The organism is Microbacterium sp. Ld4 (assembly GCF_045066555.1).
Classification (GTDB): Bacteria; Actinomycetota; Actinomycetes; order Actinomycetales; family Microbacteriaceae; genus Microbacterium.
The window spans coordinates 726,535-783,911 of the sequence record NZ_JBISHE010000013.1 but is presented as its reverse complement, the minus strand read 5'-3'; the positions used below and the strand labels follow the sequence as shown (position 1 = coordinate 783,911).

The 57,377-nt window shown below is 70.1% G+C and carries 48 protein-coding genes and 1 tRNA gene (2 of these 49 only partly in view); 19 read left to right on the top strand and 30 right to left on the bottom strand.

Translation table 11 applies throughout. The features are described 5' to 3' along the window. On the bottom strand, positions 1-1,663 hold the 5' portion of the coding sequence (locus ACJJV7_RS14430) for a serine hydrolase (RefSeq protein ID WP_405467873.1). The gene continues 647 nt to the left of window position 1, outside the view; 1,663 of the gene's 2,310 nt are visible here — the first part of the coding sequence; the start codon lies at positions 1,661-1,663; its stop codon lies beyond the left edge, outside the window. 124 nt (positions 1,664-1,787) lie between these two features. Between ACJJV7_RS14430 and ACJJV7_RS14425 the strand changes: the two genes are divergently transcribed. The 4 genes from ACJJV7_RS14425 to cydC are packed head-to-tail and all read left to right on the top strand — an operon-like array spanning position 1,788 to position 7,568. Then, complete coding sequence (locus ACJJV7_RS14425; protein ID WP_405373587.1) at positions 1,788-3,215, top strand: cytochrome ubiquinol oxidase subunit I; 1,428 nt, start codon at positions 1,788-1,790, stop codon at positions 3,213-3,215. Positions 3,216-3,224: 9 nt separating this feature from the next. Next, positions 3,225-4,256, top strand: coding sequence for a cytochrome d ubiquinol oxidase subunit II (cydB, locus tag ACJJV7_RS14420; RefSeq protein ID WP_405373589.1), 1,032 nt, complete (start codon positions 3,225-3,227; stop codon positions 4,254-4,256). Positions 4,257-4,260: 4 nt separating this feature from the next. After that, positions 4,261-5,907: a thiol reductant ABC exporter subunit CydD gene (gene cydD / locus ACJJV7_RS14415; protein WP_405373591.1), complete on the top strand. Its 1,647-nt coding sequence runs from the start codon at positions 4,261-4,263 to the stop codon at positions 5,905-5,907. After that, positions 5,904-7,568, top strand: coding sequence for a thiol reductant ABC exporter subunit CydC (gene cydC / locus ACJJV7_RS14410; RefSeq protein ID WP_405373593.1), 1,665 nt, complete (start codon positions 5,904-5,906; stop codon positions 7,566-7,568). The genes cydD and cydC overlap by 4 nt, the downstream gene beginning before the upstream one ends. Positions 7,569-7,589: 21 nt before the next feature. Here the strand turns inward: cydC and ACJJV7_RS14405 are convergent, their stop codons facing one another. Further along, positions 7,590-9,143, bottom strand: coding sequence for an SDR family oxidoreductase (locus tag ACJJV7_RS14405; RefSeq protein WP_405373595.1), 1,554 nt, complete (start codon positions 9,141-9,143; stop codon positions 7,590-7,592). A 189-nt stretch (positions 9,144-9,332) separates the two neighbouring features. On the opposite strand from ACJJV7_RS14405, the gene ACJJV7_RS14400 reads away from it, so the two are divergent. Continuing rightward, positions 9,333-10,844 carry an MFS transporter gene (locus ACJJV7_RS14400; RefSeq protein WP_405373597.1) on the top strand — a complete coding sequence of 504 codons (1,512 nt, stop codon included), beginning with the start codon at positions 9,333-9,335 and terminating at the stop codon, positions 10,842-10,844. A gap of 6 nt (positions 10,845-10,850) precedes the next feature. Here the strand turns inward: ACJJV7_RS14400 and ACJJV7_RS14395 are convergent, their stop codons facing one another. The 3 genes from ACJJV7_RS14395 to ACJJV7_RS14385 are packed head-to-tail and all read right to left on the bottom strand — an operon-like array spanning position 10,851 to position 14,013. After that, positions 10,851-11,459, bottom strand: a complete 609-nt coding sequence (locus ACJJV7_RS14395; RefSeq protein WP_405373599.1) for a GNAT family N-acetyltransferase — start codon at positions 11,457-11,459, stop codon at positions 10,851-10,853. Further along, complete coding sequence (locus ACJJV7_RS14390; protein ID WP_405373601.1) at positions 11,456-13,354, bottom strand: helicase HerA-like domain-containing protein; 1,899 nt, start codon at positions 13,352-13,354, stop codon at positions 11,456-11,458. The genes ACJJV7_RS14395 and ACJJV7_RS14390 overlap by 4 nt, the downstream gene beginning before the upstream one ends. A gap of 5 nt (positions 13,355-13,359) precedes the next feature. Beyond that, positions 13,360-14,013 (bottom strand): phosphatase PAP2 family protein, encoded by a 654-nt coding sequence (locus ACJJV7_RS14385; protein WP_405373603.1) that lies wholly within the window; start codon positions 14,011-14,013, stop codon positions 13,360-13,362. Positions 14,014-14,214: 201 nt separating this feature from the next. On the opposite strand from ACJJV7_RS14385, the gene ACJJV7_RS14380 reads away from it, so the two are divergent. Together ACJJV7_RS14380 and ACJJV7_RS14375 are read left to right on the top strand one after the other, a co-directional pair. Next, on the top strand, positions 14,215-14,925 hold the full coding sequence (locus ACJJV7_RS14380; protein ID WP_405373605.1) for a DUF3105 domain-containing protein: 711 nt from the start codon (positions 14,215-14,217) through the stop codon (positions 14,923-14,925). Continuing rightward, positions 14,922-15,617, top strand: coding sequence for a DUF305 domain-containing protein (locus ACJJV7_RS14375; protein ID WP_405373607.1), 696 nt, complete (start codon positions 14,922-14,924; stop codon positions 15,615-15,617). Before ACJJV7_RS14380 ends, ACJJV7_RS14375 begins: the two co-directional genes overlap by 4 nt. Before the next feature lie 66 nt (positions 15,618-15,683). On the opposite strand, the gene ACJJV7_RS14370 is transcribed toward ACJJV7_RS14375, so the two are convergent. The 3 genes from ACJJV7_RS14370 to ACJJV7_RS14360 all read right to left on the bottom strand — a co-directional run bounded on the left by ACJJV7_RS14370 (position 15,684) and on the right by ACJJV7_RS14360 (position 19,432). Further along, on the bottom strand, positions 15,684-16,655 hold the full coding sequence (locus tag ACJJV7_RS14370; protein WP_405373609.1) for a carbohydrate ABC transporter permease: 972 nt from the start codon (positions 16,653-16,655) through the stop codon (positions 15,684-15,686). After that, a complete protein-coding gene (locus tag ACJJV7_RS14365) occupies positions 16,655-17,992 on the bottom strand; it encodes a carbohydrate ABC transporter permease (protein WP_405373611.1) in 1,338 nt (445 codons plus the stop codon). Before ACJJV7_RS14365 ends, ACJJV7_RS14370 begins: the two co-directional genes overlap by 1 nt. A 108-nt stretch (positions 17,993-18,100) precedes the next feature. Further along, positions 18,101-19,432, bottom strand: a complete 1,332-nt coding sequence (locus tag ACJJV7_RS14360; RefSeq protein ID WP_405373613.1) for an ABC transporter substrate-binding protein — start codon at positions 19,430-19,432, stop codon at positions 18,101-18,103. 277 nt (positions 19,433-19,709) lie between these two features. Here ACJJV7_RS14360 and ACJJV7_RS14355 point away from each other — a divergent pair, with 277 nt between their 5' ends. Further along, positions 19,710-20,759 carry a LacI family DNA-binding transcriptional regulator gene (locus ACJJV7_RS14355; RefSeq protein ID WP_405373615.1) on the top strand — a complete coding sequence of 350 codons (1,050 nt, stop codon included), beginning with the start codon at positions 19,710-19,712 and terminating at the stop codon, positions 20,757-20,759. Positions 20,760-20,841: 82 nt separating this feature from the next. On the opposite strand, the gene rplL is transcribed toward ACJJV7_RS14355, so the two are convergent. The 5 genes from rplL to ACJJV7_RS14330 all read right to left on the bottom strand — a co-directional run bounded on the left by rplL (position 20,842) and on the right by ACJJV7_RS14330 (position 25,370). Next, entirely contained in the window at positions 20,842-21,219 is a 378-nt protein-coding gene (gene rplL / locus ACJJV7_RS14350; RefSeq protein WP_405373617.1) for a 50S ribosomal protein L7/L12, read from the bottom strand. Positions 21,220-21,267: 48 nt separating this feature from the next. Next, the gene (gene rplJ / locus ACJJV7_RS14345) at positions 21,268-21,756 is read right to left on the bottom strand and encodes a 50S ribosomal protein L10 (RefSeq protein ID WP_405373618.1); all 489 of its coding nucleotides are present in this window, start codon (positions 21,754-21,756) and stop codon (positions 21,268-21,270) included. A 274-nt stretch (positions 21,757-22,030) separates the two neighbouring features. Next, positions 22,031-23,035 (bottom strand): sugar phosphate isomerase/epimerase family protein, encoded by a 1,005-nt coding sequence (locus ACJJV7_RS14340; protein WP_405373620.1) that lies wholly within the window; start codon positions 23,033-23,035, stop codon positions 22,031-22,033. Positions 23,036-23,082: 47 nt separating this feature from the next. Next, a complete protein-coding gene (locus ACJJV7_RS14335; RefSeq protein ID WP_405374899.1) occupies positions 23,083-24,228 on the bottom strand; it encodes a Gfo/Idh/MocA family protein in 1,146 nt (381 codons plus the stop codon). Positions 24,229-24,323: 95 nt separating this feature from the next. Next, positions 24,324-25,370, bottom strand: a complete 1,047-nt coding sequence (locus tag ACJJV7_RS14330) for a substrate-binding domain-containing protein (RefSeq protein ID WP_405373622.1) — start codon at positions 25,368-25,370, stop codon at positions 24,324-24,326. 319 nt (positions 25,371-25,689) lie between these two features. Between ACJJV7_RS14330 and ACJJV7_RS14325 the strand changes: the two genes are divergently transcribed. The 8 genes from ACJJV7_RS14325 to ACJJV7_RS14290 all read left to right on the top strand — a co-directional run bounded on the left by ACJJV7_RS14325 (position 25,690) and on the right by ACJJV7_RS14290 (position 33,999). Further along, positions 25,690-27,165 (top strand): sugar ABC transporter ATP-binding protein, encoded by a 1,476-nt coding sequence (locus tag ACJJV7_RS14325; RefSeq protein WP_405374901.1) that lies wholly within the window; start codon positions 25,690-25,692, stop codon positions 27,163-27,165. Beyond that, positions 27,162-28,229 carry an ABC transporter permease gene (locus ACJJV7_RS14320; RefSeq protein ID WP_405373624.1) on the top strand — a complete coding sequence of 356 codons (1,068 nt, stop codon included), beginning with the start codon at positions 27,162-27,164 and terminating at the stop codon, positions 28,227-28,229. Before ACJJV7_RS14325 ends, ACJJV7_RS14320 begins: the two co-directional genes overlap by 4 nt. A gap of 112 nt (positions 28,230-28,341) precedes the next feature. Beyond that, complete coding sequence (locus tag ACJJV7_RS14315) at positions 28,342-29,520, top strand: ROK family transcriptional regulator (RefSeq protein ID WP_405373626.1); 1,179 nt, start codon at positions 28,342-28,344, stop codon at positions 29,518-29,520. A gap of 69 nt (positions 29,521-29,589) precedes the next feature. Continuing rightward, positions 29,590-30,267: a YqaJ viral recombinase family protein gene (locus ACJJV7_RS14310; protein WP_405373628.1), complete on the top strand. Its 678-nt coding sequence runs from the start codon at positions 29,590-29,592 to the stop codon at positions 30,265-30,267. Positions 30,268-30,404: 137 nt separating this feature from the next. Next, a complete protein-coding gene (locus ACJJV7_RS14305) occupies positions 30,405-32,105 on the top strand; it encodes an MDR family MFS transporter (RefSeq protein ID WP_405373630.1) in 1,701 nt (566 codons plus the stop codon). Further along, positions 32,095-32,556, top strand: coding sequence for a MarR family winged helix-turn-helix transcriptional regulator (locus tag ACJJV7_RS14300; protein WP_405373632.1), 462 nt, complete (start codon positions 32,095-32,097; stop codon positions 32,554-32,556). The genes ACJJV7_RS14305 and ACJJV7_RS14300 overlap by 11 nt, the downstream gene beginning before the upstream one ends. A 136-nt stretch (positions 32,557-32,692) precedes the next feature. Then, a complete protein-coding gene (locus ACJJV7_RS14295; protein WP_405373634.1) occupies positions 32,693-33,724 on the top strand; it encodes an NADP-dependent oxidoreductase in 1,032 nt (343 codons plus the stop codon). Further along, positions 33,724-33,999 carry an acylphosphatase gene (locus ACJJV7_RS14290; RefSeq protein ID WP_405373636.1) on the top strand — a complete coding sequence of 92 codons (276 nt, stop codon included), beginning with the start codon at positions 33,724-33,726 and terminating at the stop codon, positions 33,997-33,999. The genes ACJJV7_RS14295 and ACJJV7_RS14290 overlap by 1 nt, the downstream gene beginning before the upstream one ends. Positions 34,000-34,001: 2 nt before the next feature. Here the strand turns inward: ACJJV7_RS14290 and ACJJV7_RS14285 are convergent, their stop codons facing one another. The 9 genes from ACJJV7_RS14285 to ACJJV7_RS14245 all read right to left on the bottom strand — a co-directional run bounded on the left by ACJJV7_RS14285 (position 34,002) and on the right by ACJJV7_RS14245 (position 40,309). Continuing rightward, entirely contained in the window at positions 34,002-34,775 is a 774-nt protein-coding gene (locus ACJJV7_RS14285) for an amino acid ABC transporter ATP-binding protein (RefSeq protein ID WP_405373637.1), read from the bottom strand. After that, positions 34,762-35,436 (bottom strand): amino acid ABC transporter permease, encoded by a 675-nt coding sequence (locus ACJJV7_RS14280; protein ID WP_405467871.1) that lies wholly within the window; start codon positions 35,434-35,436, stop codon positions 34,762-34,764. Before ACJJV7_RS14280 ends, ACJJV7_RS14285 begins: the two co-directional genes overlap by 14 nt. A gap of 67 nt (positions 35,437-35,503) precedes the next feature. Then, positions 35,504-36,304 (bottom strand): amino acid ABC transporter substrate-binding protein, encoded by an 801-nt coding sequence (locus ACJJV7_RS14275; protein WP_405373641.1) that lies wholly within the window; start codon positions 36,302-36,304, stop codon positions 35,504-35,506. 109 nt (positions 36,305-36,413) lie between these two features. Then, the gene (locus tag ACJJV7_RS14270; protein WP_405374903.1) at positions 36,414-37,460 is read right to left on the bottom strand and encodes an NAD(P)H-dependent flavin oxidoreductase; all 1,047 of its coding nucleotides are present in this window, start codon (positions 37,458-37,460) and stop codon (positions 36,414-36,416) included. A gap of 79 nt (positions 37,461-37,539) precedes the next feature. Further along, positions 37,540-38,229, bottom strand: a complete 690-nt coding sequence (gene rplA / locus ACJJV7_RS14265; RefSeq protein ID WP_405373642.1) for a 50S ribosomal protein L1 — start codon at positions 38,227-38,229, stop codon at positions 37,540-37,542. 13 nt (positions 38,230-38,242) lie between these two features. After that, a complete protein-coding gene (gene rplK, locus ACJJV7_RS14260; RefSeq protein WP_405373644.1) occupies positions 38,243-38,674 on the bottom strand; it encodes a 50S ribosomal protein L11 in 432 nt (143 codons plus the stop codon). Between the two features lie 182 nt (positions 38,675-38,856). Next, the gene (nusG, locus tag ACJJV7_RS14255; RefSeq protein ID WP_405373646.1) at positions 38,857-39,864 is read right to left on the bottom strand and encodes a transcription termination/antitermination protein NusG; all 1,008 of its coding nucleotides are present in this window, start codon (positions 39,862-39,864) and stop codon (positions 38,857-38,859) included. Positions 39,865-39,928: 64 nt separating this feature from the next. Next, on the bottom strand, positions 39,929-40,192 hold the full coding sequence (gene secE, locus ACJJV7_RS14250) for a preprotein translocase subunit SecE (protein ID WP_405373648.1): 264 nt from the start codon (positions 40,190-40,192) through the stop codon (positions 39,929-39,931). Positions 40,193-40,236: 44 nt separating this feature from the next. Then, a tRNA-Trp gene (locus tag ACJJV7_RS14245) sits at positions 40,237-40,309 on the bottom strand. 248 nt (positions 40,310-40,557) lie between these two features. Here ACJJV7_RS14245 and ACJJV7_RS14240 point away from each other — a divergent pair. Then, complete coding sequence (locus ACJJV7_RS14240; protein WP_405373650.1) at positions 40,558-42,378, top strand: HSP90 family protein; 1,821 nt, start codon at positions 40,558-40,560, stop codon at positions 42,376-42,378. Further along, on the top strand, positions 42,378-45,179 hold the full coding sequence (locus ACJJV7_RS14235; RefSeq protein WP_405373652.1) for a hypothetical protein: 2,802 nt from the start codon (positions 42,378-42,380) through the stop codon (positions 45,177-45,179). Before ACJJV7_RS14240 ends, ACJJV7_RS14235 begins: the two co-directional genes overlap by 1 nt. Positions 45,180-45,321: 142 nt before the next feature. Here ACJJV7_RS14235 and ACJJV7_RS14230 read toward each other — a convergent pair whose 3' ends face one another. The 7 genes from ACJJV7_RS14230 to gabT all read right to left on the bottom strand — a co-directional run bounded on the left by ACJJV7_RS14230 (position 45,322) and on the right by gabT (position 54,826). Next, positions 45,322-46,686 (bottom strand): NAD-dependent succinate-semialdehyde dehydrogenase, encoded by a 1,365-nt coding sequence (locus tag ACJJV7_RS14230; protein WP_405373654.1) that lies wholly within the window; start codon positions 46,684-46,686, stop codon positions 45,322-45,324. Positions 46,687-46,707: 21 nt separating this feature from the next. Then, a complete protein-coding gene (locus ACJJV7_RS14225; protein ID WP_405373656.1) occupies positions 46,708-48,168 on the bottom strand; it encodes an NAD-dependent succinate-semialdehyde dehydrogenase in 1,461 nt (486 codons plus the stop codon). Next, complete coding sequence (locus ACJJV7_RS14220; RefSeq protein WP_405373658.1) at positions 48,165-49,718, bottom strand: APC family permease; 1,554 nt, start codon at positions 49,716-49,718, stop codon at positions 48,165-48,167. The genes ACJJV7_RS14225 and ACJJV7_RS14220 overlap by 4 nt, the downstream gene beginning before the upstream one ends. After that, a complete protein-coding gene (locus ACJJV7_RS14215; RefSeq protein ID WP_405373660.1) occupies positions 49,715-50,620 on the bottom strand; it encodes a universal stress protein in 906 nt (301 codons plus the stop codon). Before ACJJV7_RS14215 ends, ACJJV7_RS14220 begins: the two co-directional genes overlap by 4 nt. Next, a complete protein-coding gene (locus tag ACJJV7_RS14210; protein WP_405373662.1) occupies positions 50,617-51,990 on the bottom strand; it encodes a flavin monoamine oxidase family protein in 1,374 nt (457 codons plus the stop codon). Before ACJJV7_RS14210 ends, ACJJV7_RS14215 begins: the two co-directional genes overlap by 4 nt. Next, positions 51,987-53,396 carry an amino acid permease gene (locus ACJJV7_RS14205; protein ID WP_405373663.1) on the bottom strand — a complete coding sequence of 470 codons (1,410 nt, stop codon included), beginning with the start codon at positions 53,394-53,396 and terminating at the stop codon, positions 51,987-51,989. Before ACJJV7_RS14205 ends, ACJJV7_RS14210 begins: the two co-directional genes overlap by 4 nt. Positions 53,397-53,467: 71 nt before the next feature. Continuing rightward, the gene (gene gabT, locus ACJJV7_RS14200) at positions 53,468-54,826 is read right to left on the bottom strand and encodes a 4-aminobutyrate--2-oxoglutarate transaminase (protein WP_405373665.1); all 1,359 of its coding nucleotides are present in this window, start codon (positions 54,824-54,826) and stop codon (positions 53,468-53,470) included. A gap of 108 nt (positions 54,827-54,934) precedes the next feature. Here gabT and ACJJV7_RS14195 point away from each other — a divergent pair, with 108 nt between their 5' ends. Continuing rightward, a complete protein-coding gene (locus tag ACJJV7_RS14195) occupies positions 54,935-56,491 on the top strand; it encodes a PucR family transcriptional regulator (RefSeq protein WP_405373666.1) in 1,557 nt (518 codons plus the stop codon). A gap of 40 nt (positions 56,492-56,531) precedes the next feature. On the opposite strand, the gene ACJJV7_RS14190 is transcribed toward ACJJV7_RS14195, so the two are convergent. Continuing rightward, positions 56,532-57,377 carry the 3' portion of a glycoside hydrolase family 43 protein gene (locus ACJJV7_RS14190; RefSeq protein WP_405373667.1) on the bottom strand. 141 nt of this gene lie beyond the right edge of the window, so the window shows 846 of its 987 coding nt (coding positions 142-987); its start codon lies beyond the right edge, outside the window; its stop codon occupies positions 56,532-56,534.

Here is a 57,377-nt window from a genome sequence, read left to right as displayed (position 1 = left end):
GGTCGGTATGGCAGTAGTTGTCGGACATCCAGATCAGCTCCCGCAGGCACTGCTCCACGGTCAGTCCCGACGACAGCTTCGTCTTCAGCGACGCCTGACCCCGCTCGATCCGCTCGAACGAGGCCCAGGCGACGAAGAGCTTCATCATGCTGGCGGGCTCACGGCGGGTCGATCCGCCCGAACTGACCACCTCGCCGAGCCCGCCGATCTGGCGCACCGTGACGGTGTACGACGATCCGGGATGCCGCGCCTGCGCCGCCCGCAGATCGCGTAACAGCGCCCGCTCCCCTGCTGTGCGAACGGTCGTGCAGCTGTCGCCGGCGGCGACCTGAGCGCGCAGCGCCGTGGGTGAGCCGATGACCAGGGGCGTGTCCTTCCGCCGTGCCATCTCGGCGGCGACGGAGTCGAAGACGCACTCCAACTGCGCGTAGGAGAAGGGCTGCCGGGTGAGGCCGGCGATGGCGGCTGCGGTCGCGGTCACGTGGCCCGGCGCCGATGCCGAGGCGAGCACCGTCCGCGTCGAACCCGCCGGGTACTCCGCCGCCGCGGCGAGGCTCACGGCCGTGCGACTGGACCCTGCCAGCCGCCGCACCGTGAAGCCCTCGGCGCGGAGCGACGACACGAAACCGGCGCCGATGCTCGAGGTGCCGCCCACGAGGACGACCTCCCGCGCACCGACCGCGCGGAGGGTGTTCAGTGTGCCCGGAGGCGCCGATGCACGACGACCGTTGATCGCGAGGAACCCCCGATCCGTCGCCCCCGCGACCGCGACACCGGCCGGGGCGTGGATCATCGTGGCGCCGTCGGCCGCGTAGACCGTCGTCGCATCCCCGACGGCGCGGAGCGCGTTCTGCGACAGGCCGTAGACGTTGTCGCCGTCGATGCGTTCGACCGGCGCCGTTCTCGCCAGGGCGGACTCCGCCGCTGTCGAGACCGCCGCGGAGGATCCGACGACCACGATGCGCGTCGGGGACAGGCGCGCGATCTCGCGAGCGGTCGCAGCGGGGACGCTACCGGAGCCGGCGTAGAGCACGGGCGCACCCACCGACCCCGCGACGAAAGCGGCGATGTGCGCGTCGGACGCCGTCGTCGCGGCGACCACGACGACGTCGGCCCCGCCCGGGTAGAGCGCGCGGCTGATGGCGGCGGCCTGGTCGACCGCGGTGGGCCCGCTCAGCCGGGAGGCGGGAGGCAGCGTCGCGGCGATGCGCGCCGGCACGAGACGGGCGTCGACCGACGGCTGATCGCCGGGGGGCGCGTCGTCGGGGGCAGGCGGGGCGGGGTCCCCGGGCAGCGGGTCCTCGGGCAGCGGGTCCTCGGGCAGCGGGTCCTCCGGCAGAGGGGCACCCGGCACCGGATCGCCGGGCGTGGGCACGTCGGGAGACCCCGGCACCGGCGGCGTCGCGGAGGGCGTGGCACGGGGATCATCCGGGTTCGGCGACTCCGGCACGGGCGCGGGTGGCGTGGATTCGACGGGAGGAGGGGGCGATGCCGAGGGCGTGGCCGGCTCGGGCGCCGGGGCACCGGCATCCGTCGATCCGGGGGTCGGCGACGCGGCGGATGCGACTCCCGGGCCCGCGGTGAAGATGAGGAGGGCGGTGACCGCGGCGGCGAGACCGGCGTGCAGCTGACGGGAGCGTCTGGGGGTGGGGCTGCCGATCATAGGGGCACCCTAGGCCCCCGATCGAGTGGGCGCGAGGGGCTGGCGTATTTTGCACGGCCGAAGGAGAAACCGCGATCCGGATGTCGACGTAACGTCGAGAAGACATCCGTCGAAGGGACAACCCGTGGAGTTTCTCGACCCGCTGATCCTGGCGCGGTGGCAGTTCGGTCTCACGACCCTGTACCACTACCTCTTCGTGCCGCTCACCCTCGGCATGGCTCTCACGGTCGCGATCTTCCAGACGATCTGGCACCGGACCGGCGACGTGAAGTGGCTCCACCTCACCCGCCTGTTCGGGAAGATCTTCCTCATCAACTTCGCGATGGGCGTCGTCACCGGCATCGTGCAGGAGTTCCAGTTCGGCATGAACTGGTCGTCGTACTCGCGGTTCGTCGGCGACGTCTTCGGCGCACCGCTCGCCTTCGAAGGCCTTATGGCCTTCTTCTTCGAGGCGACCTTCATCGGCCTGTGGATCTTCGGGTGGGACAAACTCCCCCGCCGCATCCACCTGCTCACCATCTGGGCGACCGCGTTCGGCTCGATCCTCTCCGCCTACTTCATCCTGTCGGCCAACGCCTTCATGCAGAACCCGGTGGGGTACGAGCTCAACCCCGAGTCGGGCCGCGCCGAGCTCGTCGACTTCTTCGCCCTGCTGACGAACCCCGTCGCCCTCGCTGCCTTCCCCCACACGATCTTCTCCGCCTTCATGTTCGCCGCGGCGGTCATCATCGCGGTCGCCGCCTACCACCTCCGTCGCGGCCAGCACCTCGACACCATGCGCCCCGTGCTGCGGTACGGCATGTGGTTCATGATCATCTCGTTCGCGGGCACCGCGATCAGCGGCGATCAGCTCGGCCTCGTGATGGTGCAGACCCAGCCGATGAAGATGGCCGCGGCAGAGGCACTCTGGGACAGGGCCTGCGGAGCCGATGCCTCGTTCTCGATCTTCTCGATCGGCACCCCCGACGGCTCCGAGGAGGTCTGGTCGCTGCGCGTGCCCTACCTGCTGTCGTTCCTTTCCACCCACACCCTCGACGGCTGCGTCGAAGGCCTCAACGATCTCCAGGGCATCTATGAGCAGCGCTTCGGCGCGGGCATCGACTACCGTCCCGAAGTCTGGGTCACCTACTGGTCGTTCCGGTGGATGATGGGCTTCGGCGGACTGGCCACGTTGATCTCCGTGGCGGGCCTCTGGGTCACGCGTCGCAAGGCGACCCGGCCGGTCGCCGGATGGATGTGGCGCGTCGCCATCTGGTCGGCGCCCCTCCCCCTCCTCGGCAGCCTCGTGGGCTGGATCTTCACCGAGATGGGCCGGCAGCCGTGGATCGTCTTCAGCCTGATGCTCACCGAGGACGGCGTCTCGCCGAGCGTTCCCGGGTGGACGGTGCTGATCTCGCTCCTCGCGTTCACGGCGATCTACGCCTCGCTCGCCGTGGTGGAATTCCGCCTGATCCTCAAGGCCGCCCAGCAGGGACCTGCGCCGCTCCCCGGCCCCGACGACCCCGACCCGCGCGACCTGCCGGTCGATCAGACCCCCTCGACGGTCTACTAGGAGCCCGCCATGGATCTCGCCTACCTCTGGTTCTTCATCGTCGGAGCCTTCTTCGTCGGCTACTTCGTGCTCGACGGGTTCGACTTCGGTGTCGGGATGAGCCTGCCCTTCCTGGGCAAGAACGACGTCTCGCGGCGTCAGGTCATCAATACGATCGGGCCCATCTGGGATCTCAACGAGACCTGGGTGATCGTGGCGGGGGCATGCCTGTTCGCCGCGTTCCCCGAGTGGTACGCGACCCTCTTCAGCGGGTTCTACCTGCCGCTGCTGTTCATCCTCCTCGCCCTGATCTTGCGCGGTGTGTCGTTCGAGTACCGCCACCAGCGCGAGGAACGCGAGTGGAAGCGCCGCTTCGACCGTTTCATCGTGATCGGCTCTGCGGTGCCGGCGTTCCTCTGGGGCGTCGCCTTCGGCAACATCGTGCAGGGCGTGCCGATCGACGCCGACAAGGAGTTCACCGGGTCGCTGCTGACGCTCCTCAACCCCTACGGACTCTGGGTCGGCGCGACGACGCTCCTGCTGTTCTTCCTGCACGGCGTCTACTTCGTCGCGCTGAAGACCGACGGACCGGTGCAGGAGGACGCGCACCGTCTGGCGCGACGCGTGGCGATCCCGACGATCGTCCTGGCTGCCGGAACCGTCCTGTGGACCGCGGCCATCGCGACCTCGCGAGACGCGCCGCTGCTGTGGGGGGTCTTCTTCTTCGGCGCGGTCGCGGCCCTGACGCTCATCTCGTCTGCCGTGGCCAACGTCCGTCGCCGCGATGGCTGGGCGTTCGCGTTCGGCGCCGGGACGATCGTGTCCGCCGTCGTCATGCTCTTCTTCGCGCTGTTCCCGTTCGTCATGCCGTCCTCGACGGACCCGGCGTTCTCCCTCACGATCGAGAACGCCTCGAGCTCCGACTACACCCTGACGGTGATGTCGTGGGCGGCGCTCGTCTTCTTGCCCCTCGTGCTCGGATACCAGGCGTGGACCTACTGGATCTTCCGCAAGCGCGTGACCCGCCAGCACATCGAGAAGGCCGCTTCGGCGGCGCACTAGAGCCGTGCCGTCCCCCGCCCGCAGCGACCTGAGGCAGCCACCGCTCGACCCGCGCCTGCTCCGCTACGCCGCGGCATCCCGCGTCTTCTTCGCGCTCATCGCCGCGATCGGTCTCGCCCAGACCGCGGCGATCGTCGGGTTCGCATGGTTCACCACCCGGGCGATCGTCGACGCGATCGCGGGGCGGGAGATCGGCGCCACCCTGCTGGCGCTGGGCGGCGTGGTCGCCGCCCGTGCGCTGCTGCTGTGGGCGAGGGAGCTCGTGGCCGCGCGCGCGGCGGCCCGCGTCGAGTCGCAGCTTCGCAGCGCCCTCCTCGACGCCGTCGAGCGCCTCGGCTCGGGATGGCTCGGGGCGCAGAACACGGCGCGGCTGACGCTCATCGCAGGTCGTGGACTCGAAGCCCTCGACGCGTATTTCGGGCGCTATCTGCCGCAGCTCGTGCAGACGGCGCTCGCCACCCCGATCCTCATCGCGGTGATGTGGGCCGCCGACTGGGTCTCGGGACTCACCGTCGTTCTCACGATCCCGCTGATCCCGATCTTCATGATCCTCATCGGGCTCGCGACCCGGAAGGTGCAGGACCGTCAGTGGGACACGCTCGGCACGCTCGCCGCCCGCTTCTCCGACACGGTGCAGGGGCTCTCGACGCTGACCGTGTTCGGTCGCCAGCACCGCGCCGCCGACTCGATCGAACGGGTGACCGACGGCTACCGGCGCGAGATGATGCGGGTGCTGCGGGTCTCGTTCCTCTCGGGGTTCGCCCTGGAGTTCCTCGCGTCGATCTCGGTCGCCATCGTCGCCGTCACGATCGGCTTCCGCCTGCTCGACGGCTCGCTCCCCCTGATCATCGGACTCTTCGTGCTCCTCCTCGCGCCCGAGGCCTATCTGCCGTTGCGTCAGGTCGGCGTGCAGTTCCACGCCTCGAGCGAAGGCGTCGCGGCCACCCGTGACGTGTTCGCCGTCCTGCAGGAGGCAGACGCCGCAGAAGGCGGCCGCGCCCTGCGCGCGGCCGCACCGCCGGTCACCGACGTCGACCTCGTCGTCGACGCGGTATCGGTGCGCGGCCTCCCGCCGGTCACTCTCCGGGTGCGCTCCGGCGAGGTCGTGCTCCTCGAGGGGCCGAGCGGCGCCGGCAAGTCGAGCCTGCTCGCCGCGCTTCTGGGCGCCGCGCCGCACTCCGGCTCGATCACGATCTCCGGAACGGATGCCGCATCGGTGTCACCCGCCCAGTGGCTCGCCTGGGCGGGGCAGCGACCGGGCCTCGTCGCCGGCTCGATCGCCGACAACGTGAGGCTCGGCGAGCCGGCGGCATCCGATGACCTCGTCCGGGACGCGCTCGCACGCGCCGGCGCCGGCGACCTCGACCCGGGCCGTCTCCTCGGCGTGCAGGGCTCGGGCCTGTCGGGCGGACAGGCGCAGCGGGTCGCCGTGGCGCGCGCGATCGCCCGGCACCTCGCGGGGCGGGCGGGAGTGATCGCGCTCGATGAGCCGACGGCCGCGCTCGACGCCGAGACGGAAGCCGTGCTGTGGCGCTCGCTCCGACGCCTCGCCGACAATGGAGCGGCGCTCCTCCTCGTCTCGCACCGGCCGAGCGCGCGGCAGATCGCCGACCGCGTGGTGCGCCTGGGCGCCGCGGAGGTGACCGCATGACCGCCCCTCCCGACGTCCTGCGGGCGGCCGTTCCCGAGACCCGGCGGTTCTGGCCCGCCCTCGCAGCCGGGTTCCTCTCCGAGGCATCCGCCATCGCCCTCCTCGCCACGAGCGCGTGGCTCATCGTCCGGGCGGCGGAGCAGCCGCTCGTCATGTACATCACGCTCGCCGTCGTCGGCGTGCGAGCGTTCGCGCTCTCGCGCGCGGTGTTCCGCTACGCGGAGCGTCTCGCCAGCCACGACGGAGCCCTGCGGCAACTCGCCCGCACCCGCACCGACCTCATCCGCCGGCTCCTCCCCCACGCCCCCGCGGGCCTCGGCCGCACCTCGCGCGGCTCCACGCTGGCGGCCCTCGTCGATGACGTCGACGAGCTGCAGAACCTGCCGCTCCGCGTGATCCTCCCCCTCGTGTCATCGGCGTCGGTCGTCGTCGCGTCCGTGATCGTCGTCGCCCTCCTCCATCCCCCGGCAGCGCTCACGCTCATCGGATGCCTCGCCGTCGCCGTCGTGGCCGCGACGGCCTGGGGGTGGGCGGCCGGGTCGCACGCCGAGCGGGCGATCGCACCGCTCCGCGCGCGGCTCACCGACGCCCTCATCGACCACCTGGGGAGCCTCGATGTGCTCGTCGCCTACGGGGCGGACGCCGCCAGCCGCGACCGCGTGCGACAGGCCGACGCCGCACTGCGGGGCGCCATCACGCGGCGGGCGGGCGCGCAGGCGGGGACGACGGCGCTCGTGTCGCTGCTCGCCGGCGCCGCGACCCTCGCTGCGGTCGGCGTCGCGGCTCCGGCCGTGTTCGACGGCTCGCTCGGGGGCCCGGCGCTCGCGGTCGTCGTGCTCGTCCCGATGGCGGTGTTCGATGTCTTCGGCTCGGTTCCGCTCGCGGCCTCGTCGTGGCGGCAGGTGCGGGCGGCGGCGGAGCGGATCGCCGGCGCCGTGCCCGATGAGGTGCCGGCCGAGATCCCCGCGGCTCGGACGTCAACCGGTGTGGCACCTCCGCTCGGCACCGGACTGCGCCTTCGCGGCGCCACAGTGCGCTGGCCCGGCGACCGTTCGCCCGCGCTCGTCGACGTCGACCTCGACGTGCGGCCCGGCGAGCGCGTGCTCGTCGTCGGCGCGAGCGGCGCCGGCAAGACGACTCTCGCGCACGCCCTCGTGCGGTTCCTCGAGGTCGACGGCACCTACGAGGTCGGTGGCGCCTCCGCCCGGGACCTCGCCCCCGACGACCTCCGCCTCACGGTCGGTCTGTGCGAGCAGGACCCGATGCTCTTCGACGAAGACATCCGCCAGAACCTCCTGTTCGCGCGCGACACTGCGACGGATGCCGACCTCGAGGCCGTTCTGGAGCGCGTCGGCCTCGGGCCGTGGCTGCGGGAGCGCGGCGGCCTCGACGCCCGGGTCGGCGAGCGCGGCCGGCTCGTCTCGGGGGGTCAGGCGCAGCGGATCTCGCTCGCGCGGGCGCTCCTGCGCGGCTTCCCCGTGCTCGTTCTCGACGAGCCGACGGCGGGCGTCGACGCCGCGGCATCCGACGCTCTCCTGACCGATCTGCTCTCCGCGGTCGGTGACGATCAGGCCGTCGTGCTGATCTCCCACGTCACCGTGCCGGGCGGGCTCATCGACCGCACGGTCCACCTGACAGGCGGGCGCGCGCTGCCGGTCTGACCCGGCCGGCGCGCTGCCGTCTCAGTCGGCCGGGGCCGCGGCGCGGGCGTTCTCGGCTTCGGCGGCTGCGGCGATGCGGTTGGCCATGCCCTTGAAGATGAAGCCGTGGAAGGGCAGCACCGCGAGCCAGTAGAGGCGACCGGCGAGGCCCCGGGGGAAGAAGACGGCCCGCTGGTCGTACCGTGAGCCGGACCCCTCGGGGGTGGCGCGCAGCTCGAGCCACGCGAGGCCCGGCACCTTCATTTCGGCGCGAAGGCGCAGCAGATGCCCGTCCTCGACCGCTTCGACGCGCCAGAAGTCGATCGCGTCGCCCGCGCCGACCCGGCCCCGGCTGCGGCGACCTCGCTGAAGGCCCACGCCGCCGACGAGCCGGTCCATCCAGCCGCGAACGGCCCACAGGAACGGAGAGGAGTACCAGCCGTTCTCGCCGCCGATGCCGACGATGACGGCCCACAGCCGTTCGGGCGGGGCCGTCGTCGAGGCGGACTGCACGTCGGTGAACACCGTGCGTCCGGTCCAGTCGGGGTCGCTCGGGAGCGGGTCGCTCGGCACCGATGACAGCTCCGCGTCCTGCCAGCTCGTCTCGATCGCATCGGCCTCGACGCGTCCGAGCGCCAGGCGGACGGCCTGACGGTAGGGCATGAGACCGCCTTCGGGCCGCGGGAGGACGTCGTCGACCGCGTGGTCGTCCATGACGCACTCGTTCTGCAACGAGGCGATGAGCGGCCGCGCGATCGCGCGAGGAACCGGAGTCACGAGGTTGACCCAGTGCGAGGCGAGGCCCGGGGTGAGCACGGGCAGCGCCGCGATCGCCCGTTGCCGGAGACCCGCCTCGACGGCGTAGCCGTTCATCATCTGGCCGTAGCGGAGCACGTCGGGACCGCCGATGTCGACGGCGCGGTTGACGCTCCCCTCGACCCGGGCGGCGGCGAGCAGGTAGTGCATCACGTCGCGCACGGCGATCGGCTGGATGCGGTTGCGCACCCACTTGGGCGCGGGCATGTAGGGGAGCACGTCGGTGAGGTGACGGATCATCTCGAACGACGCCGAGCCCGAGCCGATCACGACACCGGCCTGGAGCACCAGTGTGGGAACGCCGCTCGCGAGCAGGGTGTCACCCACCTCCACGCGGGAGCGGAGGTGGGGGCTCAGTTCGACACCCGACGGGTGCAGGCCGCCGAGGTAGACGATGCGCCCGACGGATGCCGCTGCCGCGGCGTGTGCGACGGTCTCGGCCGCCTGCAGGTCCTTCGCTTCGAAGTCGCCGCCGCCACCCATCGCGTGGATCAGGTAGTAGAGGACGTCGACATCCTCGGTCGCCGCGGCGACGGCATCCGGGTCGTCTGCCGAGCCCGCCGCGACCTCGACGTCGCCACCCCAGGTGAACGCCCTGAGGCGGTCGGGGTTTCGGGCCAGCACGCGGACGCGATATCCGGCCGACAGCAGCCGCGGAACGAGCCGCCCGCCGATGTATCCGGTCCCGCCGAGAACGAGGGCGCGGGGAGCGCTGCCGTCCGGGCGGGTCTGGGCGACGAGGGCGCTTTCGCGACCGGTGGGTGCAGACAGTTCGGCCATGGGCCCACAGTAGGTCGATCCCTTGCCGGCACCGGTGTGCTTGCGCAGGGGCGGTCGACGAAGTAGGGGTGGGCGCAGCGGGCTCCTCGGCCGCCCACGGCGTCGCCGCCCTGTCCCCACGGCGTCGCCGCCCTGTCAAGTGGCGGCCCCTCCCCTGCGATCGCGCGAGGGCTCACGTACCGTGGAGAGATGCGTACACCTTCTCGGAAGTCCGCCGTTCCGCCCTCATCTCCCGCGCTCACGCACCCCAGTCCGCCCCCGCGGCTCGAAGTCGACGACGTCATCGTCGTCGACAAGAAGCGCGTCCGCACCGCCATCGGCGGCACCGTCGTCGGCAACTTCATGGAGTGGTTCGACTTCGGAATCTACGGATATCTGACCGTCACGATCACGGCCGTCTTCATGAGCGACCTGCCCGAACCGTGGGGCCTGCTGGTCACCCTCTTCGGCTTCGCGGTCTCGTTCCTCGTCCGCCCCATCGGCGGGCTCGTGCTCGGCCCGCTGGGCGACCGCATCGGCCGCCAGCGCGTGCTGTTCCTCACGATGGCGATGATGGCCGCGGCCACCGCGCTCATCGGCGTGCTGCCGACGAGCGCGCAGATCGGGCTGTGGGCGATCGTGCCGCTGTACCTGCTGAAGATGGTGCAGGGATTCTCGACCGGCGGCGAGTACGCCGGTGCCACCACCTACGTCGCCGAGTTCTCCCCCGACCGTGCGCGCGGGTTCTGGTCGTCGTGGCTCGACGTCGGCTCCTACCTCGGCTTCGCCGCCGGCGCCTCCGTCGTCGCCCTCACCACGGTGATCACCGAGAGCGTGTGGGGCGAGAACGCCATGACCGAATTCGGCTGGCGCATCCCCTTCCTGATCGCGATCCCCCTCGGCATCGTCGCGATCTGGTTCCGCCTGCGCATCCCCGAGACGCCCGCCTACGAGACCAACCAGGAGCACAGCAGCCACCGCACCGCCGATGACCCGCTCGCCCGTCACGGCATCGGTGGGATCCTCCGTCATCACTGGCGCGCTGTCCTCATCGGCATCGCGATCGTCGCGGCGACGAACACGGCAGGCTACGCCCTGACGAGCTACATGCCGACCTACCTCGAGAAGGAGGTCGGCATCTCGAACCTCGGCGCGGCCGTCGCGACGGTGCCCGTCCTCATCGTCATGTCGCTGTGCCTGCCGCTCATCGGACGGCTCAGCGATCGCATCGGACGCCGCCCGGTCTACCTCATCGCGGCCGGCTCGACGCTGGTGCTCATGATCCCGGCCTTCGCCGTGATGCAGATCGGCCAGGAATGGGCGGTGTTCGTCGCCCTCGCGATGGTCGCGATCCCCGTCGCCTTCTACGTCGCGGTCTCGGCGTCGACCCTTCCCGCGCTGTTCCCCACGGCATCCCGCTTCGGTGCGATGGCGATCGCCTACAACATCTCGGTGTCGCTGTTCGGCGGCACGACGCCGCTGTTCGCGCAGGGGCTCATCGAGCTGACCGGCAACACGTACATGCCGGCGTTCTACATCATGTTCTTCGCCGCCCTCGGCGCGGTCGCGATGCTCACGATGCGCGAGACTGCGGGACGCCCGCTGCTCGGGTCGGTGCCGACCGTCGAGACGGTCGCCGAAGCCGAGGATGTCGTGCACCGTCAGGACAAGGACCCGTACATCGACACGTCGACCATGCCGATCCCGGTCGACCGGCGGTAGTCGACGTCAGAGGTCCATCCCGAATGCCCGCGCGCCCTCGTGTGCGGGCATCGGGGTGAACCCGAGCCGCTCGTAGAAGGCGATCGCCCCGGCGTTGTCGGCCGACGCGACCAGGTGCAGGCGGTGGACGCCCTGTCGCTGCAGCGCCTCGACGAGGCTCTGCAGGAGCCGGCGACCCCAGCCCTGCCGCTGGACGTGCGGCAGCAGGTCGATGTGCAGATGCGCGGGATGCGTGGCGCCGAACGGCTCTGCCCCGGCCCGACGGCCGTAGGCGTAGCGGAGCAGGCCGTCCTGACGGCTCCGCTCCTCGGCCGGGCGCGGCCACCGACCCGCGAACCGCGGCCACCACGTGCGCGCGAACCAGTCCTCGAACTCCCGGGTGTCGGGAGTGCCGACGATGTAGCCCGCCACCGCACCGCGGTCGTCGACCACGACGAAGGCGAGATCGGGATGCCGCGCCGCGTACGGCAGCACGAACACCTCCGCCCACAGCTCATCGTCGGTGAGGATGCCGGTGCCGTCCGCGCCGGCATCCGCTGTCCGCAGGCAGATGTCGGCGAGCGCCGCCTCGTCGCCGGGCCGGAACGGACGGATGTGCGCCGCGGCGGCCGTCATCGCCTGCCGGTGCCGAACACCCCGCGGATGACGCTCCCGATGATCGTCTGCGTCGTCTTCGAGCCGAGGATCTGCTCGAGCGGCGTCTTCTCGGCGCGCCGGGTGGTGCGGGTGGTGCGGGTCGACCCGCCCGTCTTCTTGAGCAGGCGGTCGTACTCGCGCTGGGCGTCGCGTTCGGCCTTCTCGTGGGCCTTGTCGGCGGCCGCCTTCTGCTTCGCATACTCGGCGTCCGTCTTCGCCTGGGCGAGAGCCGCCTGCGCGGCGGCGGCGGCCGCATCGGCGGCGGCCATCTTGGCCGTCAGGATCTCTCGAGCCGACTCGCGGTCGATCGCCGTGCCGTATCGGGCGAGCAGAACCGACGCCCCGACGGCCGCGGCGATCGCCGGGGCCGGCGTGGGCGACATGAGTCCCTGCGGTGCGCGCATGCGGGTCCAGGCGACGGGGGTGGGTGCGCCTTTCTCGCTCATGACCGTGACGATCGCCTCACCGGTGCCGAGCTCCTGCAGGACGCGCTCGAGGTCGTAGTCGGACGTCGGGTAGGTGCTGACGGTCGCCCGCAGGGCTTTCGCGTCGTCGGGGGTGAAGGCGCGGAGGGCGTGCTGGATGCGCGATCCGAGCTGGCCGAGGACGTCGGCGGGCACATCCTTGGGCGTCTGCGTGACGAAGAAGACGCCGACGCCCTTCGAGCGGATGAGCCGCACGGTCTGGACGATCGCGGCAGTGAACGCCGACGAGGCGCCGGTGAACAGCAGGTGCGCCTCGTCGAAGAAGAACACGAGCTTCGGCTTGTCGAGGTCTCCGACCTCGGGGAGGATCTCGAACAGCTCGGCGAGGAGGTACATCAGGAACGTCGAGAAGAGCGCCGGCTTGTCGATGATCCCGGGCACCTCCAGCAGGGAGATGATGCCGCGGCCATCGGGCGCCGCCCGAAGGAAGTCGCGTACGTCGAACTCCGGCTCGCCGAAGAACACGTCGGCGCCGTCGTCGGCGAAGGTGATCAGCTCCCGCAGGATGACGCCCGCGGTCGCCGACGAAAGCCCGCCGAGCTCCTTCAGCTCGGGCTTGCCCTCCTCGCTCGTGAGGAAGCTGAGCACCGCCCGCAGGTCGGCCAGGTCGACGAGTGCGAGTCCCTGCGCATCGGCGTAGTGGAAGACGAGACCGAGGCTCGACTCCTGGGTCTCGTTGAGCCCCAGGACCTTGCTCAGCAGCAGGGGACCGAAGCCGCTGACCGTCGCACGCACGGGGACACCGGTGCCGATCCCGCCGAGGGCGAAATACTCCGTCGCGGATGCCGCCGGGGTCCAGTCCTGGCCGATCGCCGCGGTGCGGGCGAGCAGCTTCTCGCTCGGCTCTCCCGGTGTGGCCACTCCCGTCAGATCACCCTTGATGTCGGCGGCGAACACGGGCACGCCGCTCGCGGCGAGCTGCTCGGCGAGGCCCTGCAGAGTGCGGGTCTTGCCGGTGCCGGTCGCACCGGCGACGAGCCCGTGACGGTTCAGCATCGAGAGCGGGATGCGGATCTGCGCACGCGGATCGGGCTCGCCGTTGACGAGCGCGCCGAGGTCGAGGGTCTGCTCCGCGAACGCGTAGCCGGCGATGATGGCCTTCACCGCGTCGTCGTCGAGCGGGCGCGGTGCAGCGGGCCCCGAGCCCGCGGACTGCGCCTTCGCGCCGGGGACCGCCCCCGCCGGGGCCTCCTCGGCCTGGACGTCGACCGCCGGAACCGTGTCGGGCTCGAGCGCCGCAGCGGCGACCTCGCCGCCCGCGGCGGCTGCTGCCCGAGCGGAGGCGAGCGCGAGCTGCGCCTGCGCGAGTTTCAGCTCGGCCTGAGCGGTCGCCGCCTCTGCTTCAAGACGGGCGAGCTCAGCTGATGCGGCTTCATCGGGCGCGGTCATGGCGCTCAGCCTAGTGACCGGCGCCGTTCTTTCTCGCGGCTGATCCCCACGGCGAACACGGCCGCCACGAGGAGCGTCGTCGCCACGCCCACGATCGCGGCTCCCATCGTGTCGCTCAGCCAATGCGCGTGCACCTGGGTGCGGCTGAACGCCATGAGGAGCGTCCAGGCGAGCCCGACGAAGAAGACCCACACCTTCGGGAAGAGGATGACGGCGACCGTCGCGATGACCGCCGCATTGGCGGTGTGCCCCGACGGATAGGAGCCGTGGTCGGAGATGACGAGGATCTCCTCGGGCCGCACCCGGCCGAAGATGCTCTTGAGGAGCTGCACGATCAGCGCGCCGAAGGCGGATGCCACGAGGAAGAACACCGCGCCCCAGGGGCGTCTCGCCAGCGCGAGGATCGCGGCCCCGGCGAGCGGGACGATGTAGGTGCCGACGACGCCCGCCCCCGCCACGTTCATGAAGAACGAGATCTCCTGGATGCCGGGGAGGAAGTTCGTGACGTAGCCGTTCCACCACGCATCGAGGTCGATGAGGTCGGAGTCGGTGGAGATGACGACGAACCCGATCGCGATGGCCACCACCAGGAGCACTGCTCCCACGATGGCCATGCGCAGGCCGATGCCGATCTCGTAGTCGTCCGCGGGGCGCTTCATCGCCCCAGTGTGCCCGATGACCGGGGGCACCATCTGGCCCTTGCCCACGCGCGTCGTTGTCGGTAGGCGTCGCCCCCGCGCGCCATGAGCCTATGAAACCGCCGCACAATCGGCATCCGCTCAGCCCGCTCCCCATGCCCCCGCATAGAATCGGGTCGCCCCGTGCGTGCCCGCGCCGTCCTTCCGAGAACGAGATCATCCATGAGCCCGAACCCGCCTCCCGGCAAGCGTCAGAGCGGCAACCCCGCGACGCAGGCCGGTATCGCCAGCACCGCCAAGCAGCAGCGCGAGCAGCAGAAGCAGCAGAAGCTCGCGGAGTACCAGCGCCAGCTCTCGCGACGTCGCCGCAACAAGGCGGTGTGGTGGATCGTCGGGTCGACCGCGGCGATCCTCGTGATCGCCCTCGTCGCGGCGTCGTACTTCCTCACCCCGCGCCCCGTCGCGATCGAGCGAGGCGACGGCGACGGCGCGTCGATCCAGGGCGTCGAGACATACGAGAACACCGCGAACCACGTCGAGGGCGAGGTCGACTACGCGCAGACTCCGCCCACCGGCGGCGACCACAACCCGGCCTGGCTCAACTGCGGCGTCTACAGCGAGCCCGTGCCGAACATCAACGCGGTGCACTCGCTCGAGCACGGCGCCATCTGGGTCGCGTACGACCCGGCTCAGGTCGACCAGGCCGAGGTGGATGCGCTCCGCGCGGAGCTGCCCTCGACCTACACGATCCTGGCGCCGTACGACGACCTCGACACCCCGATCAGCGTCAGCGCCTGGAACGCCCAGCTGAAGGTCGATTCGGCCGATGATGAGCGGATCGGCGAGTTCGTGCGCGCCTATTGGCGAAACCTCAACGGCCCCGAGCCGAACGCCGCGTGCGCCGGAGCGATCGACGGCCCCGGCAAGCTGTGACCGGCGACGCCGCACAGGACGACCTGTCCGCGGAGCGCACGACACCGCCCTGGTGGGTGCTGCTCCTCGTGGGCCTGGCGATCGCGGCGGCGGCGTTCGCGATCGGGCGGTTCTCGACCTTCGGGATCGTCGCCTCGACCCCCGGAGACGACTCCCCCGAGGCCGGATTCGCCCGTGACATGCAGGTGCACCACGCGCAGGCGGTCGACATGGCGATGACGATCTATGCCAAGACCTCCGACGAGAAGCTCCAGGCGCTGTCGTACGACATCGCGACGGGCCAGTCGGCGCAGCGGGGCGAGATGTACGACTGGCTGGTCCGCTGGGGCCTCCCCCAGTACGGCAACCCGATGGCGTGGATGGACGGCAGCGGAGAGGCCGGCGAGCACGGCCACGGCGGCGGGAGCGATGACGGCACGCCCATGTCCGACGCGGAGATGCGCGACGCGATGGGGATGGCCACCGACGCCGAGCTCACCGAGCTCAAGGCTGCGAGTGGCCAGGCCGCCGACTGCCTGTTCCTCGATCTGATGATCCGGCACCACGAGGGCGCACTGCCGATGGCCGACGCCGTGATCGACCTCGGCTCCGAGCCCCGCACGCTCGCAGTCGCCGAGAGCATGAAGGCCGCGCAGACCTTCGAGATCGACGCGATGACCTCGATGCAGAACCGGTTCAGCTGCTCCGACTGACCACGCGGACGACGAAGAGGGGATGCCGGTGTCGAACCGGCATCCCCTCTTCGCGTACGGCGGGTATCAGCCCTTCGTCGCTCCGGCCAGGAGGCCACGGACGAAGAAGCGCTGCAGTGCGAAGAACACGATCAGCGGGACGATGATCGAGATGAACGTTCCCGCCGACTGCAGGAACCACTTGTTGCCCCAGGTTCCCGACAGGGAGTTGAGGGCCTGAGTGATCGGCAGGGCGCCCGGCGAGGCGAAGATCGTCGCGACGAGCAGGTCGTTCCAGACCCAGAGGAACTGGAAGATGCCGAACGAGGCGATCGCGGGAGCGGCGAGCGGCAGGATGATCCGGAAGAACACCTGGCCGTGTCCGGCACCGTCGACGCGCGCCGCTTCGATGATCTCGCCCGGGATCTCGGCGATGAAGTTGTGAAGCATGAACGTCGCCAGCGGAAGCGCGAAGATCGCGTGGGCGATCCAGACGCGGGCGAAGCTGTACTGCACGTCGTTGAGCCCGAAGCCGGGGAAGATCGGCACCTCGTTGATGACGAGCCCGTCCGAGAACAGGCTCAGCAGCGGCACGAGGGCCATCTGGAGCGGGACGATCTGCAGAGCGAAGACGAAGACGAACAGCGCGCTGCGGCCCTTGAAGTCGATCCAGGCGAACGCGTAGGCGGCGAGGGCGGCCATCACGATCGGGAACACCGTGGCGGGGAGGGTGATCGCGAGCGAGTTGACGAAGGCGGACGCGAGCGTCGTGGACGTTCCCCCGGCATTCAGCGCCTGGACGTAGTTGTCCAGGGTGAAGTCGGGATCGGTGAACGCCGACCACCACCCGGTGGTCTGGGTGTCGGCACCGGGCCGGAACGAGGTGACGAACAGGCCGAAGGTCGGGATCGTCCAGAAGATGGCGATGATGACGGCCGCGATGGTCGCGCCCTTCGACGTCAGCTTCTTGTGGGCGGTCGCCTCATTGCGGCGGGTGTCCCGCTCGACCTGACGCTTGGAACGGGTGTCTACGGCGACGGCCGGGGTTCCAGCAGACATCAGCGGATCTCCCTCTGTTTGGCCAGCGAACGGGCGTTGTAGACGATGAGCGGCAGAACGAAGAGGAAGAGCACGACGGCAAGGGCCGACGAGTGCCCGTAGCTCTGGAAGCGCTGCTGCTGGTTGACCATCTCGAAGCCAAGCACGGTGGTGTCATCGCGACCACCCGTCATGACGGCGACGATGTCGTAGACCTTCAGCGAGGCGATCGTGATCGTCGTCAGGACGACGATCAGTGACGAGCGGATGCCGGGGACGGTGACGTTGCGGAACCGTTCCCAGGCGTTGGTGCCGTCGAGCTGCGCCGCCTCCATCTGCTCCACCGGAACGGCCTTGATCGCCGCCGAGAGGATCACCATGGCGAAGCCGGTCTGCGTCCAGATGAACACGACGAGCAGCATCAGGGTGTTGATGACCGGCTTGATCGCGAGCCACTGGATCGGATCGCCGCCGAAGGCCGTGACGACCGCGTTGAGAAGACCGATCTGGTCGCCCTGACGCGCGTCGTACATGAACTTCCAGATGATGCCGGCGCCCACGAACGAGATCGCGACGGGCATGAACACGAGGACCTTGAGGATCTTCTCGCCTCGCGCCCGGTCGATGAACACGGCGTAGGCGAGGCCGATGGCGACCGAGATGGTCGGTGCGAGGATCGCCCAGAGGAGCGTGTTGACGACGGATGCCGTGCCGGTCGGGTTCGTGAACACCCAGAAGTAGTTCTCGAGGCCGACGAAGTTCTCGCCGGTCTTGTCGAAGAACGACTTGAAGATGGTAGCGATCGCCGGGTAGATGAGGCCGAGGGTCAGCATGATCGTCGCCGGCGCCATGAACAGAGCGAGCTGGAACAGGTAACCGGCACCCTGACGTGCCCGGAAGTCGGCGAAGAACAGCAGACCTCCCACGAGCAGGGCGATCGCCACGACGTACAGGACGGCGTTCGCGTAGGGCCGGAGCAGCAGGAAGGCGAGGACGGGGATCAGCAGGCACGCGGCCAGCCGCATGATGAAGTACCCGCGTCCCGGGCGGGGCGCGAACTCGACGAGCACCAGGATGATTCCGACCACCACGCCGAAGACGAGGAGGATCACGGGGATCTGGACGAGCGGAGGCATCGCTCCGAGCCAGAGGAAGAAGCTGTTGAGCGAGAACCCGATCGTGATGCGAGCGGACTCTTCGGTCGGGGTGGTGAAGACCAGCAGAAGAGCGAGAGCGGCGATGAGCACGAAGCCCACCACCACGACGATGCGGGTGATCGCCCGCCCCTTCGGGTCGGTGGCGTGCGTCGTCACCGGGGTGGCGTTGTCGACAGGTTTGTCGACGGTGGTTTGCGACATGTGGATCCCCTTCTGGGTACTGCGGCGTACCCGGGCGTGCGGACGGGAGAAGCGGGGCCGGGCTGTGAAGCCCGACCCCGCTCGGCTCAACCGGTCGTCGTCAGACGATCAGTTCTCGTAACCGGCCTGGATGTCGGAGAGCACCGTCTCGGTGTCCTTGCCGTCGACCCAGTCGACCATGCCCTTCCAGAAGGAGCCCTGACCCACCGTGGACGGCATCAGGTCGGAAGCGTCGAAGCGGAAGACCGTCGACTCGTCCTGCATGATCAGCATGGCTTCCTTGAGGAACTCGCTCGAGGCGAGGTTGGCGTCGGCCTTCTTGTTGGCCGACAGCACGCCGCCGAGCTCGACGCGAGCGTCAGCGAACTCGGGCGATGCCATGAACTCGAGCACCTGAACGGTCGACGCGTCGTCCGAGAACGCGGTGACGAACTCGCCGCCGCCCTCGATCTGGAGCTCGCCCTCGGTCAGACCCGGGAGCACGAACGCGTACACGTCGCCGTCGGGAGCGACCGTCGGGGTCTCACCCTCGGCCGTCTGCACGTCGAGGAAGTTCGCCGACAGGAACGACGCCTGGTGCGTCATCGCGCAGCTCTTGTCCGCGACAGCGGCCGCGACGTCACCGAACGCGGTCGAGTTGATGCTCTTGACATCGCCGTAGCCGGCGTTGACATAGTCGGGGTTCAGGAGGATGGAGCCGACAGCGTCGAACGCCTCCTTGATCTCCGGGTCGGTGAACTTCACGTCACCAGCGACCCACTGGTCGTAGACCTCGGGGCCGGACTGACGAAGGACCATGTCCTCCACCCAGTCGGTGCCCGGCCAGCCGGAGGCGGCGTCGGACGCGAATCCGGCGCACCATGCGGGCTCGCCGGTCTTCTCGACGATCGTGTCGGTGAGGGTCATCAGCTCGTCCCACGTCTTGGGGACCTCGACGCCCCACTCCTCGAAGCTCGCCGGCGAGTACCAGACGTAGCCCTTGAGGTTCGCGAGCATCGGTGCCGCGTAGAACGTGTCGTCGAACGTGCCGTACTTCTTCCAGTCCGCCGACCAGTTCTCATCGACGGCCTTCTCGACAGCCTCCGGGGCCGCCATGACCTTGCCCGTGTCGACGAGCGTCTTCAGCAGACCGGGCTGCGGGACGATCGCGATGTCGGGGGCGTCGCCACCGGTCACCTTGGTGACGATGTTGCCCTCGAAAGCCTTGTCGCCGGTGTACTCGACCTTGATGCCGGTGTCTTCGGTGAACTTCGCGAACGATTCGTTCAGGTCGTCGGCTTCGACGCCGGTGATGCCGCCGGAGATGCGAACGGTCGTCTTGCCTTCGCCGCCTTCGCCGCCGCCTTCAGTGCCGCCTTCTGCACAACCTGCAAGCACCAGTGCTGCCGCGCCGAGAAGCGCAACGGGTGCAAGAAGACGGTATCGCTGTGACAATGCCATGTACTTCTCCTCATTCGGGGATCATCGTCCGCCCAGAGGAGCCACTTTCCGCATCCATTGGGGAACCGATTCCAGGCCAACCTACTGTGCCCGCACCCCCCGACACAACCGGAGAAGATCACAGCATGGCAACCATCTGACGATTTCGAGCGGTCACCGTGGGATCGCTCCCACGATCTCGGCGTGGAACCGGTTCCTCTCGGAGCCCGTTAGCACTACGCTGTGACAGATGTAGCGCGGGCCGAGCTCCACGGGTCGCGGTGGTCGAGGAGGACCGATGAGCACGATCGCCGACGTCGCCACGCGCGCGGGGGTGTCGAAGGCCACGGCGAGCCGGGCCCTGTCGGGACGGGGATACGTCTCCGCAGACACGCGGACGCGTGTCGAAGCCGCCGCACGCGACCTCTCCTACGTCGCGCACTCCTCTGCCACGAGCCTCGCGACCGGACGCACGCAGACCGTCGGCGTCGTCATGCCCCACGTCAACCGATGGTTCTTCGCGGAGGTGCTCGAAGGCATCCAGCTCGCCCTCCTCGACCACGGGCTCGACCTGACCCTGTACGACGCCACACCGGGCAGCCCGAGCAGACGCCGGGTCTTCGAGGATTTCCTCGCCCGCCGGAGGTTCGACGGGCTCATCGCGGTCGGCCTCGAGCCGGTGGAGAGCGAACTCGACGCCCTGCTCGCCCTCGGCAAGCCGGTCGTCAGCATCGTCGGCACCCAGCGGAGCACGAGCGTCGTGACACTCGATGACGCGCACACCACGGCCCTCGCCACCGCGCACCTGGTGGAGCTCGGCCATCGCCGCATCGCATTCCTGGGCGGCACGGCGGCGACGCACTGGCCGCACGTGGAGTCCGCGCGCTTCGCCGGCTACGACGCGGAGATGCGCCGCGCCGGACTCGCCGACGAGATCACGCGGGTGCCGGCCGAACTGTCGATGCCGTCCGGATACGCCGCGGCCGTCGACCTCCTGAGCGACGCGACAGCTCGCCCCACAGGCATCGTCGCCGCGTGCGACGAGGTCGCGATCGGTGCGATCATCGCGGCCCGGAGGCTCGGCATCCTCGTCCCCTCTGCGCTCAGCGTCGTCGGCGTCGACGACCACGTGAATGCCGAGATGTTCGCGCTGACGACCCTCCGGCAGGTGCCCAGGGAGCAGGGTCATGCGGCGGTCGAGCTGCTGATGCGGCACTTGGAGGATCCGGATGCCAAACCCGAGACGATCTGCATCAAGCCGCGAATGGTCGTCCGGGGCTCCACCGCCCCCGCGGTCGGCATGGAATCCGCTGCGTCGATCGACGGCGGCCTGTCACTGCAGAGCTGACCGGATTGCGCGGCATCCGCCCGGAAAGGGAAAGGGCCCCGGATGCCGAAGCATCCGGGGCCCTTTCGCGCAGGCGTCAGTCTTACTTGACGGTGACGGTGGCGCCGGCAGCCTCGAGGGCGTCCTTCGCCTTGTCAGCGGCTTCCTTGTTCGCGCCCTCGAGCACGGCCTTGGGAGCACCGTCGACGACGGCCTTGGCCTCGCCGAGGCCGAGCGAGGTGAGCTCGCGGACGACCTTGATGACCTGGATCTTCTTGTCGCCGGCAGCCTCGAGGATGACGTCGAAGGAGTCCTTCTCCTCAACCTCTTCAGCAGCAGCGCCGCCGGCACCGGCAGCAGCAACGGGGGCCGCAGCGGTGACGTCGAACTTCTCCTCGAACGCCTTCACGAACTCGCTGAGCTCGACGAGGGTCAGGCCGGCAAACTGCTCGAGCAGCTCCTCAGTGGTGAGCTTCGCCATGATGTATCTCCTAGATAGATGGGGTTTGTGTAAGAGGTCGCTGATCGCTTACGCGGCGTCAGCGGTCTCCAGCTTTTCGCGAAGAGCGTCGACGGTGGCCGCAGCCTTGCCCATCGTCGCCTTCATCATGCCCGCGGCCTTCGCCAGCAGAACCTCACGGCTCTCGAGCGCGGCGTACTTGTTGACCTCGTCGGCAGTGAGGGCGTTGCCCTCGAAGATGCCGCCCTTGATCACGAGAAGCGGGTTGGCCTTGGCGAAGTCACGCAGAGCCTTCGCAGTGGCGACGAAGTCGCCGTGCACGAATGCGACAGCCGAGGGCCCCTTGAGGTCCTCGTCCAGCGCCGTGATCCCCGCCTTGTTGGCGGCGATCTTGGTCAGCGTGTTCTTCACCACGGCGTACTGAGCGTCCTGACGGATGTCGTTGCGCAGCTGCTTGAGCTGGGCAACCGTCAGACCGCGGTACTCGGTCAGCAAGACGGCGTTCGAGTCCTCGAAGTTCTTCGTGAGCTCGGCGACCGATGCATCCTTCTGCGCCATGGTCACTCCTTGGTGTGTTCGAGACGCTCCGCGGTGGCGGGCGTCGACCGGGACGTCGGGCTGAAATGAAAAAAGCTCCGGCGCAAGCGCACGGAGCTTTCGGCCCGGTTTCCCGGAAGTCTGTCGTACACCTGCGTGGGCCCCTGCATTGCAGAGCTTCGATCGATGTGCGCATGCGCACGACGATGACCGACGGTCTTTGGCTTGCGAGAAGTCTACGACGCCGGGGCCCACGCGCCAAATCACGGGTCGCCCCGCCGGGCGACCCGTGATTTCAGCGGGTGCTGAAGGCGGAATCGAACGCGGCGTCCGCCGGGCGATAAGTCGACAGCCGCCGCACGAATGCGAGGGCTTCGGGCGCGCCGACCAGTCGGTCCATCCCGGCATCCTCCCACTCGACCGAGAGCGGGCCCTCGTATCCGATGGCGTTCAGCATCCGGAAGGCGTCCTCCCACGGCACGTCGCCGTGCCCGGTGGAGATGAAGTCCCAGCCGCGACGCGGATCGGCCCAGGCGAGGTGTGAGGAGAGCCGGCCGTTGCGACCGTTGCCGAGGCGCCGCTTGGTGTCCTTGCAGTGCACGTGGTAGATCCGCTCCTGGAAGTCCCAGAGGAACGCGACGGGGTCGATGTCCTGCCACACCATGTGGCTCGGGTCCCAGTTGAGCCCGAACGCCTCGCGGTGGCCGATCGCCTCGAGCGCGCGCCGGGTCGTCCAGTAGTCGTAGGCGATCTCCGAGGGGTGCACCTCATGGGCGAAGCGCACGCCGACCTCGTCGAACACGTCGAGGATCGGGTTCCACCGGGACGCGAAGTCCTCGTAACCGGCGTCGACCATGTCCTGCGATGCCGGCGGGAACATCGCGACGTACTTCCAGATCGACGATCCCGTGAACCCTGTGACCGTCGACACGCCGAGCTTCGCCGCCATGCGTGCCGTGTCCTTCATGCCCTCGGCCGCCCGCCGGCGGACGCCCTCGGGATCGCCGTCCCCCCACACGCCGGCCGACAGGATGCCCTGGTGCCGCTCGTCGATCGGATCGTCGCAGACGGCCTGCCCACCCAGGTGGTTGGAGATGGCGAAGACGCCGAGCCCGTTGCGCTCGAGGATGTCGCGCCGGCTTTGCACGTAGGCGTCGTCGTCCCAGCGGGTCACGTCGAGGTGGTCGCCCCAGCACGCGATCTCGAGACCGTCGTAGCCCCACTCCCCCGCGAGGCGGGCGACGTCTTCGAACGGGAGGTCGGCCCACTGGCCGGTGAACAGAGTGATCGGTCGCGCCATCGCGATTCCTTTCTCGAAGGGGTGCGGGCTCAGCGGCACCGCGGAGGTCAGTCGGCCGCGGAGACCCACGTGCTGCCGGCCGCAGAGCTGCGCTCCACGGCGTCGAGCACGCGCTGGACGTGGAGTCCGTCCGCGAACGAGGGACGCGGCTGCGTGCCCTCGGCGATCGCGGTGACGAAGTCCCGGACCTGGTGGGTGAAGCCGTGCTCGTATCCGAGCATGTGCCCGGTGGGCCACCACGGGGCGAGGTAGGGGTGGTCGTGCTCGGTCACGAGGATGCGGCGGAATCCGAGTTCGGTGCCCTCCGCCGTCGCGTCGTAGAACTCCAGTTCGTTCAGGCGCTCGAGATCGAAGGCGAGCGCCCCCCGGGTTCCGGAGACCTCGATGCGGAGGGCGTTCTTGCGTCCGGTGCGGAAGCGGGTGGCTTCGAACGACGCGAGCGCGCCCGAGGAGAGACGTCCGGTGAACAGGGCGATGTCGTCGACGGTCACGGTGCCCCGCTCGGTCGACGCCGTGCCCGACAGACCGACACCGTCCGCCAGGAGGGGCCGCTCGGCGACGAGCGTCTCGATGATCCCCGACACGCTCTGCACGCTCTGCCCGGTGATGAACTCGGCGAGATCGACCGCATGCGCTCCGATGTCTCCCAGCGCACCGGAGCCGGCCTTGCTCTTGTCGAGACGCCACGTCATCGGCGCCTCGTCGTCGATCAGCCAGTCCTGCAGGTATTCGGCGCGGACCTGACGGATCTCGCCGAGGCGTCCGGCGGCGACCAGGTCGCGGGCGAACGTCGCCGCCGGCACCCGACGATAGGTGAAGCCCACCATGGCCCGGATGCCGTCCGCATCCGCTCGGGCTGCGGCATCCGTCATCGCGCGGGCCTCGGCGACGGAGTTGGCGAGGGGCTTCTCGCAGAGGACGTGCTTGCCGGCGGCGAGCGCCGCGAGCGCGATCTCGGCGTGCGTGTCGCCGGGCGTGACGATGTCGACGACATCGACGTCGTCACGGGCGATGGTCTCCCGCCAGTCGGTCGAGGTCTCGGCCCAGCCCCACTTCTGCGCGGCGGCGGACGTGGCCGAGGCGTCCCGGCCGACGATGACGTGCATCACGGGGTCCGCCGCGAGGTCGAAGAAGCGGGGCGCGACCCGCCACCCCTGGGAGTGGGCGGCGCCCATGAATCCGTGGCCGATCATGGCCACGCGGAGCTGCTCGGTCACGTGGTGTCCTCTCTCGCGACGGGTGAGGGTGGGGCGCCCGCCGGCATGCGGCGAGCGCCCCACGGCGGTGCTCAGTTGAACGAGAGGTCGATGAACTGGTCGACGTTGTCCTTCGTCACGACCGGCGCGTCGAGGACGATCCGGTTCGGGATGCCGGGCGTCACGATGTCGCCGAGCGTCTTGCTCTGGGCGATCAGACGCGCGAGGGCGACACCGTCGGCAGCCTGCGTCGACGGGTAGATCACCGTGGCCTTCAGCACGCTGTCATCGGCCTGGATGGCCTCCATCGCGCTGCGGCTGCCCGCACCGCCCATCATGAAGAACTCGTCGCGGCCGGCCGAGGAGATCGCAGCGAGCACGCCCACGCCCTGGTCGTCGTCGTGGTTCCAGAGGGCGTCGATCTTGGGGTTGGCCGACAGCAGCTGCGAGGCGGCCGACTCGCCACCGGCGACGGTGAAGTCAGCGGCGACGCGCGCCGAGACCTCGAGGCCGCAGTCCTCGAGCGCGTCGGCGAAGCCCTGCGACCGGTCCTGCGTGAGCGGCAGCGAGTCGATGCCGGCGATCTCGGCGACGACGGCGTCCGGAGTGTCGCTCAGCTGCTCGCAGATGTACGTGCCGGCAGAGACGCCCATGCCGTAGTTGTCGCCGAGGATCGTCGCGCGTGCGGCGAACGGGCTCGAGAACTCGCGGTCGACGTTGATGACGGGGATGCCCGCCTCCATCGCGGCGATCGCGGCCTCCGTCAGGGCGGCGCCGTCGGTGGGCAGCAGGACGATGGCGTCGACGCCGTCGTTGACGAACGTCTCGACGGCGGCGATCTGAGCGATCGGGTCGTTCGTGCCCTCGGCCACCTGGAGCTCGACGTCGTCGAAGCTGGCCGCGGCGTCCTGTGCGCCGGAGTTGATGGCGCCGAGCCAGCCGTGATCGGCGGCGGGGCCGGAGAACCCGATGACGACCTTGTCGCCCGATGCGGCGTTCTCCTCGGTCGTGGTGCCCTGGTCCACGACGCTCTCCTCCTGAGCGCCGGTGCCCGAGCAACCGACAAGCATGCCGACCGCGGCGACCGCGGCGACTCCGGTCAGAACCAGGCGGGTACGCGCCTTCATGCGTGAGCGCATGTCTTCCTCCTTGAATGTGATGCAGCTCTGGGTGTGAAGCCAGCGCGCTCTCGACCGCGTCATCCGCATTCGAGGAGAGTCCACACTGACGAGGTCGAACATAACAGAACGATGTGCCAATCCGTCAACTTTTGTTTTCAGCTCGACATAAGTCGCTCCGCCTGTCCTCGCCGGTCGTGACGGTACGGGGAGGCCCCGGCATCCGTCCTCATCGCCGGACAGTCGTGAGATATCGCAGTCGCGGCACCCTTGATCGACGTGTTATGTTCGCCGCGTGATCAAAGTCGACCATGAATCGTCATTACTCGACGTCCGCGGAGTGACGAAGTCCTTCGCCGGCGTCCGTGCGCTGCGCGGCGTCGACCTGCAGGTGAGGCCGGGCGAGGTGCACTGCATCCTCGGCCAGAACGGCGCCGGCAAGTCGACCCTCATCAAGACGCTCGCCGGCGTGCACCGGCCCGATACGGGCGAGATCCGCTGGAACGGGGAGCCTGTCGAGATTCCCGACCCGGATGCCGGCCTCGCCCTCGGGATCGCGACGATGTATCAGGAGCTCGACGTCGTCGACGGCCTGACGATCGCGGAGAACATCTTCCTCGGCCACGAACTCGCCCGCGGCGGCTTCACCCGGCGCTCGGAGGCAGCGACCCGCACCCGCGAACTCCTCCGGCGACTCGGCCACGGCAACCTCTCGCCGCACACCGAGGTGGGCCAGCTCAGCGCCGCGAACAAGCAGATCGTCAGCATGGCGAGAGCCCTCTCGCACGACATCAAGCTCATCATCATGGACGAGCCCTCCGCCGTCCTCGACGCGCAAGAGGTCGAGAAGCTCTTCGCGGTCGTCAGGGAGCTCACCGGCGAAGGCATCGCCGTCGTCTACATCACGCACCGGCTCGAGGAGATCCGCAAGATCGGCGACCGCATCACGGTCTTGAAGGACGGGCGCACGACGGCGACGGGCCTCGAGGTCGCCGACACGCCGACGGCCGACCTCATCAAGCTCATGACCGGGCGCGAGGTCGCGAACGTGTTCCCGGCCCCCGTCCCGGTGCCCGCCGACGCACCCGTCGTGCTCGATGTGGCGGGGCTCGCGCTCGACGGCGTCTTCCATGACGTGTCGTTCACCGTCCGCGCCGGCGAGGTCGTCGGCCTCGCCGGGCTGGTCGGCTCGGGACGCTCCGAGATCCTCGAGACCGTGTACGGCGCCCGTCGCGCGACGGCCGGAACCGTGAAGGTCTCGGGCACCCGTCTGCGACGAGGGTCGGTCGTCTCCGCCGTGGGCGCGGGCATCGGCCTGTCGCCCGAGGAGCGCAAGAGCCAGGGACTCGTGCTCGACGAGCCCATCTTCGTCAACGTCAGCCTGTCGTCGATGTCGCGCTTCGCCCGGGCGGGCTTTCTCGACCAGCGCGCCGAGCGGAAGGCCGCCCGCGAGCAGATCGAGGCCCTCGAGCTGCGTCCCGCCGACCCCGACCGTCCGGCGCGCACCCTCTCGGGCGGCAACCAGCAGAAGATCCTCCTCGCCCGGTGGCTCGTGCACGGCACCCGCGTGCTGCTGCTCGACGAGCCCACCCGCGGCGTCGATGTCGGCGCCCGCGCCGAGATCTACGCGCTCATCCGACGCCTCGCCGCCGCCGGCAACGCCGTCGTGATCGTCTCGAGCGAGATCGAAGAGGTGCTCGGTCTCGCCGACACCGTCCTGGTCGTCGCCGACGGGCGCGTCCTCTCCACCGTCCCGTCTTCACAGATCGACGAGCACGGTGTGCTCGACCTCGTCATGAAAGGAACCGCCGCGTGAGCGAGCAGACTACGTCCGGGGCAGCCGCCCCGCTGACCCCGACAGACCCGCCGGCGACCACGACCACGGTCGCCGCCGAATCGACCGCGCCTTGGCGCCGCGTCCTCTCGGGTTCGGTGGGGCGCAACCTCGGCCTCGTCCTGGCACTCCTCGTGCTCGTCATCGTCGGCACGATCACCGCGCCCGACACCTTCCTGGGCGTCTCGAACATCATGGTGATCCTCCGGCAGGCGTCGATCGTCGGCGTCATCAGCATCGGGATGACCCTCGTCATCATCGCCGGAGGCATCGACCTCTCGGTCGGATCGGTCATGGGGCTCGCCTCCGTGGTCGCCGCCCTCGCGGCCGTGCAGGACCTCGCCGACCAGACGCACTGGATCGTGATGGTCGTCATCGCCATGGCGGTGGGCGTGTTCGCGGGCTTCCTCAACGGCATCGTCATCGCCTACGGCAACGTGGTCGCCTTCATGGCGACCCTCGCGATGCTCGTCGGCGCCCGCGGCCTCGCCGAGATCTTCGCTGAACGGCGCACCCTCGAAGTGAGCGGACAGCGGGAGTTCATCACCTTCATGAACCTCGACATCCTCGGCATCGACATGCTCATCTGGATCTTCATCGTCGTCTCCGTGCTCGGCTGGATCCTTCTGAACCGCACGACCTTCGGCCGCCGGACGGTCGCCATCGGCGGCAACCGCGAGGCCGCTCGCCTGGCCGGCATCGACGTCAAGCGCCACGTCATGTGGCTGTACGCGCTGGCCGGTCTCTCGGCAGGCATCGCCGGTGTGATGATCCTCGGGCGCACGACGGCGGGCAGCTCGGTCAACGGGCAGCTGTACGAGCTCGACGCGATCGCCGCCGTCGTCGTCGGCGGCACGCTGCTGGCGGGCGGTCGGGGCACCATCACCGGCACCGTCCTCGGTGTCCTGATCTTCCAGACCCTGACGAACGTGTTCATCCAGAACAACCTGACCTCCTCGGTGCAGGCCGTCGCGAAGGGCGTCATCATCGTCGTCGCCGTCCTCCTGCAGCAGCGCTTCGCCCGCCCCGGCGGCCGGACCTCATGACGCGAGCCGCCGCCCTCTGCCGTCACATGGACGGGCGTCATAGGACGGCGGTGGAGAATCGACGGACGTCGGCGATCGAGCCCGACGGCAAGCCGCACGGAAGAAGCGAACGATGACCGACTCCCCCGCCATCGCCCCCGGGGCGAGCGAGCTCTTCCAGCTGCTGAGGGACGGACTCCCCCGCACACGCGCCGACCTCGCCAAGTCGACGGGCCTCGCCCGCTCGACGATCGCCGCCCGCGTGGACGAACTGATGCGCATGGGACTCATCACGCCGGTGGCCGACGGGGTCTCGACCGGCGGCAGACCGCCCTCGCAGTTCGCGCTCAACCCGGCTGCGAAGGTCGTGATCGCGGCCGATCTCGGCGCCTCGCACGCCACGGTGGCGATCACCGATCTCGCGGGATCCGTGCTCGCCGAGCTCTCGGAGTCGATCGACATCGCCGACGGCCCGGTGCCCGTGCTCACCTGGCTCCTCGAGGGCGCCACCGAGCTCCTCAGCCGGGTGGGACGCGACGCACGGGCGGTCGCGGCGATCGGCATCGGCGTGCCCGGTCCGGTCGAGCACTCCACCGGCATCCCGGCCAACCCGCCCATCATGCCGGGCTGGGACCGCTTCGACATCCCCGGCTGGCTGCAGCAGCACATCGTCGTGCCCGTCCTCGTCGACAACGATGTGAACACCATGGCGCTCGGCGAACGCGCCGCGGCGTGGCCCGCCACGGACAACCTGCTCTTCGTCAAGATCGCGACCGGCATCGGCGCCGGACTGATCTCCGACGGGCACCTCCAGCGCGGGGCGCAGGGCGTCGCCGGCGACATCGGCCATGTGCAGGTCGCGCGCGGCGGTGACGTGCCGTGCACGTGCGGCAACCGTGGCTGCCTGGAGGCGCTCGCCTCGGGACCGGCGATCGCCCGGAGTCTTCGCGCCCTCGGCGTGGAGGCCCACACCGGCGACGACGTCGTGGATCTCGTCAAACGCGGCAACGTCGAGGCCATCCAGGCCGTGCGGCAGGCGGGTCGCGACGTGGGCGAAGTGCTGACGACCTGCGTGAGCCTTGTGAACCCGTCGGTCATCGCCATCGGCGGTTCGATGGCGCGGGTCGGCGAGCACCTGATCGCCGGGGTCCGCGAAGTCGTCTACGCGCGGTCGACGCCGCTCGCCACCGCGCACCTCTCCATCGTGCAGTCGGCCACGGCGCAGAAGGCCGGCGTGCTCGGCGCGAGCATGCTGGCCGTGGAGCACGCGCTCTCCCGCGACGCCCTCGCCGCGGGCCTCGCCTCGGTCTGACCCCGTCCCGACACACGGATGCGGCGGGTCGCCGCCCGGGCTGACGGTGGGCGCGCGTAGGCTCGTGGAGTGACCCCCGAACTCGCCGCCCGGATCGTCGCGGACTCCCGCGACCGGGTCGCGTGGATGCGGGCGAGGTCGCGCGGCATCACCGCCACCGACGTCGCCGGACTCACCAGCGAGCGGTCGATCCCGCGGGCGGCGGAAGCCAAGCTCAACGGCTCGGGCTTCAGCGGCAACGCCTACACCGACCACGGCCGGCGGCGGGAACCGGAGATCGCCGCGTGGGTGGCGGCGACCCACGGCATCCGTCCTTCGTCCGCTCTGTTCCACGCGGAGATCGAGAAGCGCCACCTGGCGACACCCGACGGCATCATGGTCGACGGTGCGGGTCACGTCCTGCTCGCCGAGATCAAGACGACGAACAAGTCGTGGCGTTCGATCCCCCGGACGTACCTCCGCCAGGTGTGGTGGCAGCAGCACGTCCTCGGCGCCGAGCGGACCCTCGTCGTCTGGGAGGAGCACCAGGACTTCGTCCCGCTCCGCGACGAACCCCGCTGCGCCTGGATCGACCGTGACGAGACGGAGATCCGCGGCCTCGTGGGACTCGCCACCGCGCTGATCGACGAGCTCTACCACCGCACCACCGGGCAGACTCCGCCGCCGCGCGCCGCCGAAGCGCCCGCGAACCGGCGCGATCAGCTGCGCGAGCGCGACATCTTCCGGGCGCTCGCCCTCGCCGACTGATCCGGCAGGGCGTCCGCCCGTCCGTGAGGGAGACGCCGGTCTTCGGTGCGCCCGGGAGAAGGTTGACTTTTGTCATCCATTCCGTATAGTTGATAGGTATCAACTTTTGACCTCTGTCAACGATTTTATGGAGCGGAATGACCTCCCCCACTTCCACGGCGGCCTCGCGCGGCGTGCTCGCCCCCCTTTCCGGACTGCTCCTCGGCATGTTCGTGTCGATGATCGCCTCGACCGTCGTGTCGACCTCGCTCCCCGTGATCGTCCACGACCTGCAGGGCGACCAGAGCGTCTTCACCTGGGTCGTGACCGCGACCCTCCTGACGACCGCGATCTCGACGCCCATCTGGGGCAAGCTCGCCGACCTCGTGAACCGCAAGGTGCTGTACCAGGTCGCCCTCGTGATCTTCGTGGTGGCCACCGCCGCCGCCGGGTTCGCGCAGGACCCGGGCTCGCTGATCGCCTTCCGCGCCGTGCAGGGCCTCGGCGCCGGCGGCCTCGCCGCCCTCAGCCAGGTGCTGATGGCCGACATCATCAGCCCCCGCGAGCGCGGCCGCTACATGGGCCTGTTCGGAGCCGTCATGGCCGTCGCCACCGTCGGCGGGCCACTGCTGGGCGGCGTCATCACCGACGCGATCGGCTGGCGCTGGAACTTCTTCGTGTCGCTGCCGATCGCGGTCATCGCCCTGCTCCTCGTGCAGCGGACCCTCGCCCCCACTCCGCGGGCGGCGCGCAAGGTCAAGATCGACTACCTCGGCATCGTGCTGCTCTCCACCGCCGTGTCGCTGCTGCTGATCTGGGTCACGAGCGCCGGTTCGAGCTTCGACTGGTGGAGCCTCCCGACCGTGCTCATGGTCGGCGGTGCGATCGCCGGCGCCGTGCTCTTCGTCGTCGTCGAGTTCCGCTCCGACGAGCCGCTCGTCCCGCTGACCCTCTTCCGCGACCGGACCTTCACGCTCTCGGTCATCGCATCGATCGCGACCGGCATCGCGATGTTCGGCGCCTCGGTCTTCCTCGGTCAGTACATGCAGATGGCGCGGGGCGCGACCCCGACCGAGGCGGGCCTCATGACGATCCCGATGATCGCCGGACTCCTGCTCTCGTCCGTCGGCGTCGGCGCGCTGATCACCCGCTACGGCCATTGGAAGCCGTACCTCATCGTCGGAAGCGTGCTACTGACGGCCGGGGCGATCATGCTGTCGACCATCCACTACGACACCGACTTCTTCCTCGTGTCGGTCTACATGTTCCTGCTCGGCGCCGGCGTCGGCATGACGATGCAGAACCTGGTGCTCGCCGTCCAGAACAGCGCCAAGCCGGAGGAGATCGGTGTCGCCAGCTCGGGCGTAACCTTCTTCCGGAGCCTCGGCGGCACCGTGGGCGTCTCGGTCATGGGCGCGGCCCTCGCCACGCGGGTCACCGATCTGTTCGGCGACGCGCAGCAGCGCATCGGCGCCGTGCTCGCCGGGCTCGGGTCCGAGGGCGCCTCGTGGGCCGAGCAGCTCACCTCCGGCACGCTTCCGCAGGTCTCCGCGATGCCCGAGCCGCTCCGCATCATCGTCGAGGACATCTACGCGCAGGGCATCTCCTCCGCGTTCCTGATCGCCGTCCCCTTCGGCATCATCAGCATCATCGCGGTGATCCTGATGCCGAACGCGTCGCTCTCGAAGATGACGACCGCCGAGCGTCGCGACGCGTCGGAGGCCGACCTCGCCACCGTGTCGGTCCCCGCCGGGATGGACGCCGTCACGGCGACGGCCGCCTCCTCTGCTCCGGCAAGCACCGTGCCGCGTGGCGCGGATGACGCCGAGACCCGTACGATGGGCGATCGTGACCGCTGACCACGACGACGCGCGCAGGGACGCCGTCCGGGCCCTCGAGGATGAGTTCTCGACCCTGGTCGGATCCTTCCGCCGCCGCCTCGCGGAGAACGCCGATCGGCTGAGCCCGGGCATGCTCCCCGGCGCGTACAAGGTTTTCACGACGATCTCGCGCCTCGGGTCGACCACGCTCTCCGCGCTGTCGGAGGCGCTCATGGCCGACAAGGGCCAAATGAGCCGGACGGTCCGCGAGCTCGAAGACCTGGGGCTCGTGGAGCGCACGACCGACCCGACCGACAAACGGTCGAGCCTCCTCTCGGTGACCGAGCACGGCCGGACGAAGCTCGCCGATGCCCGGACGCCGACGGAGAACCTCCTCGTGTCGGCGCTGGCCGACTGGGATCTCGACGACATCCAGAGCCTGTCGCGCCTGCTCCACGCACTGTCGACGGGCACGCGCCCGGAGGTGTGAAGGGGGATCCGCGCAGGGATTCTCGGCGCGGTAGCACCGGTGTAACACCGTGGAGACAATTCGCGGGTTGACTGGGGTTCCCACTGAGCATCACTGTGCGGCCGATGTCGACCGTCACGGGGAACAGGAGCGACGGATGCGATTCCGGCCACTGCGATCCGCAGCCCCCACCACCTCCGACCGTGTCGACGTGACCGCGCCGCCTCCGACGATGACGGCCATGGTCTTCGACGAACCGGGCGGCTGCGACGTGCTTCATGAGAGCCGGATGCCGGTGCCCCGGCCCGCGCTGAGCGAGCTGCTCATCCGCGTGGTCGCCGCCGGCGTGAACCCGATCGATGCGAAGACCCGGGCCGGCCGCGGCGTCTCGGGGCAGATCGCCGGATACCCCGCCACGCTGGGGTTCGATTTCAGCGGCGTCGTCGTGTCGACCCCGTTCGAGGCGCATCCGCTCCAGCCCGGCGACCAGGTGTTCGGCATGGTCCCCTTCCCACGGACGGGCGGCACCTACGCGGAGTACGTCGTGGTCCCGAGCCTCTCGGTCGCCCGCAAGCCTGCGGCCCTCTCGCACGTCGAGGCCGCCGGCGTCCCGCTCGCCGCACTGACGGCCTGGGGCCTCGTCGTCGAGACCGCGCACGCCCACGAGGGCCAGCGCATCCTCATCCATGCCGGCTCCGGCGGTGTCGGGCATTTCGCGGTGCAGCTCGCCGCCTACTTCGGCGCGCACGTGACCGCGACCGGATCAGAGCGCAACCTCCCCTGGCTGCGCGAGCTCGGAGCATCCGTGGTCGTCGACTACGCCACGACCCGCTTCGAGGACATCGTGGGCGAGATGGACGTCGTCATCGACCTCGTCGGCAACGTCCACGACGACACCGGGTCGCGCTCGCTCAGCGTCATCCGGCCCGGCGGCCTCTACATCATGGTCCCCACCGGGGCGTGGGACGAGTACGCGGATGCCGCAGCCGCGGCGGGCGTCCGCGCCACCACCTACAAGGTCATCCCCGACGGCACCGTGCTCGCCACACTCGGCCGGCTGCTCGAATCGGGTGCGATCCAGGTCTACGTCGACCGCGTCTTCGAGCTCTCGGCCGCCGGCGAGGCGCACCGCGAGATCGAGCGCGGCCATTCGCGGGGCAAGCTCGTGCTGAGCGTGGGCGAGGCGTGATGCGGCGCGTCCACGTTGCGGTCCGGGGCCTCGTCCAGGGCGTCGGCTACCGGTTCACGATGCGCGCCACGGCGGAGGGGGCGGGCGCCACGGGGTGGGTGCGCAACCGGCACGACGGCTCGGTCGAGGCCGAGGTCGAGGGCACGCGGGAGCAGGTCGACGCGGTGCTGGACTGGGCGGCGAAGGGTCCGCGCGGCGGACGGGTGGACGCCGTCGAGGTCGCCGACGTCGCTCCTGCCGGAGGGCAAGGCTTCGAGGTGCGCCCCGACGCGTGAGGTCAGTCCTCGAGGGGGCGCAGGATCCGGTCGAGGAAGCGCCGGGTGCGCTCCTGGGCGGGCGCGGTGAACATCGTCGACGGGTGACCCCGCTCGACGACCACACCGCCGTCGAAGAACACGACCTCGTCGGCGACCTGCCGGGCGAACCCGAGCTCATGGGTCACGATGACCATCGTCCACCCCTCATCGGCGAGCTCTTTGAGGACGAGGAGCACCTCCCCGACCAGCTCGGGGTCGAGAGCGCTCGTCGGCTCGTCGAAGAGCAACAGGTCAGGGGTCAGTGCGAGCGCGCGGACGATGCCCACGCGCTGCTGCTGACCGCCCGAGAGCTCGTGAGGGTAGGCGTCGCGCTTCTCGGTGAGCCCCACGCGCGCCAAGAGGCGCTCGGCGTCGGCGACGGCCGTCGCGCGCGGCACCTTGCGGGCGTGGACGGGGCCTTCGATCACGTTCTCGAGAACCGTCAGATGCGGGAAGAGGTTGTGCTGCTGGAACACCATCGCCGACCGGTCGCGGAGGGAGGCCCGACTCGCCTTCGATGGGGTAGCGGCGAAATCGAAGCGCTCACCACTCGAGAACTCGACGACACCGGCATCCGGGGTCTCGAGGCCGTTCAGGCAGCGGAGGACCGTCGTCTTGCCCGATCCGCTCGGCCCGATCAGGCAGGTGACGCGTCCGGCTCCGACGGAGAGGTCGATGCCGTCGAGGACGAGGTTCGAGCCGAACGACTTCTTCAGGCCGGTGACGGTGATCAGAGGGGCGTCAGTGGGCGACACGGCTGTCGAGCCTCCGTTCGATGCGGTCCTGCCCGAGCGACAGGATGAAGCAGAAGACCCAGTAGATGACCGCGGCCTCCATGTAGATGATGAGGAACTCGTAGCTGAACGCGGCGATGTTCTGCGCGACGCGGAACATCTCCGTGACGGTGATCACGGCGGCGAGCGAGGTGTCCTTCACCAGCGAGATGAAGGTGTTCGACAGCGGCGGCACGGACACCCGGGCCGCCTGGGGGATGATGATGCGCCGGAGCGTGGTCGCTCGGGAGAGACCGACCGTGAAGCCCGCCTCCCACTGTCCCTTGGGCACCGAGAGGATCGCGGCGCGGATGACCTCCGCGGCGTAGCCGCCGACGTTCAGCGAGAAGGCGATGATCGCCGCGGGGAACGCGTCGATGCGGATGCCGAGCTGCGGCAGCCCGTAGAACACGAGGAAGAGCTGCACGAGCAGGGGCGTACCGCGGATGGCCGAGACGTAGATGCGGGAGATCGCCGACAGGAGCCGGTTGCCCGAGATGCGCATGAGCGCCGCGCCGACCGCGAAGACGAGTCCGATCGCGAACGACGCGATCGCCAGGGGCACGGTGACGGTGAGCCCCGCGCTCAGGAGGGGCCAGAAGGAGGTGCCGATCAGCTGCCAGGTCTCTGCGTCCACCAGCATCCTTTCCGAAGGGGAACGGGCTCGGTGCCCGCCTCATGGCGAGGCACCGAGCCCGGGGGAACCTGCGTCACTCGGTGACGTCTGCTCCGAAGTACTTGTCGCTGATCTCGGCGAGGGTTCCATCTTCGCGCAGTTCGTCCAGTGCGCCGTCGATGGCCTCGATGAGAGCGGTCTTGTCCTTCGTCGCCGCGACGGCGCTCTGAGCGGGGTCGTCGGTCTCCGCCGCCACCTTCAGGCCGGTCGGTCCGTTGGTCTTCTCGTAGTCGAGGTAGGTCAGCTCGTCGTTGACGGTCGCATCGACGCGGTCCTGACGGAGCAGCTCGACGGCCTGGGCCCAGCCTTCGATGGCTTCGACCTTGGCGCCGTTCTCCTCGGCGAGGGTGTACCAGTTGCTGGTCAGCGACTGCGCGGTGGTCTTGCCGGCGAGGTCGGCGAAGCTCGTGATCGAGTCGTCGCCCTCCTTGACGACGATCACACCCGACGAGACGGTGTACGGCGTGCTGAAGAGGTACTTCTCCTCACGCTCCGGGTTGATCGACACCTGGTTCGCGATGACGTCGAACCGGCCCGCGTCGAGGCCGGCGAAGATGCCGTCCCACTGCGTCTCCTGGAACTCGACCTCGAGGTCGAGCTTCTCCGCCACGGCCTCGATGATCTCGACGTCGAAGCCGACGAGCGCACCGGTCTCATCGTGGAAGGTGAAGGGGCGGTACGTTCCCTCGGTCGCCACGGTGAGCGTTCCGCTCTTCACGAGCCCGAAGTCGTCGCCCGCGGCGGCGCCGGGCTCGGTGGAGTTCGAGGAGCAGGCGGTCAGCACCAGGGCGGCGCTGAGGGCGAGGACTCCGAAAACGGCAGGACGACGGGACATGGATCTCCTTGGTGAGGGGGTGTGATGCGCGCGCGGATGCTGTCGGCCCGCGCGACCTCTCAGTACAACACGCAGGAGCCGAGGTTCTTCCCGCAGGTGACGGACTGTTTCACGCGAGATCGCCGGGGAGCCCGGCGATGAGCTCGGCGAGCACGGCGTCGGCGTCGTCTCGGGGCGCCAGGGGCGCCGCCTGACCGGCCCACAGGGAGCTGAGCTCGGGGTCGCCGGCCGCGGCGGCGCGGAAGACCCCAGTGAGCCAGTTCTGAGCGGGGAAGGGCGCGATCGCCCCGCTCGCCTCGATCTCGCGGACCGCACGGTTCAGGATGCCTCGGGCCAGCCGCCCGCTCATGGCCCGGGTGAGGACGGTGCCGGTCGCGCCGACCCGCGCCAAGGCCGCCCGGTGGGCGGCCGAGGCCGCCGACTGACGGGTGCGGAGGAACGCGGTGCCCACCTGCACGCCCGACGCCCCGAGCGCGAAAGCCGCCGCGACCCCTCGGCGATCGGCGATGCCGCCCGCGGCGATCACCGGCACATCGACCGCGTCGACGACCTGCGGTACGAGCGCGAACGTCCCGATCAGCGAGTCCTCGGGCCGGCCGAGGAAGGTCACCCGGTGCCCCGCCGCCTCGGCGCCGCTCGCCACGATCGCATCGACCCCGCCTTCGGCCAAGGCGACAGCCTCCGCCACCGAGGTCGCCGTTCCCACGATCCGGATGCCGCGCCGGTGCGCCTCGTCCACGACGGCGACGGGAGGGGCGCCGAACACGACGCTGAGCACGGCCGGCGCGGCATCCCACACCGCGTCCAGCTGCTCGTCCAGCGGCGGCAGGAAGCGTGCGGGAAGGTCGGGCTGGCGTGCACCCGCGGCGGCGAGCAGCGGCGCGACCGCCGTGCGCGCGGCGGTCAGGTCGACGGCGCCGGGGGTGACCTCATCCCCGGTCGGGAGCCAGAGGTTGACGGCGATGGGCCGATCGGTCGCGGCGCGGAGGGAGGCGAGCGTCTGAGCGATCCGCTCGGCGGAGTATCCGTACAGGCCGTACGACCCGAGCCCGCCCGCCTTGCTGACGCCTGCCGTCAGGGCGATCGACGACAGCCCGCCGAACGGCCCGAGAACGACCGGCACATCGATGCCGAACAGCGAGGAGACGTCGCGGATCACCCTCGAACGCTACCAAGCCGCACGAACGACGACGGGGCCCCACCCGAAGGTGGAGCCCCGTCGTGATGACGAAACGTCAGGCGAGAGCGTTGACGTCCAGCGGGATGCCCGGACCGAACGTGGTCGAGATGGCGCCCTTCTGGATGTAACGGCCCTTCGCGCTCGAGGGCTTCAGACGCACGATCTCTTCGAGAGCGGCGTTGAAGTTCTCGTTCAGCTGGTCCTCCGAGAAGGACGCCTTGCCGACGACGAAGTGCACGTTGGCGTGCTTGTCGACGCGGAACTCGATCTTTCCGCCCTTGATCTCCTCGACGGCCTTGGCCGGGTTGGGGGTCACGGTGCCGGTCTTGGGGTTCGGCATGAGGCCACGGGGTCCGAGGACCTTTCCGAGGCGACCGACCTGGCCCATGAGCTCGGGCGTCGAGACGGCGGAGTCGAACGACGTCCAGCCGCCGGCGACCTTCTCGATGAGCTCGGCGCCGCCGACCTCATCGGCGCCCGCGGCGATGGCGGCCTCAGCGGCCGGGCCCGTCGCGAACACGATGACGCGAGCGGTCTTACCCGTGCCGTGGGGCAGGATGACCGTGCCGCGGACCATCTGGTCTGCCTTGCGCGGGTCGACAGCGAGCTTCAGCGCGACCTCGACGGTCGAGTCGAACTTCTTCGAGCCGGTCTCCTTCGCGAGGGCGACTGCCTCGGTGGAGGAGTAGAACGTGGAGCGGTCGATCTTCGCCGCTGCTGCTTCGTAAACCTTGGACTTAGCCATGATGTTGTTCTCCTCAGCCCTCGACCGTGATGCCCATGGAACGGGCGGTGCCGGCGATGATCAACGAGGCGGCCTCGATGTCGTTGGCGTTCAAGTCGGGCATCTTCGCCTCAGCGATCTGACGGACCTGCTCCTTGGTGAGCTTCGCGACCTTCGTGGTGTGCGGGGTCGGCGAGCCCTTGGCGACGCCGGCGGCCTTCTTGATGAGCTCAGCTGCCGGCGGGGTCTTCAGGATGAACGTGAAGCTGCGGTCCTCGTAGACGGTGATCTCGACGGGGATGACGTTGCCGCGCTGCGACTCGGTCGCGGCGTTGTACGCCTTGCAGAACTCCATGATGTTGACGCCGTGCTGACCGAGCGCGGGCCCGATCGGCGGCGCCGGGTTGGCTGCACCGGCATTGATCTGAAGCTTGATCAGGCCGGTCACCTTCTTCTTGGGTGCCATTCCTCTTCCTTTCACGAGCGAGGCGGGTGCCTCGTTCTCCCGCGGTCCCGGCGGTTCCGGGTCGCGGTGGTGTTCGCGCGCACGGCGATGCCAGGCGCAAACCACCCGAGTCTACCGCACCGGAGGGCGCCCCGGCGAACGACGAAGGCCCCGCCGGAGCGGGGCCTTCGAGGAGATCGGTCTTACTGCTTGGTGACCTGGTCGAAGCTGAGCTCGACCGGCGTCTCGCGCTCGAAGAGCGAGACGAGCACGGTGAGCTTGCCGCTCTCGGGCTTGATCTCGGAGATCGATCCGGGCAGACCCGCGAACGAGCCCTCCTTGATCGTGATCGTCTCGCCGATCTCGAAGTCGACCTCGGTGATGACCGAGCGAGCCTGCGTGGCCGACCCCTTGGTCGCGCCGCCCTTGGCCGGCGCGGTCTCCTTGGCTTCGACGAGCGGCTTCAGCATCGTGAAGGCCTCTTCGAAGCGAAGCGGGGTCGGGTTGTGCGCGTTGCCGACGAAGCCGGTGACACCGGGCGTGTGGCGGACGACCGACCAGGTGTCTTCGTTGAGTTCCATGCGAACGAGCACGTAGCCGGGGATCCGGACGCGCGTGACCATCTTGCGCTGGCCGTTCTTGATCTCGACGACGTCCTCCATGGGGACCTCGACCTGGTAGATGTCCTCTTCGACCTCGAGCGTCGACTTGCGCTGCTCGATGTTGGCCTTCACCTTGCGCTCGAACCCGGCGTAGGAGTGGATGACGTACCACTTGCCCTCGAGCGAGCGGAGCTCAGCGCGGAAGGCCTCGTAGGGGTCGTCGGAGACGGCATCCTCGTCGTCGCCGAGCTCGGGACCGTCGTACGGGGTGACCTCGTCGGCGGCCTCGGCGGCACGCTCGGCCTCCTCGTCGGCGAGCGACTCGGTGAGGACCTCCGCCGCAGCCTCTGCTTCGGCGGCCTCATCGATCTCGAGCGCGTCGTTGACGACGGCGTCGGCCTCGGGGTCGGCGATCACGACGTCGTCGTCACCGGCGGGCGCGTCGTCGACGTCGTCGGACTCGTCCTCGATGTGAAGAGCGGCGTGCTCGGCGGACTCGGCGGAGCGCTGCTGATCGGCGAGGATGTTGCCCTCCTGGGCTTCGTCGTCCTCGCTGGACTGCTCGGCGGCAGTCGACCAGTCGGAGTCGTCGACATATCTTTCAGACACTTGCTTCACTTCCCTCGGGGATGCGGATGCCGTGACGGCATCCGGGCGTGTGGGGGTCAGTGCGTCAGGACGGAACGCCGAACACGATGTCGACGATCCAGGTGAACAGGACGTCGAGACCGGAGACGAACGCCATGACCACGACCACGAAGGCCAGGACGACAGCGGTGAACTTCAGCAGCTCCTGGCGGGTCGGTGTGACGACCTTCCGGAGCTCTGCGATCACCTGGCGGATGAAGAGGGCGATCCGCTGAAAGAAGTTGAGCTTCTTCTCACGGGCGGCGCCGCCTGATGCGACGACCTCGCCGTTCGGCTCATCCTGGACCATTCAACCCACCTGTTGCTCGGTTCGAGTCAGCTGACGCTGACGCGCAGGGCGGACAGGAATCGAACCTGCAACCTGCGGTTTTGGAGACCGCTGCTCTGCCAATTGAGCTACCGCCCTAAGGTCTTTCGACCCGGGAATCCGCATCTTCCTTACACCGCACCGGCAGACGAATCCACCGCCCAGGCATGACAAAAGAATGCAGACAACTGCATCCGCAAGTGTACGGCATGCTCCGGAGGGTCGCGAACCCGCCCGACTCACGGTCGGCGCATCGGTGCGTGTCGCTACGCTGAAAGCGACCCCGGCGACGCGACACCCTGCGCCACGACGCGCGCGCGGGCCCCGACCGACATCGAGGAGCGCTGGTGACCGAGCCCGCGGACGCGCAACAGTTCCAGGTCGACCTCCGTGGAGTGATCGACCTACTGAGCAGGCACATCTACTCCAGCCCTCGGGTCTTCCTGCGCGAGCTCCTGCAGAACTCGGTCGACGCGATCGCGGCGCGGCGCGCACAGGACGGCGGCGGCGGCCGCATCCGGATCACCCCCGTCAGCGCCGCGTCGGACGAGTTCGTCCTGCGCGACGACGGCATCGGGCTCAGCGAGACCGACATGGCCGATCTGCTCGCCACGGTCGGCCGGAGCTCCAAGCGCGACATCTTCGACCTTCCCCGCGGCGACTTCCTCGGCCAGTTCGGCATCGGGATGCTGTCGTGCTTCATGGTGTGCGACACGATCGTCATCCGATCGCGGAGCGCGTCGGGTTCGCCCCCCGTGGAGTGGACCGGGCACGCCGACGGCACCTTCACCGTGACGCCGTACACCGGCGAGCTCCCGGTCGGCACGAGCGTGCACCTGACCCCGCGCAGCGACAGCCGCACGCTCCTGAGCACCCCGACCGTCACCGAACTCGCCGAGACGTTCGGGCGCTACCTGCCCGTGCCCATCCAGATCGATCTGCCGGCCGGCGGCGAGGCCCTGATCACCCAGCCGCCGCCGTATCTGAGCGACGACCCCGAGGTGCGGCGCGCGTATGGGCGCGAGGTCATCGGGGCGGAGCCGCTGGACGTCATCCCGATCTCCGTGCCCGCCACCCAGACGCGCGGACTCGCCTTCGTGCTGCCGTTCGCTCCCCCACCCAGCTCGCGGCAGAGCACGCGTGTGTACCTCCGGCGGATGCTGCTCACCGAGCGCGCCGACGACCTGCTCCCGGACTGGGCCTTCTTCGTGCGTGCGGTCGTCGACTCGGGCACCCTGCATCCCACCGCCAGCCGTGAGTCGCTCGTCGACGACGACGCCCTCGAGCAGACGCGGGAGGAGATCGGCGCGGCGATCCGGCGATGGATCCTCGACGTCGCGCACCGCGATCCCCTCCGGCTGGCGCAGTTCGTCGCCGTCCACGAGGTCGCGATCAAGTCCCTCATCCGCCACGACGACGAGCTCGCCCGCTTCATCATGCGCTGGCTCTCGGTCGAGACGACGGTCGGCCGCCTTCGCATCGAGGAGCTCGTGCGCCGCTTCCCCCACGTCCGCTACGCCGAGACGGTCGACGAGTTCCGCCAGGTGGCGAGCATCGTGGCCCCCGGGACCGCCCTCGTCGACGGCGGCTACCTCTACGACGCCGACCTCATCCGCCGTCTGCCCGAGATCTTCCCCGGCGTCACGGTCGAGCACGTCGACGTGATCGGGGAGATCGACCGTCTCGACCTGCCGCCCCTCGACGATCGCCGCGCCGCGGCATCCGTCGAGTCCCGCGCCGCGTCGGCACTGCCGCAGCTCGAGATCGTCGTGCGCTCGTTCGAGCGTCCGGAGCTGCCGAGCCTATTCGTCGCCGATCCCGAGGTGCTCCGTGCGCTCGACCGGGGCCGTGCCCGCAGCGCCGGCGGCGCGCTCTGGGGCGGCGTCCTCGACCGTGCGGCCGGAGTGATGGCGTCGGCCCGCTCCGCCGACGCCGGGACCCCGACCGCGCGGCTGTGCCTGAACTGGACCAACCCGCTCGTCCGCAAGCTGGCCGCGACACCGCCCAGCCGCGTCTTCGATCTGAGCCTGCAGCTGCTGTACGTGCAGGCCCTTCTCGCCGGGCATCACCCCCTGGGACCCGACGACCGCGCGCTGATGTCGAGCGGCCTCGCCGAGCTCGTCGACCACGCCCTCGATGCACCCCCGACCCCCTCCGAAGGAGCCTGATGACCAGCTACGCCGCCCGCATCGACGCCCTGTTCGACCAGATCAGCACGACCCCGTGGGGCCCGGAGGAGAGCGCGCTGGTCGCCCAGGCCGTCGCCCTCGCGCAGGAGAGCGGCGACGAGCGGCGCGAGTACGAGGCGCGCCTCCGGCAGACCTCGAGCGCCAACATGAACGGCGACACCGACCTCATGCTCACGTCGTTCGCCTGGTGCCTCGCCCATCACGACAGCGATCCGGAGCGGTTCCCCGCGGAGATCGACGCGGCCGGCGACGTGCTCTGGCAGTTCAAGTGGATGGCGGGCGCCCTCGGCGGCTCGCCCGAATTCTCAGCTGAGCAGATCGCTGCCGTCCTCGATGACATGGCAGACCACTATCGCCGGGCGGGTGTCGGCGAGAGCGGTGTGCTCATGGCGCGCTTCGATGCGGCATGGGGAGCGGGCAGGCTCGACGAGGCCACCGAGCTGCAGCGGCAGCTCGAGAGCGCTCCCCGTGACGACTACAGCCACTGCGACGCCTGCACGCGCAGTCAGTTCGCGGGCTTCTTCGTCGAGACCGGACGCGACGCCGAGGCGATCGAGCTCGTCGACGAGCTCATCGACGGCGGCTTCGCCTGCGGGGAGGAGCCCGAGCACGCCCTCGCCCGGGTGCTGTTGCCGTCCCTCCGCGCCGGAAAGCTCGACGAGGCGCGATCGGCTCACCTGCGCAGCTACCGTCTCTCCAAGGACAGCCCCGACAAGCTCGCGATCGTCGCGCACCACATCGTCTTCTGCGCCGTCACCGGCAACGAGGCCCGCGCGCTGGCCCTGGTCGAGCGCCACCTGCCCTGGCTGGCGCACGACGGACTGAACGCCCACGCCCACCAGTCGGCGCTGGCCTCAATCGGGATCGCACTCGACGCCGTCGCCGCGGCCGGTCACCCGGATCTCACGGTGCGCGGATCGGATGCCGACACACTCATCCCCTTCTTCGGCCCGCACGACGGCCCCTGGGCGGTGGGCGATCTGGCCGGTGCCGCGCACGGCGCGGCCGACCGCATCGCCGCCGCGTTCGACGCCCGCGACGCGAACACCGCCCACAGCGAGCGTCTGCGCCGGCTCCGTGAGACGGGCCGTGAGCGCTACGACGTCCCCCTCGGCTCGCACGACTTCGCCGCCACGGTCACCGCCGCGGCGCCGCAGACCCAGGACGAGCGCTACGACCGGGCAGCGTCGCTCTCGCACGTCGGCTCGACCGCGGCGCTCGAGGCGATCCGCGCGGCTCTTCCGGAGGCCACCGACACCCAGCGCGTGGAGCTCACCTCGATGCTCCTCGGCGGTCTCCTCGCGACCGACCAGGTCGCCGAGGCCGATGCGGCGCTGCCCTCACGGGTGGCCGCCCTCCGCGCGGTCGGCCGCGATGAGCGAGCCGACATCGAGGAGCGTCTCGGCCTGCTGCTGTTCGGGCAGGGCATCGCCGAGGCCGAACCGGCGCTGCGCGCCGAACTCGCACAGGCGTCGGGCGCGGCCGCCGAGGTGCGGGCCGATCTGACCGCGACCCTCGCGATCGCCCTGTCGTACGGCGACGACCCCGCCCTCGTGGCAGGAGCCGCCTCCGACGCGGCGAAGCTCTACGTCGAGGCGGGCGAGCCGACGGCGGCGGCCGGCATGCGGCTGCTCGAGGTCGACGCACGGGCGCGCAGCGGGCAGCGCGACGCCGCGGAGACACTGGCGGACGCTCTCGTGGCGATGTCGCTCAGCGACGGGCATCGCGCCCGTGGACTCATGATCCGCTCGCAGCTGCGGGCGATGACCGAGCGGTTCTCCGACGCCGCCGCGGATGCCGACGAGGCCACCCGCCTGCTGCTCGGCCTCGGCGCCGACGACGTGCTGATGGGTCAGGCGTTCGTGCGTGCAGGAGCCCTCCACGAGGACGCCGGCGACCCCGGGGCAGCCGCATCGCGCTTCCGCCTGGGTGCCGACCGTCTCGACGCCGCCGGGCTGCCGTCGTTCCAGGTCCGCTACCGCCTCGGCCACGCGATGCTCCTCGCCGGCTCGGCCCACGCCGCGACCGACGTGCTCGACGACGTCTACCGCGAGGAGACCGAGGCGGATGAGCTCCCGGGTTCGCGGGCGCTGACCCTCACCCTGCTCGCGCGCGCCTTCGAGGCGGCCGAGGAGCCCGGAGCGGCCTACGGCGCGTGGACGGGCGTCGCAGATCTGCTCGAGCAGGCGGAGGATGCCGCCGGGCAGGCCTTCGCCCTGGTCCAGGTGGGGCGCCTCCTCGGGTGGTTCGGCGAGTGGGACGACGCGGTGACCCCACTCACCGAGGCGCTGGGCCTGGTGCGCGGACGAGAGGACCAGGTCACCCTCGCCGCCGAAGCGGTGCACTCGCTCGCGCAGGTGCGGATGCGATCCGGCGACCTCGACGGCGCACTCACGACCATCGACGAGGCGCTGACCATCGGCCGCGCAGCAGGCGACGCGTGGTACCTCAACGACGTGACCGACACCCGGGCGCACATCCTGGCCGAGCAGGGCCGCGTGGATGAGGCGGTCGCGTCGGCGCTGCAGGCCGCCGACGGCTTCGCGGGGCTGGGCGATGTCACCGCGGCAGGTCGCGCCGAGCTCCTCGCCGCGCGCATCCTGACGGACGCCGAACGCCTCGGCGACGCCGTCCCGCTGTATCGGGCCGCGATCGAGCACGCCGAGGCCGGTGAGGCCGAGCCGATGCGCGTGACCGCGGCACTCGAGTTCGGCGACGTCCTCGAGAAGCTCGGCCGCCTTCCGGAAGCCGCCGAGGTCCGCGCGACCCTCCCCGCCTGAGCGAGCCGGCGGGCCTCCGGGATGCGGGTCCGCACCGCGCCCAGGAAGCCCGCCGTCCCCGCCCAGACCTCATCGAACGGCGACGGGGACGGACCGTGGTCCGCCCCCGTGCTCCCCCGCTCCCCAGCGTCGACTCTTCGGGTCAGCCGATCCGGACCAGTTTCTTGTTGACGAACTCGTCGGCCGCCAGCAGTCCCAGCTCTCGGCCGGTGCCGCTGCGCTTGATACCGCCGAAAGGCAAGCCCGGCTCATCGGCGAGGACGAGGTTCACGTAGACCATCCCCGCCTCGATGCGATCGGCGACGCGGCGGGCCTGCTCGTCGTCGGTGGTGAACACGTAGGAGCCGAGACCGAAGGGGGTGTCGTTCGCGATCCGGACGGCCTCGTCCTCGTCGGCCGCGCGGTACACGACGCCGGCGGGCCCGAACAGCTCCTCCCGGTAAAGCGGCATCTCCGGCGTCACGTCGGTGAGCACGGTGGGCGCGAAGAACGCTCCGGTGCGCGTGCCTCCGGTGACGAGGGTCGCGCCCTGGGAGACGGCATCCGAGATCTGCTCCTCGAGGCGTTCCGCCGCCGCCACCGACGAAAGGGGCCCGAGCACCGTGTCGGAACTGAGCGGGTCGCCCACCGATGCGGCCGCCATCTTCGCCGCGAAGGCGTCGACGAAGCCGTCGTAGAGGTCGCCCACGACGATGAACCGCTTGGCGCCGTTGCAGGACTGACCGGTGTTGTCGAGACGTGCGTCGACCGCGGCCTGCGCCACCGCGTCGAGGTCGTCGGCCGACAGCACGAGGAACGGGTCGGAACCGCCCAGCTCGAGGGCGACCTTCTTGAGGTTGCGGCCCGCGATCTCCGCCACCGCGGCTCCCGCGCGCTCCGAGCCGGTCACCGACGCACCGTGGATGCGCGGATCGGCGATGACCTCGGCGGCCTGGTCGTTCGTCAGATACACGTTGACGTACGCGCCCTCGGGGAAGCCGGCGTCACGGTAGATCGCCTCGATCGCCGCGGCCGACTCGGGGCACTGTGGTGCGTGCTTGAGCAGGATCGTGTTGCCGATCGCGAGATTGGGGGCCGCGAACCGGGCGACCTGGTAGTACGGGAAGTTCCACGGCATGATGCCGAGCAGAGCGCCGAGCGGGGCCTTCCGCACCACGGCGGTGCCCTCGCCCTCGATCTCGATCGGGGTGTCGGCCGTGATCTCCTCGATGTGATCGGCGTAGTACTCCGTGATGTCGGCCGCGAAGTCGACCTCGCCCAGGGCGCCGTCGATCTGCTTGCCCATCTCCCGCACGATGATCGCCGCGAGGTCGTCACGGCGCTCCCGGTGCAGCGCCGCCGCGCGGCGGAGGAGGTCGGCGCGCTCGGCGGGCGTGGACGAGCGTCCCCAGCCCCGAGCCGCGGCATCCGCTGACTGCAGGGCGTGCTCCACCTCGTCGGCGGTCGCGGTGGGATACGTCGAGAGGGTCTCGCCCGTGGCGGGATTGACGACTCGGTAGTCGCTCATGGATGCTCCGTTCCTCCCCGCTCAGGCGGGGATCAGGGTGTACTTCACGTTGAGGTACTCGTGGATGCCTTCGGCGCCGCCCTCGCGGCCGACACCCGACTGCTTGACGCCGCCGAACGGCGCGGCGGCGTTCGAGACGACGCCCACGTTCAGGCCCATCATCCCGGTCTCGAGCCGGTCGATCATGCGGTGCCCGCGCGCGAGGTCTTCGGTGAAGACGTAGGAGACGAGCCCGTACTCGGTGTCGTTCGCGAGGCGGACCGCGTCGTCCTCGTCGGAGAAGGTCGAGATGGCGAGCACCGGGCCGAAGATCTCCTCCCGGAGGATCGCGCTGCCCGGGACGACGCCCTGCACGACGGTCGGCTCGTAGAACGTGCCCGGGCCCGCCACCGCGTTGCCGCCGACGAGCACCTCCGCGCCGCGCTCCACGGCGTCGCCGACGAGCTCCTCCGCCTTCGCGACCGCGCGGTCGTCGATGAGCGGGCCGATCTGCACACCGTCCTCGGTGCCGCGGCCGATCCGCATCTCGCCCACCCGCTCGGCGACCCGGCGGGCGAACTCCCCCGCCACCGACTCGTGGACGATGAAGCGGTTCGCGGCGGTGCAGGCCTGACCGATGTTGCGGAACTTCGCGAGCATCGCCCCGTCGACCGCCTTGTCGAGGTCGGCGTCGTCGAACACGACGAACGGCGCGTTCCCGCCGAGCTCCATCGACACCCGCAGCACGCCCTCGGCAGCCTGCGCGATGAGCTTCTGCCCCACCGGGGTGGAGCCCGTGAACGAGAGCTTGCGCAGCCGCGGGTCGGCGATGATCGGGCCCGCGACCGCGCTCGACGACGTGGTCGTCACGACGTTCACGACACCGTCGGGCACTCCCGCCTCGGCGAGGAGCTTCACGAAGTACAGCGTCGTCAGCGGGGTGAGCTCGGCGGGCTTGACGACGACCGTGCACCCGGCTGCGAGCGCCGGAGCGATCTTGCGCGTCGCCATCGCGAGGGGGAAGTTCCACGGCGTGATGAAGAACGACGGCCCGACCGGACGCTGCGAGACGATCATCCGACCGGTGCCCTCGGGGTTGATTCCGTAGCGACCCGTGATGCGCACCGCCTCCTCGCTGAACCAGCGGAGGAACTCGCCGCCGTAGGCGACCTCTCCCCGCGACTCCGCGAGCGGTTTGCCCATCTCGAGGGTCATGAGCAGGGCCAGGTCCTCCTTGTGCTCCTGCACCAGGTCGAAGGCGCGGCGGAGGATGTCGCTCCGGCGCCGGGGCGGAGTGGCCGCCCACGACTCCTGTGCGGCGACGGCCGCATCGAGGGCCGCGATGCCGTCGGCCGGCGACGCGTCCGCGATCTCACGGATGACGTCGCCCGTCGCAGGATCGTGCACCGCGAAGGTGCGGGAGCCCTCGGCGTCGCGCCACGCGCCGCCGATGAACAGCTGGCCCGGCACCTGCGCGAGCAGATCGGTCTCTACGGAGGTCATGTGGTCTTCTCGCTCTCTGCGCGCAGTCGGCGCGCGCTCCGGGGTGCGTCCATACCCAGCGTCTCACCGCGGAAGAAGGCCGGGCGCCGCACGGCCTGCCAGATCATGATCGCCACGCCCACGACGATGATGACCATGCCGAGGATGAAGACGATGCCGATGCCGCCGATCTGCGAGCCCGAGCCGTAGGCCGGGTCCATCGAGTCGATGAGGGTCGTGAAGAACAGGACCGCCAGGATGACTCCGCCCACCAGGGGGAACAGGAACGTGAAGAAGACGTTCCGGGCCGAATCGAACCACTGCTTGCGGAAGTACCAGACGCACGCGAACGCCGTGATGCCGTAGTAGAAGCAGATCATCATGCCGAGGGTGAGGATCGTGTCCCAGAGCGTGTCCTCGCTCACCAGGCGCATGACGACGTAGAAACCGGATGCCACGGCGGCCGACACGATCGTCGCGAACCCCGGGGTGAAAAAGCGCGGGCTCACCTTCGCGAACGAGGGCGGAAGGGCGCCGTAGTGCCCCATCGCCAGGAGCGTCCGGGCCGGTCCGACGAAGGTGGACTGGAGCGACGACGCCGAGCTGGTGAGCACCGCGAGCGACACGAGGAAGGCGAGCGGTCCGAGCACGGGGTCGGAGAGGAAGAAGAACACGTTGGCCTGGATGTCCTCGTTGCCGAGGCCCAGCTCGCCCGTGCCGACGCCCGCGAACATGATCATCGCGACGGCGAGCAGCAGGTAGAGCGAGACGATCGTGACGACGGTCAGCGTCGCGGCACGGCCCGGCGTGCGTTCGGGGTCCTTCGTCTCCTCGTTCATGGTGAGGGTGACGTCCCACCCCCAGAAGATGAAGATCGACAGCGACAGCCCGGCCGCCAGCGCGCTGAACGACGAGATCGCGAACGGGTTGAACCACTCGAGGTCGAACGGCTGGAAGTCGAACGCCCCGCCGCCCACCGCCTGCGAGATCGCTGCGACGGCGAACACGACGAGCACCACGACCTGGAAGGTGACCAGGACGTACTGGAGCTTCTGCGTGGTCTGCATGTCGCGGTACGAGATGAAGGTCGCCCCGAGCATGAAGAGCAGACAGACACCGATGTTGATCCACACCACGAAGGCGAGATCGGCGACCGCTGCATCTCCGGTGAGCTGCGAGATCAGCAAGAAGAGGAACTCGACCGCGACGCCGGCGAGATTCGAGAGCACCAGGATCGTCGCGACGATCAGCCCCCAGCCCGCCATCCATCCCACCCACGGTCCGAAGGCACGGGTCGCCCAGGTGAAGGAGGTGCCGGCATCCGGCATCCGGTTGTTGAGTTCGCGATAGCCGAACGCGACCAGCAGCATCGGGATGAACCCCACTAGGATTACGGCCGGGATCTGCGCGCCGACGGTCGAGGCGGTGGGGCCGATCGCCGCGGTGAAGGTGTAAGCCGGGGCGATGCAGGAGATGCCGATCACCACGGCGCCGATCAGGCCGATCGTCCCGGCGCTCAGCCCCTTTTTGGAGAGTCCCTCATCGGTCTTCGCGGGTGCCTGCTGGCTCATCGGCCTGCTCCTTCTGCTGCGCTGGCGCCCTCGGGTGGGCGGGTGCGGGGAACGACGATCATGGGCACGGGGATCTCGTGCAGGAGCTTGGCGGCGGTCGACCCGAGGAAGAGCCGGCGCGGCTGGGCGAGGCGGCTCGATCCGACGAGGATCAGCTCGCCGGGAAGCCACTCGAGGTGCGAGACGGCATCGTCGATGCTGTCACCGCGCGCGGCGACGATCTCGGCCTTCACCCCGGCGGGAAGGCCGGCGAGGACGGTCGTGAGCACCTCCTCGGCGTGGGCGGCGCCGGCGAGGCGGATGACGCCGGTGTCGACGGTGGCCGGGAGATCGACCGTCACGAGGGAGACGAGCCGCAGCGAGGCGCCCGTGGAGATGGTCAGGGCGACCGCCTCCTCGAGGAGCACGTCGGCCCCGGCGCGGGTGCCGATCGCGACGGTCAGCCGCGGCACGCCCACCCCGGCGACCCGCTTGCGGGCGCCGCGCGGCGCGAGCACGACGGGGACGTCGGACGAGTGGAGGAGCTGGCTCGATGTGGAGCCGAGGCGGTGCCGCCCGCGCGAGCCGCCGTCGGCGGCCCCGACGACGATGTGCGATGCGCCGAACTCGTCGGCGGCCTCGACGAGGCCCTCCGCGAACGAGTCGGCGTAGCGCGCGTGCTCCCGGTGCGTGATGCCCTCGGGGACGTCGGCGGCCGCGTCGCGCAGCCACGCCTCGGCCTGACCGAGGAGGTAGCGGTCGAAGGAGGCATCGGGCGGCGTGATGACGCTCCGGCCCTCGGCGGGCAGGACGAGCACGATGTCGAGCTCGGCGCCCGCTGCAGCGGCGAGGGAGGCGGCGACAGCGACGGCGTCGCGTCCGGTCTTGGTCGCGGTGTAGCCCACGACGATGCGGGCGCTCATCCGCGGACCCCGTCCAGGATGTTCTGCGCCGCGAGCCGTCCCATGCGGATGGCGCCGTCGACGTGCTGGTATCCGGCGCCCGCGAGGTCGCTGCACGCGAAGTGGATCGGACCGACGGGGGTGCGGAGGTCGGCGCCGTACCGGTGGAGCCCGCCGAGATCGAAACTCGCCGCGTACGCGCCGCGCGTCCACTCCTCGGTCCCCCAATCGCTCTCGTAGTACACCGACGGATGCATCGCGTCGGGGCCGTAGTAGTGCGACAGCGACGTGAGGATCCGGTCTTTGCGCTCGTCGGCGCTCAACCGGAACAGATCGTCGGCGTTCTGATCGGAGACGAAGCCGACGAGGGTGCCCCGCTCGTCGCCGTGGTTCGAGTTGTCGTAGGCCTCGTGCACGAGCTCGTAGGGGCTGAACGCCGTCGCGGACAGGCCCTGCTCGCGCCAGAACGGGCGGTCGTAGACCGCGTGCACCTTGATGACGAAGCCCATCGAGATGTGCTGGTGCATCTGGTGCTGCAGGCGCGGGAGCGGCGGGACGTAGGAGATCCGGTTGTAGAGGACCGGCGGCACGGCGAGCACCGCGCTCCGCGCGCGGACGCTCATGCCGTCGGCGACGGCGCGCACCCACGGCGACGCGTCACCGGCATCCGAGTATTCGATGGTGCGCACGGGCTGGTTCAGGAAGACGTCGTCGCCGAGGCGCTCGGCGAGCAGCACCGGCACGAGCTGGAGGCCGCCGACGACCCGCTTGTCGAGGATGAAGTCGGCGTCGACGAGGTTCGAATAGCTGCCGGCACTCGCCGCCATGAGGAGCGACTGCAGCAGCGAGAAGGCGTGCGTGGGTTTGGTGAGCATCGCCGAGCCGGTCGCGAAGGCGAGGTTCCGCACCGCTTCGTCGTCGCCTGTCTGCGTGCGCAGCCACGCATCCCAGGAGATGCGGTCCCACTCTGCGGCGTTCGGATGCGCCCACGGCCGGTCGGGGTCGACCTCGGCGACCATCGCGTCGAGGCGGGCGGTGATCTCGTCGATCGCCTTCTCGGTCTCGGCGCTCACGGGGAACATCTCCCCCGTGAAACGCGACGCCGTGCCGTCCGGTCCGACGTAGACGCTGTCGCCCTCGCGGTAGCGGCTGAAGGTCTCGAGCCCCAGCTCCGCGACGGTCTCGATGAGGGCGTCCTGGTCGGGAGAGACCCACTGGCCACCGAGTTCGAGCATGGCGCCGTCGATGACGTCGGTCCACAGCCGCCCGCCGACGCGCTCCCGGGCCTCGAGGACCGCGACGGAGAGCCCGGCCTCTCGGAGCTTGTTCGCGGCGGTGAGGCCGGCGGCGCCGGCGCCGATGATGACGACGTCTCGGGTGATCTCAGTCATTCGGGGTTTCCTTCGTGGACGGCGGGTGAGGAGGCGTGGTCGGGGCGACGGCGGAGGTTGCGGCGCACGAGCGGCCAGAACAGGAGCAGGACCCCCGTGGCGATGAGGCTCGTCCAGACCTGCGAGCGGCCCGAATCGGTCGTGAGCATCACGACGACGACGGCCGCGATGGCGGCGACGAGGAAGATGTTCAGCCACGGATGCAGCCAGACCTTCAGCTTCAGCTTCGCGACCTCGTCGGGGGTCATCTTCTGCCGCAGCCGCATCTGCGTGAGCGCGATGAAGACGTAGACGAAGAGCGCGACGAGGCCGGCCGAGTTCATGATGAAGTCGAAGATGCCCGAGCTCGGGGCGAGGAAGTTCACGAGCGTCGCGATGAGTCCGCCGATCGTCGAGGCGAGCAGCGCGACGACGGGCACGCCGGTGCGCGAACGGGTCGCGACGACCTTCGGGGCGAAGCCCTTCTCGGCGAGCGCGGCGAACATGCGCGAGGCCGAGTAGAGGCCCGAGTTGAGCACCGAGATGACGGCCGTGAAGATGACGAGCTGCATGATGACGCCGGCCCCGGGGATGCCGAACCTCTCGAGGGCGATCGTGAACGGGGCGTTCGCGACGTCGGTCGGGACAGGGAGCTCGTCCCACGGGACGACGGTCACGATCACGAGCACCGAGCCGACGAAGAAGAGCAGGATGCGCCAGATGATCGTGCTGGTGGCCTGCCGGATGCCCTTGCCGGGGTCGACCGACTCGGCCGAGGCCATGACGGCGATCTCGGTGCCGAAGTAGGAGAAGATCACCAGCGCGACGCCGGTGAAGGCGACGCCGATGCCGTTCGGGGCGAACCCGCCGTGCTCCCAGAGGTTCGGGACGGCGAAGGCGGCGTCGGGCCACAGCCCCAGGGCGAAGAGGATGCCGGCGCCCAGGAACACGACGATCGCGACCACCTTGATGCTCGCGAGCCAGAACTCCACCTCGCCGAAGGTGCGCACGGAGATGACGTTCGTGCCGACGAAGATCGCGATGAGGATGAGCGACCACGCCCACGACGGCACCGCCGGGAACCACGTCTGCATCGTCTCGCCGCCGAGCACCGCTTCATAGGCGAGCACGCCGACCCAGAAGTACCAGTACAGCCAGCCCACGAGGTAGGCGGCCCAGTCGCCCAGGCCGACGCGCGCATACTCCATGAACGAGCCGATCGCGGGACGGGATGCCGCCATCTCGCCGAGCATGCGCATCGCGAGGAACACGAGCAACCCGCCGACGAGGTACGAGAGCACCGCGGCCGGACCGACCGTGCGGATGACGTTGCCGGAACCGACGAACAAGCTGGCGCCGATGATGCCGCCGAGGGTGATCATCGTGACGTGGCGCGAGCGCAGCTTGTTGGACCGCGCCTTCGTCACGGCGCCGAGCCCCGCGGACGTCTCCGGCGAGACGGGTCCGCGCCATCCGTTCGACCCCGGCGGCGCCACGATCAGACCCGTCCGAGCGCGTCGGCGACGACGCCCAGGCCTTCGTGCAGCAGATCATCTCCGATCGACAGCGGGGGCAGGAAGCGGATGACGTTGCCGTAGGTGCCGCAGGTGAGGACGATCACGCCCTCGGCGATCGCGGCTTTCGCCACCGCTCCGGCCAGCGCGCCGTCGGGGGCCCCCGATGCGGGATCGACGAACTCGATCGCGATCATCGCGCCGCGCCCACGGACCTCGCCGATGCGCGGGTCTGCGGCGGCGATCTCTCCGAGCCGCCGGGTCAGCAGCGCGCCGACCTCCTGCGCACGTTCGATCAGCCCGTCGTTCTCGAACGCGTCGATCGCGGCGAGCGCCGCCGCACAGGCGACGGGGTTGCCGCCGTAGGTGCCGCCGAGGCCACCGCCGTGGGTGGCGTCCATGATCTCGGCGCGACCGGTGACCGCGGCCAAGGGCATGCCCCCAGCAATGCCCTTGGCCGTGGTGATCAGGTCCGGCACGATGCCGAACAGCTCGCTGGCGAACATCGCGCCGGTGCGGGCGAAGCCCGACTGCACCTCGTCGGCGATGAACACGACCCCGTTCTCCCGGCACCAGTCGACGACCGCGGGGAGGAATCCGTCGGCCGGGACGATGAAGCCGCCCTCGCCCTGGATCGGCTCGATGATGACGGCGGCGAGGTTGTCGGCGCCGATCTGCTTCTCGATCATCGAGATGGCGCGCGCGGCGGCATCCTGGCCCGACAGCCCGTCACGGAGCGGGTACGAGGCGGGCACGCGGTAGATCTCGGAGGCGAAGGGCCCGAACCCGCTCTTGTAGGGCATCGACTTCGCGGTGAGCGCCATCGTGAGGTTGGTGCGGCCGTGGTAGGCGTGGTCGAACGCGACGACGGCCTGCTTGCCGGTGAACTTGCGGGCGATCTTGACGGCGTTCTCGACCGCTTCGGCGCCGGAGTTGAAGAGCGCGCTCTTCTTCTCGTGGTCGCCGGGTGTCACGCGGTTGAGCGCTTCGGCGACCTCGACGTAGGGCTCGTAGGGCGAGATCATGAAGCAGGAGTGGGTGAGCTGCGCTGCCTGCGCGGCGATCGCCTCGACCACCTTCGGGTGCGAGACCCCGACGGTCGTGACGGCGATGCCGGCGCCGAGATCGATGAGCGAGTTGCCGTCGGCGTCGACGACGACGCCCCCTCCTGCGGCGACGGCGGCGATCGGCACCGTGTGGCCGACCCCGGCAGCGACCGCGGCCGCCTTTCGGGCCAGCAGATCCTGCGAGCGTGGCCCGGGGATCGACGTCGTCATGCGGCGCACCTGGGGAAGGGTCGGTCCGCCGAGGGGCATGGTGGGGGAAGCGATGGTCGAGCTCATGCCGCGAGCGTAGGACCGCGCCGACACCCACGTCACTCACCGCGCTGTATATCCTGGGCGAGCTGCTGTACAACGCGTACAGCGCGGATAGCCCAGACCGGAGGAGCCATGGCGCCGATCGCCGATCCCGAACCGACCCTGCGCGCACTCCTCGCCCGGCGCGAGCTGGATCTGCGCCTCGCCGGGACCGAGGCGGACCTCCTTCCCGGGGCGCTCGATCGCGCGACGCGGTGGGTGCACAGCTCCGACCTCGCCGACCCCACGCCCTTCCTCGGCGAAGACCTCGTGCTCCTCACCACCGGAACGCAGTTCGCCGACGCCGCCGATTCGGCACGGCGGCCCTTCGACGACTACGTCCGGCGGCTCGTCGACCGCGGGGCCGCCGGACTCGGCTTCGGCACCGAGGTCGTGCGCGCGGGCATCCCGACGGGGCTGGCGGGCGCATGCCGCGCCGCACGGATGCCGCTGTTCGAGGTGCCGTATTCGACGCCGTTCATCGCCGTCGCGCGGGCCAACGCGGAGGCGATCGCGGCGCAGGCCTACGCGCGGCGCAGCTGGGCTCTGTCGGCGCAGCGGGCGATCGCGATCGCAGCTCTCCGCCCCGACGGCCTGGGGGCGACGATCGTCGAGCTGGCCCGCCAGCTCGACACCTGGGTCGGCATGTACGACGCGGCCGGCGAGCTCGTGCAGGAGCACCCCGACGGCGGTGTCGACCCGGTGGCCGCCGGCGCGCTCCACACCGAGGTCGGCGCGGTGCTCCGGCGCGGCGCCCGGGCGAGCTCTGCGCTGCACTCGGGCGATGAGGTCTTCTCCCTGCAGACCCTCGGGCGCGGCGGCAGGCTTCGCGGGGTCGTCGCGATCGCCGCGGGCGATCTCGACCGCGAAGGCCGCGACGTCGTCAACGCGGTGATCGCCATGGCAGGCCTTGCCCTCGAGCAGCACCAGCGTCTCGGGCGCGCCCGAGGCGCGCTCCGCACCGGCATGGTTCACGCCCTCGAGGGCGGCGACCCCGCTCTCGCCCGCCGCATCTCCCGCGACATCTGGGGGCCTCTCCCGGCGGCGCCCGTGGTCGTCGCGCTCGCGGATGCCGCGCGCAGCGGCGCCGATCCGATGCTCGAGATCCTCGAGCTGCGGGCCGACGAGCGGCACGGCGGCCTCTTCTACGGACCGGTGGACGACGCCGTGGTGATCGTGCTCCCCGCCGGTGAGGCCGCGGAGCTGTCGGACATCGCCGACCGTTTCGAGCGCCGCATCGGGGTCTCGCTGCCGACGGGCTACGACCGGTTCGCAGCGGCGCTCGATCAGGCCCGCGCCGCGAGGTCTCGGGCCACGCCGACGCACCGGGTGGTGCACGTCGCCGACCTTCGCGCCGGCGGCATCCTGTCATCGCTCGCGTCGGCAGAAGCCCGCGATGCGGCCAACGCGCTCCTGAGCCCCCTCGAATCGCACGACGCCGCCAGCGGAGCCCAGCTCACGGCGACGCTTCGCGCGTGGCTGGATGCCGACGGGTCGAACGATGCGGCGGCGCGGGCGCTGGGCGTGCACCGCCACACCGTGCGGACGCGCCTGCAGGCGGCCGAGCGCGTCCTGGGGCGTGACCTCTCGTCATTCGCGGCGCGCGGCGAGCTGTGGGCGGCGTTCGGCCTCCGGGACCGTCTCGACTGACCCCGCGGAACCCTCCCAGGCGCCTCGCGGCCGGTCCGGCTCAGCCGACCGCCACTGTGCCACCCTCGAAGGACACCGGCGCCGTGTGCATCCCCCGGTAGATGTACTGCTCATCCCACCCGTGGAACACGAGCACGTCACCGCCCGGGGTGGCGACGACGTCCTGCCCACCCGGTCCGAGGTACCGGCCGCCGCTCGAGGATGTGGCGAGCACCGGCTCGGGCTGCTTCTCCCACGGCCCGGTGAGCGCGTCGGCCGACGCCGCACCGACCGCGTAGGCGTCGCTGCCGTAGTCGTTCGCCGAATAGAGGAGGTGGTAGACACCGTCGCGCTCGATCAGGGTGGGGGCCTCGACGAGAGCACCCTCCCACTCGAGGCCCTGCGAGATCAGCCGGAACGGCTCACCCGCAAGGGTGCGTCCGTCTGCACTGAGCGGCGCCATCATGAGCCAGGTGTCGAGGCTGCAGCAGTTGCCGTCGGTCTTCCACAGGAGGTAGCGGCTGCCGTCGGCGTCGTCGAACGTCGCCGCATCGATCGCGCCGCCCTCATCGACCGGGCACACGAGCGGCTCGTCGCCCTCGGGGGTGAAGGCCTCGTCGACGGATGCCGCGGTGGCCACGCCGATGCACTGTCGCCCCGACTCGGTGTGCTGCGCCGTCACGTACATCGTGAAGCCGTCGCCGGTGGCCACGACCTCAGGCGCCCAGGTGCGGCCGGGAGATGCCCACGCCGGCAGCACGGGGAGCGCATCGCGTCGCTCGACCTGCCAGTCGGCGAGATCGTCCGACCGAGCGACACGGATGTTCAGGCCGTGACTGCCCGTGGCGAAGGCCGCGAAGCCGCCCTCCACCTCGACGACGTCGGGGTCGGGGAAGTCCTCGTCGAT

Coding starts and splice junctions, on each gene's coding strand:
- ACJJV7_RS14215 (WP_405373660.1), bottom strand. CDS start 50,620: ATGAGCGCCCGCATCGTCGTGGGCTACACCGCGACCAAGACCGGACGC.
- rplL (WP_405373617.1), bottom strand. CDS start 21,219: ATGGCGAAGCTCACCACTGAGGAGCTGCTCGAGCAGTTTGCCGGCCTG.
- ACJJV7_RS14305 (WP_405373630.1), top strand. CDS start 30,405: ATGACCTCCCCCACTTCCACGGCGGCCTCGCGCGGCGTGCTCGCCCCC.
- ACJJV7_RS14195 (WP_405373666.1), top strand. CDS start 54,935: ATGGCGCCGATCGCCGATCCCGAACCGACCCTGCGCGCACTCCTCGCC.
- rplJ (WP_405373618.1), bottom strand. CDS start 21,756: ATGGCGCAGAAGGATGCATCGGTCGCCGAGCTCACGAAGAACTTCGAG.
- ACJJV7_RS14335 (WP_405374899.1), bottom strand. CDS start 24,228: ATGATCGGCCACGGATTCATGGGCGCCGCCCACTCCCAGGGGTGGCGG.
- ACJJV7_RS14365 (WP_405373611.1), bottom strand. CDS start 17,992: ATGTCGCAAACCACCGTCGACAAACCTGTCGACAACGCCACCCCGGTG.
- ACJJV7_RS14355 (WP_405373615.1), top strand. CDS start 19,710: ATGAGCACGATCGCCGACGTCGCCACGCGCGCGGGGGTGTCGAAGGCC.
- ACJJV7_RS14290 (WP_405373636.1), top strand. CDS start 33,724: ATGCGGCGCGTCCACGTTGCGGTCCGGGGCCTCGTCCAGGGCGTCGGC.
- gabT (WP_405373665.1), bottom strand. CDS start 54,826: ATGAGCTCGACCATCGCTTCCCCCACCATGCCCCTCGGCGGACCGACC.
- ACJJV7_RS14280 (WP_405467871.1), bottom strand. CDS start 35,436: ATGCTGGTGGACGCAGAGACCTGGCAGCTGATCGGCACCTCCTTCTGG.
- rplK (WP_405373644.1), bottom strand. CDS start 38,674: ATGGCACCCAAGAAGAAGGTGACCGGCCTGATCAAGCTTCAGATCAAT.
- ACJJV7_RS14225 (WP_405373656.1), bottom strand. CDS start 48,168: ATGACCTCCGTAGAGACCGATCTGCTCGCGCAGGTGCCGGGCCAGCTG.
- ACJJV7_RS14235 (WP_405373652.1), top strand. CDS start 42,378: ATGACCAGCTACGCCGCCCGCATCGACGCCCTGTTCGACCAGATCAGC.
- ACJJV7_RS14340 (WP_405373620.1), bottom strand. CDS start 23,035: ATGGCGCGACCGATCACTCTGTTCACCGGCCAGTGGGCCGACCTCCCG.
- ACJJV7_RS14220 (WP_405373658.1), bottom strand. CDS start 49,718: ATGAGCCAGCAGGCACCCGCGAAGACCGATGAGGGACTCTCCAAAAAG.
- ACJJV7_RS14370 (WP_405373609.1), bottom strand. CDS start 16,655: ATGTCTGCTGGAACCCCGGCCGTCGCCGTAGACACCCGTTCCAAGCGT.
- ACJJV7_RS14315 (WP_405373626.1), top strand. CDS start 28,342: ATGACCGACTCCCCCGCCATCGCCCCCGGGGCGAGCGAGCTCTTCCAG.
- ACJJV7_RS14210 (WP_405373662.1), bottom strand. CDS start 51,990: ATGACTGAGATCACCCGAGACGTCGTCATCATCGGCGCCGGCGCCGCC.
- cydB (WP_405373589.1), top strand. CDS start 3,225: ATGGATCTCGCCTACCTCTGGTTCTTCATCGTCGGAGCCTTCTTCGTC.
- ACJJV7_RS14405 (WP_405373595.1), bottom strand. CDS start 9,143: ATGGCCGAACTGTCTGCACCCACCGGTCGCGAAAGCGCCCTCGTCGCC.
- ACJJV7_RS14380 (WP_405373605.1), top strand. CDS start 14,215: ATGAGCCCGAACCCGCCTCCCGGCAAGCGTCAGAGCGGCAACCCCGCG.
- ACJJV7_RS14330 (WP_405373622.1), bottom strand. CDS start 25,370: ATGCGCTCACGCATGAAGGCGCGTACCCGCCTGGTTCTGACCGGAGTC.
- rplA (WP_405373642.1), bottom strand. CDS start 38,229: ATGGCTAAGTCCAAGGTTTACGAAGCAGCAGCGGCGAAGATCGACCGC.
- ACJJV7_RS14395 (WP_405373599.1), bottom strand. CDS start 11,459: ATGACGGCCGCCGCGGCGCACATCCGTCCGTTCCGGCCCGGCGACGAG.
- ACJJV7_RS14295 (WP_405373634.1), top strand. CDS start 32,693: ATGCGATTCCGGCCACTGCGATCCGCAGCCCCCACCACCTCCGACCGT.
- secE (WP_405373648.1), bottom strand. CDS start 40,192: ATGGTCCAGGATGAGCCGAACGGCGAGGTCGTCGCATCAGGCGGCGCC.
- ACJJV7_RS14230 (WP_405373654.1), bottom strand. CDS start 46,686: ATGAGCGACTACCGAGTCGTCAATCCCGCCACGGGCGAGACCCTCTCG.
- ACJJV7_RS14400 (WP_405373597.1), top strand. CDS start 9,333: ATGCGTACACCTTCTCGGAAGTCCGCCGTTCCGCCCTCATCTCCCGCG.
- ACJJV7_RS14390 (WP_405373601.1), bottom strand. CDS start 13,354: ATGACCGCGCCCGATGAAGCCGCATCAGCTGAGCTCGCCCGTCTTGAA.
- cydC (WP_405373593.1), top strand. CDS start 5,904: ATGACCGCCCCTCCCGACGTCCTGCGGGCGGCCGTTCCCGAGACCCGG.
- ACJJV7_RS14275 (WP_405373641.1), bottom strand. CDS start 36,304: ATGTCCCGTCGTCCTGCCGTTTTCGGAGTCCTCGCCCTCAGCGCCGCC.
- ACJJV7_RS14385 (WP_405373603.1), bottom strand. CDS start 14,013: ATGAAGCGCCCCGCGGACGACTACGAGATCGGCATCGGCCTGCGCATG.
- ACJJV7_RS14360 (WP_405373613.1), bottom strand. CDS start 19,432: ATGGCATTGTCACAGCGATACCGTCTTCTTGCACCCGTTGCGCTTCTC.